Here is a 55,693-nt window from a genome sequence, read left to right on the forward strand (position 1 = left end):
GGGCCGGGCGGCGCGGGGAGGTGCGTTACATGTCGAGGGCGGTTTTGACCGCCGCCATCGCGTCGCCGCCATCTTGGGTCGTGACGCCGTCGAGCCAGGGCGTGATCGCGTCCGGGTTGGTCTTGAGCCAGGCGCTTGCCGCCTCTTCCGGGTCGGTTCCGTCATTGAGGATCGCGCCCATGATCTCGTTTTCCATGGCCAGCGTGAATTCGAGATTGCCCAGCAGCTTGCCGACGTTCGGGCATTCCTCGACATAGCCCGCGCGGGTGTTGGTATAGACCGTGGCACCGCCCAGATCGGGGCCGAACCAGTCGTCGCCGCCGGTCAGGTAGGTCATGTCGTGATTGGCGTTCATCGGGTGCGGCTCCCAGCCGAGGAAGACGATCGGCTCCTCGCGGCGGTCGGCGCGGCTGACCTGTGCCAGCATGCCCTGCTCGGAGCTTTCCTTGACCTCGAAATCCGCAAGGCCAAAGGCGTCTGCCTCGATCATGTCGAGGATCAGGCGGTTGCCGTCATTGCCCGGCTCGATGCCGTAGATGGTGCTGTCGAGCGCCTCGCCATGCTCGGCGATGGTGCCGAAGGAGGTGATGCCGAGGTCGGCCCCGGCGGCATTGGTGGCGAGCGTGTATTTGGCGCCTTCGAGGTTGGCGCGCACGGTATCGACGGTGCCGTCCTCGCGGTAGGGGGCGATATCGCCCTCCATCGTGGGCATCCAGTTGCCCAGGAACACGTCGATATCGCCAGCCGCGAGCGAGGTGTAGGTGACCGGCACCGAGAGCACCTTGGTTTCGGTCTCGTATCCCAGAGCCTCCAGCACCACGGTGGTCGCGGCGGTGGTGGCGGTGATGTCGGTCCAGCCCACGTCGGAGAAGGTGACGCTTTCGCAATTGGCAAGCGCGGGGCCTGCGGCACTGGCGAGGGCAAGGGCGGAAAGGGTGGTCTTGAGGGTCATCATGTCTCTCCCGTTATCGGTGGTGCGGGCGCGTGGCCCGCTTGGCCAAGGGCCCGGAGGATGATCCCCCGGGCCCCGGCATGTCTCTCAGGCGGTCAGGGTCAGGCCATCCACCAGCGCTCGACAAAGCGCATGCCGTCCACATCCCAGTTGGAACTCATCTCTTCGGTATGGGCGACCTTGGTCGAATTTCCGAACACCCAGTTGGCGAACATCGGGATGATGACCCCACCTTCGTTCGAGACCAGCGCCTGCATCTCGTAATACATCTCGCGCCGCTTTGCTTCGTCGAGCTCCGAGCGCGCCTTGACCATAAGCTCATCAAAGCGGTCGTTGCACCAGAAACTGTCATTCCACGACGCGCCGCATTTATACGCGGTCGAGAACATCTGATCCTCGACGACGCGGCCCGACCAGTAGACCGAAACGAAGTCCTTTTTCATCCACACGTCCGACCAATAGCCGTCATTCGGCTCTCGTGACGGGGTGAGGTTGATCCCCGCCTCCGCAGCGGAACTCTGGTAAAGCACAGCGGCATCCACCGCGCCCACAAAGGCCGCGTCGGCGGCGGACAGGGTGACATCGACGCTGTCGAGGCCAGCCTGCTTGAGATGCCATTTCGCCTTGTCGGGGTCGTAGGCTTTCTGCTCCAACTCGGAATTGTAGAAGCGTTGGCCCTGACCGATCGGATGGTCGTTGCCGATCGAGCCGTAGCCAAACAGGATCTTGTCCACCAGTTCCTGCCGGTTCACACCGTATTTCAGGGCCTGACGAACATTGTTGTCGTTATAGGGGGCCTCGCGGGTGTCCATCGCGAAGGTGTAATGCTGCGTGCCCGCGACCGCGTTGATCTGGATGTCAGGGCGGCGCGCCAGCAGGCCCACGGTCTTGAGGTCGAGCCGGTCGGCCACCTGCACGTCGCCCGAAACCAGTGCGGTTGTACGGGCGTTCTGATCGACGATGGCAATGATCTCGGCACTGTCGAACCACGCCACGTCATCGCGCCAGTGGTTCTCGTGCCGCTCCACGCGGTAGGAGACACCGGGGTTGAACTCGATCAGCTTGTAACTGCCGCAGCCATCGCCCGAGCGCCAGTCGATGCTGTCGCCATCGGCGGGGCAGATGCACAGGTGGTAATCCGCGAGGATGAAGGGAAAGTCGGCATTGCCGCCGTCGAGGGTGAACACCACCGTGTCGTCGCCCTCGGTGGTGATGTCGACGATCGGTGCGACGATCGGCCCGGCGGCGGAGGTGCTGTCCTCGCCCCGGTGGAAGTTGATCGAGTTGACCACATCCGCAAGTTCAAGCGATTTGCCGGAATGGAATGTGACACCCTTGCGGATTTTGACGCGCCAGACCTTAGCATCGGGCGAGGCTTCCCAGCTTTCGGCCAGTTCTGGCTTGAGCGAGCCGTCTTGTGCAACCTCGGTGAGGTGTCCGTGAATGGCGTAGGACAGCGACGTGGTGAAGCTGTTCTCATAAGTGCCGGGGTTCAGCGTGTCCGTGGTCTGGCCGTGGCCGATGGCGGCGCGCAGGTGGCCGCCGCGCTTGGGCTGGGCGCGCGCGCTCAGCGGCAGGCCCGCGACAAGTGCCGCACCGGCGGTCGTGGCCATGAATCCGCGACGATTCATGCGGCTGGAATTGAGGATGGTCATGTTGGTGGTCTCCCTTCGAGTTATTCATCCTGACCTTGCTCTCCGGGCGGTTGGCCGGGGTGGCCCCACGCGCCGTGGCGGTCAGTTGCGATAAGAGTAGGCTAATATGACGGCGCAGTGAAATACAACGTCGTTATCTGTCCCTGTCGGTTGATGCGTCCCCTTGTTTTCTTGATTGACGAGTCAATTAAACACGATTACGCCGGTCAGGCAAGCACGCAAGCGGAGGGGGTGAATGCCCAAGATCGGAATGGAGCCCATCAGGCGCAGCGCGCTGGTCGAGGCGACGATTCACGAGATCGGCGCGCGCGGCTCGCTCGATGTGACCGTGGCGCAGATCGCCAAGCGGGCGGGCATGTCCTCGGCGCTGGCGCATCACTATTTCGGCTCCAAGGAGCAGATTTTCGTGGCCGCGATGCGCCATATCCTGACGCTCTACGGGGCCGAGGTGCGTGGCGCGCTGATCATGGCCAAGACCCCGCGAGAGCGGGTCGAGGCGATCATCCGCGCCAGCTTTACCCCGGCGCAGTTCCGCCCCGAGATGGTCTCGGCCTGGCTCAATTTCTACGTGCAGGCGCAGCGCTCGCCCGACGCCCGGCGGCTCTTGCATATCTACCAGCGGCGGTTGCGCTCGAACCTCTATCACGCGTTTCGCCAGATCACGCAGACCGAGGCGCAGACCCTGACCCGTGGCCTCGCGGCGATGATCGACGGGCTCTATATCCGGCAGGCGCTCGGCGAGGGCGAAACCGCGCCGGGACCGGCCATCGACGTGCTGCTGCGCTATCTCGACACCTCTCTCCAGCAACCCAAGGAGCCGACATGACCCGCCCCAATATCCTCATCTTCATGGTCGATCAGCTCAACGGCACACTGTTTCCGGACGGTCCGGCCGACTGGCTGCACGCGCCGAACCTCAAGAAGCTGGCGGCGCGCTCCACGCGCTTTGCCAATGCCTATACGGCCAGCCCGCTCTGCGCGCCGGGGCGGGCGAGTTTCATGTCCGGCCTGCTGCCGTCGCGCAGCCGCGTCTATGACAATGCCGCCGAGTTCTCGGCGGATATTCCGACCTATGCGCACCACCTGCGCCGCGCGGGCTATCAGACCTGCCTGAGCGGAAAGATGCATTTCGTCGGCCCCGATCAGCTGCACGGCTTCGAGCAGCGGCTGACCACCGATATCTACCCCGCCGATTTCGGCTGGACGCCGGATTACCGCAAACCGGGCGAGCGGATCGACTGGTGGTATCACAATCTCGGCTCGGTGACGGGCAGCGGCGTGGCCGAGATTTCCAACCAGATGGAATATGATGACGAGGTGGCCTTTCACGGCGTGCAGAAGGTCTATGACCTGGCGCGCGGCCATGACGCGCGGCCCTGGTGCCTGACGGTCAGCTTTACCCACCCGCATGATCCCTACGTGGCGCGGCGCAAGTATTGGGATCTCTATGAGGGTTGCGAGCACCTGCTGCCCGAGGTTCCGGCGATGAATTACGAGGACCACGACGCGCATTCCAAGCGCATCTTTGACGCCAATGACTGGCGGGCTTTCGACATCTCGCAAGAGGATATCCGCCGCTCCCGCCGGGCCTATTTCGCCAATATCTCCTATCTCGACGACAAGATCGGCGAGGTTATGGCGGCGCTGGACGCCACGCGGCAGGAGGCGGTGATCCTCTTCGTGTCGGATCACGGCGACATGCTGGGCGAGCGCGGGTTGTGGTTCAAGATGTCGTTCTACGAGGGCTCGGCGCGGGTGCCGCTGATGATCAGCGCGCCGGACATGACACCGGGCCTTGTGGCCGACCCGGTGAGCAATATCGACGTCTGCCCGACGCTCTGCGATCTGGCGGGGGCCGACATGTCGGAGGTGATGCCCTGGACCGAAGGGCAAAGCCTCGTGCCGCTCGGGCAGGGCGAAACCCGCGAGGCCCCCGTGGCGATGGAATACGCCGCCGAGGCGTCCTACGCGCCGCTCGTCTCGCTGCGCTACGGGCGTTGGAAATACAATCGCTGCGCGCTCGACCCCGATCAGCTCTTCGATCTTGAGGCCGACCCGCATGAGCTGACCAACCTCGCCCAAGATCCCGCCCATGCCGGGACGCTGGCGCAATTGCAGGCCAAGGCCGAGGCGCGGTGGGATCTTGATGCCTTCGATGCCCAGGTCCGCGAGAGCCAGGCCCGCCGCTGGGTGGTCTACGAGGCGCTGCGTCAGGGCGGCTATTACCCGTGGGATTACCAGCCGCTGCAGCAGGCGTCCGAGCGCTACATGCGCAACCACATGGACCTCAATGTCGTGGAAGAGAACCAGCGCTTTCCAAGGGGCGAATGATGGCTTCATCTTGCCATAAATACTCAAATCCCCACCCGGGCCACGAAGGGCACCGCTGATGGAGGCCGATTACGTCATCGTCGGCGCGGGCAGCGCGGGCTGCGCCATGGCCTACCGTCTGGCCGAGGCGGGCAAATCCGTGCTGGTGATCGAGCATGGCGGCACCGATGCGGGCCCCTTCATCCAGATGCCCGGCGCGCTCAGCTACCCGATGAACATGAAGCGCTATGACTGGGGCTACCAGACCGAGCCCGAGCCGCATCTGAACGGGCGGCGGCTGGCCTGTCCGCGCGGCAAGGTGATCGGCGGGTCGTCTTCGATCAACGGCATGGTCTATGTGCGCGGCCATGCCCATGATTATGACCATTGGCGCGATCAGGGCTGCCACGGCTGGGGCTATGCCGATGTGCTGCCCTATTTCAAGCGGATGGAGAACTGGGACGACAGCGGCCATGGCGGCGATGCCGATTGGCGTGGCACTGACGGCCCGCTGCATGTCAGCCGGGGCAAGCGCGACAACCCGCTGGTGCGCGCCTTTGTCGAGGCGGGGGTGCAGGCGGGCTATGAGCGCACCGACGACTACAATGGCAAAAAGCAGGAGGGGTTCGGCCCCTTCGAAATGACAGTCTATAAAGGCCAGCGCTGGTCGGCGGCCAATGCCTATCTGCGCCCCGCGCTCAAGCGCGAGAACTGCGATTTGCTGCGCGGGCTGGTGCAGCGCGTGGTGATCGAAGAGGGCCGCGCGACCGGCGTCGAGGTGCGGCGCGGCGGGCGGACCGAGGTGGTGCGCGCGCGCGCCGAGGTGATCCTTGCGGCCTCGTCGATCAACTCGCCGAAGCTTCTGATGCTCTCGGGGGTCGGGCCTGCCGCGCATCTGGCGGAGCACGGCATCGAGGTGCTGGCCGACCGCCCCGGCGTGGGCGCGAATTTGCAGGATCATCTGGAGCTTTACATCCAGATGGCCGCAAGCCAGCCGGTCAGCCTCTACAAATATTGGAATCTCTTCGGCAAGGGCTGGGTCGGGCTGCAATGGCTGTTGGGCAAACGCGGGCCGGGGGCGTCGAACCAGTTTGAAAGCTGCGGGTTCATCCGCTCCGCTCCGGGCGTCGACTACCCCGATATCCAGTTCCATTTCCTGCCCATTGCGGTGCGGTATGACGGCAAGGCGGCAGCCGAGGGGCACGGGTTTCAGGCGCATGTTGGGCCGATGCGCAGCGTGTCGCGCGGCGCGGTGACCCTGCGCAGCAATGACCCCGCCGACGCGCCCGTTATCCGCTTCAACTATATGAGCGAGGACAGCGATTGGGTCGATTTCCGGCGCTGTATCCGGCTGACGCGCGAGATATTCGAGCAGGAGGCGTTCGCGCCCTATGCCAAGCATGAAATCCAGCCGGGCGCGGCGGTGCAGAGCGACGCGGACCTCGACGATTTCATCCGCGAGCATGCCGAGAGCGCCTATCATCCCTGCGGCACCTGCAAGATGGGGCGCGCGGATGATCCGGATGCGGTGGTCGATCCAAAAGGCCGGGTGATCGGGGTCGAAGGGCTGCGCGTGGCCGATTCGAGCATCTTCCCGCGCATCACCAACGGCAATCTCAACGCGCCCTCGATCATGGCGGGCGAAAAGATCGCCGATGCCGTGCTGGGCCGCCGCCTGCCGCCCGACAACGCGGAGCCCTGGCTGCATCCCGAGTGGCGAACCGCGCAGCGCTGAGCGTGCGTTAACCTTTTGTTCACCTTTCGTATTGAAAGGTGCCGGGACCTGCGCCCATAAGGGGGCATGTTAAGGATTTCTTTACTCATCGTTCTTAGTCTGTTCCCTGCGGCGTCCTTGGCGCAGGGGTTTGGCGGGCCCGTGCGCGTGGTGGATGGCGACACGCTTGATGTGGGCGCGACGCGGGTGCGGCTGCACGGCATCGACGCGCCGGAACTGGGGCAGATCTGCACCAATCCGGACGGCGCGACCTGGGATTGCGGCACCTGGGTGGCCGATCAACTGCGCGCGCGGATCGCCACGCGTGAGGCGCGCTGCGAAAGGGTGGAGACCGACCGCTATGGCCGCACCGTGGCCACCTGTATGGTGGCAGGGCAGGATGTCGGGCGGATGCTGGTGAGCGGCGGACTGGCGCTGGCCTATCGCAAGTATTCGATGGCCTATGACCTCGATGAAAAGGGGGCGGTCGTGGCCGGGCGCGGCTTGCACGGGCATCTGATGGCCCGCCCCGAGGATCATCGCCGCACGGTGCGCGAGGAGCGCGCGCAGCAGAATGCCGCGCCGAATGCCGATTGCCCGATCAAGGGCAACGTCAATTCCAAGGGGCGGCGCATCTACCACATGCCGGGGCAGGCGGATTATGCGCGCACCGTGATCCGGCCCGAGACCGGCGAGCGCTGGTTCTGCGACGAGGCCATGGCCCGCGCGGCGGGCTGGCGGCGCGCAAAACGCTAGTGCCGGCCGACGGGCCAGGGCGTGCCGTGCTGGCAATCCGAAAAGACTGACCACGCCGGGTGGTTTCTTGATCCGGATCAAGGCCCGCATCGCAAGCGGCTTCTAGGGTTTGGGTCGAGTGATCGAAAAGGAGCAAGCGCGATGTCCCATACCCCCCATGAACTGCACGAGGAATTTCCCGATCTGGCCGAGAAGATCAGCGAGATGAAGCAGTCCGATGCGCATTTCGCCCGGCTGGCAGAGGAATATCACGAGATCAACCGCCGCGTTCACCGGGCCGAGACCCTCGTCTCTCCGGTGGAAGAACTGACCGAGGTCGAAATGCGCAAACAGCGCGCGGTGCTCAAGGATGAAATCTATCGCATGCTGACAGCCTGAACGCTCGCCGCAGGCAAGGCCAAGGGGGCCGGGGGGACGTGTCCCGCCCGGCCCTTCGGTCATCCGGAGATTAAAAATTCTTGCAATGTGGCGCGGGGTTTTCCACCATGGCGGGGTTGATCGAACGCCTTTCATAAGCCCATTCATTCGCCACGAGTGCCACCATGTTACAGATTATCGCGCTGCACGTTTTGGACCTGATGGGCCATGTCGGTGCCGTGGCATGAGCGTCACACTGGCCCTGATCGCGCTCGCGCTCTTTCAGATCAAGCACTATCTGGCGGATTTCCAATGGCAAAACGGCTGGATGATTGCCGGCAAGGCGCGGTATGGCCATCCGGGCGGCATGGCGCATGCGGGGCTGCATGTGCTTTTGTCGCTGCCGATCCTGATATTCGTGACAGGCGGTTGGAGCGGGACAGTCGCGGGCTTGCTGATCGCGGAAGGGCTGGTTCATTACCATATCGACTGGGTCAAGCTGCGCTTTGGTGCGGCGCGCGACATCGGGCCTGACGACCGGGAATTCTGGCATCTTTTGGGGCTTGATCAGATGGCGCATCAGATGACCTATCTGGGTGTGCTCGCGGTTCTGGCGATCCGGGGCTGATCCGGCAGGGAAAAGCCCCCGACCGAACCTGCAACACGCTTGGACACGGTCTTCGGTTCGATCGAGGGCATCAGTTGGTCATAAAAATGACTGCTTACAATCAAGAGGACAGGTGACGGAAAAAACTGCACGCCACCCTCGGAAACCGGTGCAAGAGGGCCACTCACTACCCAGCCCCTCCGGATGCCCGCACCGCACGGGAGTCTCGACGATGCGGTCCGGGCGTTGATCAACATGCACTCACTGCGCTGATCCGGTGTCGATCGGGACCAACTCTTGATCGCCACCTGCCCGCCGAAGGGGTAAACCCCGATTTCCTGAACCCACTATGCGACGGGCGCGCTCACGCTGCTGTGATCCGCTTCACAGGTTGGGCGAGTTTTTTATGATTTCGGCGGGGTGGCACAGGCGAATGACGCCGGTCTCGATTGCAATGTCCCCTTGATCCTGCAGCAATTTCAATTGCTTGTTGACGGCTTCGCGGGTCACACCCAACATTTCGGCCAGCGCGGTTTGCGAAAATTTGCGCCCCAGACTCAGACCTTCGGGGCGCAGGTCGCCGTGCTGCAGGCCAAGTTCCGTCAGCTTTTGCAAGAGCCGGCGTTGCAGGTTGTCAAAGGCAAACCGGTGCAGGCTGTCATTCGATTGCCGCAGGCGCCGCGACAGAAAGGCGATGAGATGCCGCGCGAGCGCCGGTTCCTCTGCCAGAAGCGCGACCATGGTCACCGTCTTGATATGCAGAAGCGTGCTGTCCTCCAGAGCCGAGACCGTGGCGGAGCGGGGGTCGGGGGTCACGAGGGTCATTTCGCCCAGCGGTGCCCCGCGTTCTGGCAGTGCCAGCACGAGCGTGTTGCCGTCTGCATCGGCAATGCTGACCTGAACCAGCCCGCTGCACAGCACGTAGAGCCCGTCCGACGGATCGCCCTCGTGAAAGAGCGCCTCGCCCTTGGCGAGCGATACGCTGCGCGCCCGCGTGGCCATGCGGGTGATCACCTCGGGTTCCAGCCCATCGAACAGCGGGCAGGCCCGCAAGTACCGCTCTTTCTGAGACGCGGCGATCTTCATGGTGCAGTCATGTTGGTCATGGCGGAGACGATACAGACCGCGCGACCGGGTTCAAGGTGAAACGCCCGGTGCGCGATCATGCGTTGGCGAGAAATCCGGAACTTGGGGAATCCGGACCGCCCGGATTGCACTCCCGGGTGTCGCGTGAATCCTGTGCCGTCACTCCGCCTCGGTTGCCCAGTATTGCGCCTGTGCCAGCCAATCGGGGCTGACCTCCACACCCCAGCCGGGGGCGTCGGTCACCGTGGCGTGGCCGTCCTCGATCCGGTAGGGGTCGGAGGTGAAGAGACCCTGCTGCCAAGGATAGTAATCCAGACCCTCGATTGAAAATTCGAGATACTTCCCGGCATTCGGGATCGCCCGCAGCAGGTGCATGGTGAACAGCGTCACCATCGACAGGTTGGCCGCGTGCGGTGTCACCGGCAGCCCTGCGGTCTCGGCCATGCGGGCCACGCGCAGGGTGCGCGACAGGCCGCCCAGATAGCAGATATCGGGCTGGATCACATCGACGACGCGGTCGCCGATCATGGTCTGCCAGCGTTCCATCATGCAATCCTGCTCGCCGCCGGTGATGTCGATCCCGAGCGCGTCGGTCACTTCCTTGGTTTGCGCGAATTCCCAATAGGGGCAGGGCTCCTCATAGTGCGAAATGCCGTTATCCTGCAGCATCCGCCCGACCTCGATGGCGCGGGCGGGGGAGTAACAGGAATTGGCATCGACCAGCAGTGCAACGTCGTCGCCCATGGCGCGGCGCATGGTGGGCACGATCTCTTCGGTGCGACCCGGCCATTCGTCCCGGTCGCGCCCGACCTCTGCGCCGATGCGGAACTTGAAGGCGTCGAAGCCCTGTTCGTCGCGCAGCCGCAGCAGGCGCGCGGCCTCGTCCCTGGGTGTGATATCGCGTTTCATCGACGAGCCGTAGGCCCGGACCCGGCCCGGAGTGCCGCCGATCAGGGCGCAGACCGGCTTGCCCTCGCGCCGCCCGCGCATGTCCCAAAGCGCCGTGTCGACCCCACCCATGGCGCGGCGCAGGTAGGCGCCGGGGAACTTGTGCTCGCGGTCGCGCACGAGGTCGAGCATCGCGTCGATGGCATCGCATTCAAGCCCGAACACATGTGGCGCGACCTGACGGTGCAGCACCTGCGCGGTGATATCGGCGCAGTAGGGGGCGACTTGCCCCCAGCCCTGTGCCCCGTCTTCGGCGGTCGCCCGGACGAAACAGACGAATTCGTTGGAAAAAGTTTCAAGTTTGACGAGTTTCATGTGGCTTCACCGAATTTTGCCGACCGAGACGGGCAGGTCCTGAAAACGCTGGCGAAAAAACGGAATGCCAGATATATCCATTTCCACATTTTCCCCAGACCAATTGACGGGAGGCGACCGTGAAACATGCTGCTGGCGCCTTGTTATCTTCGATCCGGCTTGATCGGTCGCTGCGGCGCAGCGTCAGCGTCCAGCTCTATATGGCGTTGCGCGACATGATCCTGTCGGGGGCGCTGAGGGCGGGGGATCGGTTGCCCGCGACCCGGACCCTTGCCAAGGAGATCGGCGTGTCGCGCACCACGGTCATCGACGCCATAGACCGGCTGGTCGCCGAAGGCATGCTGGTGTCGCGCATCGGGGCCGGGACCTTTGTCAGCGAGACGCTGGACAGTCAGACGCTGACCGCCGCGCCCCGACAGGGGGCGGACGCCGGCGGGCAGAAACCGCGGGTGTCCCACGTCATCAGCCAGGCCCAGAACAGCTATGCGCAACGCGCGTGGCTGCCGCACAAACCGCGTGCGTTCGTGACCGCGCTGCCTGCGCTCGACGCCTTTCCGATGGCCCATTGGGCGCGGTTGTCGGCGCGGCATCTGCGGGGCGAGCGCAGCGATGTGATGGGCTACGGTCAGCCCAAGGGGCTCGAGGCCCTTCGACGGGCGATCGCCACGCATCTCGGTGCGCTCAAGGGTATCAAATGTCACCCGGAGCAGGTGTTCATCACCTCCGGCGCGCAACATGCCTTTTCGCTGATCGGGCGGCTGTTGCTCAATCCCGGTGATCAGGTCTGGATGGAGAACCCCGGTGCCTCGGGGGCGCGCAACGCGTTTCTGTCAGAAGGCGCCGAACTGGTCCCGGTGGATGTCGACGATCAGGGCATGGTCGTCTCAGACGGGTTGGCCAAGGCGCCGCATTTTCGATTGGCCTTTGTGACGCCATCGCATCAGCAACCGCTTGGGCATGTCATGTCATTGCCCCGCAGGCTGGAGCTGTTGCAGGCGGCGGAACAGGCGCAGGCGTTGATCATCGAGGACGATTACGACGGCGAATTCTATTACGGCAATACGCCGCGCCCCGCGCTGCGCAGCATCGATGCGACCGGGCGGGTGATCTATGTCGGCACCTTCTCCAAATCGCTGTTTCCGTCTCTGCGTCTGGGGTTCGCCCTGGTGCCCGAGCGCATGGTCGAGGCCTTCGAGCGGATGTTCGACACATGGGCCAGCGGGCCGTCGACCGCGACGCAGGCGATTGTTGCGGAGTTCATGGACGAGGGTCATTTCGCGACGCATATCCGCCTGATGCGCCAGCTTTACAAGGCGCGCTATGAGGCCCTGCAGGAGGCCGCGCGCAGCTTGCCCGACACCATTCGCCTGCAAGAGACGACCAGCGGCTTTCATACCCCTGCATTCTTTGACGGGCGCGTGACCGAAGCCGAGGTGGTGGCACAGGCGGCGGCGCAGGGGGTGACCCTTGCTCCGTTGGGCCGCTACTGCCTGTCACCGATCCCGCAAACCGGGCTGGTCTTTGGATTTGGCTGTACCACGCCTGAGGATATCGCGCGCGGCATCGGCGTTCTGCGCGACCTGCCGGTTCTGCGCTAGGCGGCAACGCCGAATTGGTCTGAAAAGTTTTGTCATATTGGATATGAAGCGCGGGCCAATCTTGGCCTAGCGTTCCACCCGGAGCCTACGGACCGGGGATGTCCCGCCGGGGCGAAAGGAGCGCCGAGTTCAAACGCATGCAACTGTCAGATATCAGGCAAAGCCCATATTGGCACGATCAGATTGGCCCTGCTCCGACGCTCGCGGCGGACATGCCGAAGACGGTCGATGTTCTGGTCGTCGGTGCGGGCTATACCGGGTTGAGTGCCGCGATCACGACGGCGCGCGGCGGGCGCTCGACGCTTGTGCTGGATGCCGAGGATCCGGGCTATGGATGCAGCAGCCGCAACGGCGGGCAGATCAGCACGAGCGTCAAGCCCTCTCTGGCAAGGCTGACCGCCAGGTTCGGTGCCGAGCGCGCGCGGGGTATCCGTGCGGAAGGCGCCAATGCGCTGAAATGGGTTGGCGATTTTATCACTGGCGAAGGGCTGGACTGTGATTTTCGCCGGGTCGGGCGGTTTCATGCCGCGCATACGCCGCAGCATTACGAAACCCTTGCACGCGACGCCGAAGTGCTGCGCCGCGAGGAAGGCATCGAAAGCTTTGCCGTGCCGCGCCACGAACAGCGTAGCCAACTGGGCACAGATGCTTATTTCGGTGGCGTCGTGTTTTCGGCGCATTGCTCGGTTCATCCGGGCAAGTTTCACCCTGAATTGCTGCGCCTTGCCCTTGGCGCGGGGGTGCAGGTGGTCGGCCAGTGCCGGGTGACACGGATCGCCCGAACGGCGTCGGGTTTTCGGGTGGAGACCGCCAAGGGCGCGGTCGAGGCCCGTGATGTGATCGTCGCCACCAACGGATATACCACCGGGCTGACGCCCTGGCTGCAACGCCGGGTGATCCCCATCGGCAGCTATATCATCGCCACCGAGGAATTGCCCGAGGCGACGATCGACACGCTCTTTCCCGGCGATCGCATCGCCAGTGACACCTGCAAGGTGGTCTATTACTACCGGGCCTCGCCCGACCGTAAACGGGTGCTGTTCGGCGGGCGGGTATCGGCCTCCGAGACGACGCCGCTGGCCGGTGCCGCGCGGCTGCGGCAGGACATGTGCCGCATCTTCCCCGAGCTTGAGGGCGTCGGGCTGTCGCATGCCTGGAGCGGGACGGTCGCCTATAGTTTCGATGAACTGGCCCATACCGGCGTGCATGACGGTGTGCATTACGCGATGGGGTATTGCGGCTCTGGCGTGTCGATGGCCCCCTATCTGGGCATGCGGGCCGGGCAGAAGGTGCTGGGCCTGCGCGAGGGCGTTACCGCCTTTGACGGTCTGCCCTTTCCGACGCGCCCGCTCTATCAGGGCAAGCCGTGGTTTCTGCCGGCGGCGGTGGCCTGGTATCGCTGGAAGGATCAACGACAGTTTCGAAAGGCAATACGCATGAGTTGACGGCCCGGGCAGGGCGCGAAGCGCCGCGTTTGCACCGGTATTAACGGATCGAAACCAAGGTTAAGAAATCGAAATTTCATTTGCTCTGGTCGTGCCAGCACTATCGCGGCGGATGGAAGACAAGGCGGCGCTTTGCCCGCCCCGTGCCACGCACGCAATCGGCAAGGCCAGAAAAACCATAGAGATAGAAAAAAGGGAGAAAACGAGATGAGAACGAAATCAATCCTGACACTCACAGCCGCGCTGATGGCGACCACGGCGATGGCAGCGGACAAGAGCGTGACCATCGCATCCTGGGGCGGTTCCTACCAGGAGGCGCAGAGCAAGGCGCTGTTCGAACCCGCCGCCGCCAATACCGGCATCGAGGTCAAGCAGGAAACCTATGGCGGCATGTCGGATGTGCGGCTTCAGGTGCAGACCGGGCAGGTGACGCTCGATATCGTGGCCAGCGGCTCTGGCTCGGCGGCGCGCGCGGCGGCCGAGGGGCTGCTGGAGAAACTGGATTACGGCGTGATCGACGTCTCGACCTTCTATCCCTCGCTTTACAGCGATTACTGTGTGGGCGGTGACGTGTTCTCGACCGTCTATGCCTGGAACACCAATACCTACGGCGAGGACGGGCCGCAAAGCTGGGCGGATTTCTGGGATGTCGAGAAGTTCCCGGGCAGCCGCGCCTATCGCGGCAGCGTGGCCGGGGCGCTGGAACCTGCGCTGATGGCCGATGGTGTGGCCCCCGAGGATGTCTATGACGTGCTCGACAGTGAAGAGGGCATCGAGCGTGCGATCGACAAGATCCGCGAACTCAAGCCGAATATCTCGGTCTTCTGGTCCTCGGGCGCGCAGCACGCACAGTTGATGAAGGACGGCGAGGTCGACATGGCCACCGGCTGGAATGGCCGGTTCGACAATGCCAGGGCGGATGGCGGCAAGGTGGCCTATTCCTTCAATCAGGCGCTGCTGGATTACGATTGCTTTGGCATCCCCAAAGGCGCACCCAACAAGGATACGGCGATGGAATTCCTCGCCGAGATTTCCAAGGCCGAGTATCAGGACGACCTGCCGAAATACATCACCTATGGCCCGACCAACAAGGCAGCCTATGACACCGGAGAGATCACTGCCGAGGTGGCGGCGGGCCTGCCCTCGTCGCCGGATAACGCGGCGATGCAGTTGCCGATCTCGCTGGACTGGTATGCCGAATGGGAAACCATCGCCGCCGAGATGTACCAGGAAATGCTGACCGAGTAAGACGGTCACGCCGAAGACTCCCAACGGCGGGCGCTCCGGCGCCCGCTGGTTTCCTGAACCAAGATTGCGAGGGTTTGCCTTGACGTCCCGAAACTCCGAAGCGTTGCCGATCTCGATCCGGAATGTCACCAAGACCTATGGTGCCGTCCACGCGTTGAACGATGTGTCGCTCGAGGTCGAAAGCGGTGAGTTCCTGACGTTGCTGGGGCCCTCTGGGTCAGGCAAGACGACGCTTTTGATGGTGCTTGCGGGCTTTACCCGGCCCGATTGCGGCAGCCTGAAATTCGGCGAGCGCGAGGTGATCCGCACCCCGCCGCATCTGCGCGACGTGGGCATGACCTTTCAAAGCTACGCGCTCTTTCCTCATATGACGGTCGCGGGCAATGTCGGCTACCCGCTGAAACTGCGCAAGGTCTCCAAACCCGACATCGCCGCCCGCGTCGAGGGCGCGCTGGACACTGTGCAATTGGGCGGCTTTGGCGACCGGCGCATCGATCAGCTTTCGGGGGGGCAGCGCCAGCGTGTCGCGGTGGCCCGTGCCATCGTGTTCGAGCCGCGCATCCTGCTGATGGACGAGCCGCTATCGGCGCTGGACAAGAAACTGCGCGACCAGATGCAGATCGAATTACGCCACCTGCACGAAAAACTGGGGATGACCACGGTCTATGTCACCCATGACCAGCGCGAGGCGCTGACCATGTCCGACCGGATCGCCGTGGTGAATCACGGACGGATCATGCAACTGGCGACGCCGCGCGACCTCTATGAACGTCCCGCCAACCGGTTCGTGGCCGATTTCATCGGTGAATCCACCTTCCTGCCGGTGTCTCGTCAGGGTCAGACGATCCTGTTCGACGGACAGCCCTTGCTGCACGATATTCCCGCACCCGACACCGACACCCTGTCGCTGATGGTGCGCCCCGAACGTGTCGTGCTGTCGCGCGAGGGGCCGCGCGAGGGGGCCAACAACTTTGCCGCCACCGCGACCGACGTGGTCTATCAGGGCGACAGCTACCTGCTGCATGCGGCGCTGGCCAGCGGTGGCCAGATGGTTTTGCGCGGCGCGATGCGCGGGGCCAATGTGACGTCCCTGCCATCGGTCGGAGACGCGCTGACCCTGTGTCTGGCCCCCGAGGATACCGTCCTCATCGACGGAAGCGAGCGCTAGGATGCAGGCGATCCGGACAAATGAGGCGGGCCTGAGACGCGATGAATGGCTGGAACGGCTCAAGCTGTTTGGCCTCGGCTCACCGGCAATCCTGCTGATCCTGATCATTCTGGTCATCCCGGTGGGCTGGCTGTTCTATGTCTCGTTCATCGGGGCCGATGGCACGTTTTCGCTGGAGAACTACGAGCGGATGCTCAAGCGCAAATCCTATGCGCGGATTTTCCAGACCACCTTCGAGGTCAGTTTCCTGACCACGGGCCTGTGCATCCTGATCGGCTATCCGCTGGCCTATTTCATCTCGGGCCTGCCCAACCGGATCGCCAACCTGTGCCTGATCACCGTGCTGTTGCCGTTCTGGACCTCGCTGCTGGTGCGCACCTATGCATGGCTGGTGCTGTTGCAGAAACGCGGGCTGGTGAATGAATGGGCGATGTCACTGGGGCTGTGGGACGAGCCGATCAAGATGGTCCACAACATGACCGGCACGCTGATCGGCATGGTGCATATCATGCTGCCCTTTCTGATCCTGCCGGTCTATGGCGCGATGCGGGCCATCGACCGTGACCTGATGAAGGCGGCCGCCAATCTGGGTGCAAGTCCGCGGCACGCCTTCTGGACGGTGTTCTTTCCGCTAACCTTGCCGGGCCTCTTTGCCGGGTCGCTGATGGTGTTCATCCTGTGCCTTGGCTTTTTCGTCACCCCGGCGGTGCTGGGCGGTGGCAAGGTCATCATGGTGTCGATGAAGCTCGTCTCGAATATCGAACTCTTCGTGAACTGGGGGGCGGCCAGCGCGCTGGGGGTGGTGCTGCTGGTGTCGACCGTGGCGATCCTCTGGATCGCATCGCGGTTCCTGAACCTTGAAAAGATGACCGGGGGAGGGCACTGATGCTGCGCTGGTTCCGCACGCCCGCGACCGAAACCCAGATCACCCACGGCCAGCGGCTGTGGCTCTACGTGCTTGCGGTCATTATCATGATCCTGCTGGTCACCCCGACCCTGATCGTGATCCCGATGTCCTTCTCCGACAGCCAGTATCTGGAGTTTCCGCCCGAAACCTGGTCGATGCGCTGGTACGATCACTATTTCGGATCACCCGAATGGATGCTGGCGACGCGGACCTCGTTCAAGGCGGCCATCCTGACCATGCTGCTCGCCACGCCCATCGGCGTGCTGGCGGCCTACGGGTTGCATTGCTCGAAGGTGCGCTTTGTCCGCGCGGCCTTTGTGCTGATGATCACGCCGATGATGGTGCCGCTGGTGCTGGTCGCGATCGGCGCCTTCTATGCCTACGTGCAGCTACAGATCCTTTACACGCTGACCGGGCTGGTGCTGGCGCATACGGTGCTGGCCCTGCCGCTGGTGGTGATCGTCACCGGATCGGCGCTGAAAGGCTATGACATGAGCCAGGAGGCAGCCGCGCGCAGCCTTGGTGCGCCACGCTGGAAGGCATTCCTGACCGTGACCCTGCCGCAGATCCGCTTTGCCGTTGTCACCAGCGCGCTGCTGGCCTTTCTGACCTCCTTCGACGAGGTGGTCGTGGCGAGGTTCATCTCGGGGGGTGACAATCCGACGCTGACGCGCAACATGTTCAACGCTCTGCGCGACCAGATCGACCCGACGATCGCGTCGATCTCGACCATCATGATCCTTGTGACCACGGGGATGATGGTGCTGGCGCAGCTCTTTGGCCAGCAAAAAGAGCCAACGCGACCGAAAGACTGAATGCGCCCTGACGCGGCCCCCCTGCACCCAGAAAGTCCGACCATGATTGACCTGCAGACCTTTGCCGATCTCGCCTCCGTTCCGCTGGGGGCCTTCGCCGACAAGCCGACCACCCTGACCAACGGCCAGACCGAGGCGTCAAGCGTGCTGTGGACCTCGGAGGACGGCCGGACCAGGATCGGTGTCTGGGAATGCACGCCGGGACGGTTCACCGCCGACAGGTCTGCTGCGGGGGAGTACTGCCATATCCTGTCCGGGCGGGCCACGGTCACCAACGCCGACGGTAGCGGCCGCCGCGACATCGGGCCGGGGGACCTTCTGGTGCTGCCGCAGGGCTGGACCGGCGAGTGGCTGATCCACGAGCATATGCGCAAACTCTTCGTCCTCAGCGCGGACTCCGCTGGCTAAATGTCCGGCGCAAGGGGGCCTGAGCCCGCAAAGACCGAATACGATTTCATCGTCGTGGGCGCAGGATCGGCGGGATGCGTTCTGGCCAACCGGCTAAGTGCGAGCGGCCGGTTCAGCGTGCTGCTGCTCGAGGCGGGTGGCAGCGATCTCAATTTCTGGATCTGGATGCCGATCGGCTATGGCAAGACCTTCTACAAACCTTCGGTCAACTGGATGTACCACACCGAGCCCGAGGCGGCGCTGAACGGGCGGGTGTCCTACTGGCCGCGCGGCAAGGTTCTGGGCGGATCAAGCTCGATCAACGCGATGGTCTATATCCGCGGACAGGCGCGCGATTTCGACGAGTGGAAGGCGATGGGCAATCCCGGCTGGGGGTGGGCGGACGTGCTGCCCCATTTCCGCAAGTCCGAGACCAATGATCGTGGCGGCGATGCCTTTCGCGGCGACAGCGGGCCGATGCATGTCGCCACCATGAACCGCGACCTGCACCCGCTCTGCCACGACTTCATTGCCGCCGGAAAAGAGCTTCAGTTCCCGCACAACTTTGATTTCAACGGCGCCGGGCAGGAGGGCGTGGGCACCTATCAGAATACGGCGAAGGGTGGGATGCGTATGTCGACCGCGCGCGCCTATCTGCGTCCGGCGCGGCATCGCACCAATCTGCGGATCGAGACGCATGCGCTGGCTGAGCGCGTGCTGTTCGACGGCAAGCAGGCGGTCGGGCTGCGATACCGGCAGAACGGTCAGGTCGTTGAGGCCCGTGCCCGGCACGAGGTGATCGTCTCGGCGGGGGCCATCAACTCGCCGCAACTGCTGCAACTGTCGGGCATCGGCCCCGCTGCGCTGCTGGCCGCGAAGGGGGTCGAGGTGGTCCACGCGCTTGAGGGGGTGGGGCGGAACTTGCAGGACCATCTCGGCCTCGACTATCTCTACCGCTCACGGGTGCCAACCCTGAACACCCAGCTTTACCCGTGGTATGGCAAGCTCTGGCACGGGCTGCGCTATGTTCTGACGCGGCGCGGGCCGCTCTCGCTCGGGGTCAATCAGGCGGGTGGCTTCGTGCGGTCGCGCCCGGGGCTCGCGCATCCGAACATGCAGCTTTTCTTTTCGCCGGTCAGCTATACCAAGGCCCCGCCGGGCAAGCGCCCGCTGATGAATCCCGATCCGTTTCCGGGGTTCCTGCTGGGCGTGCAGCCGACCCGACCGACCAGCCGGGGCCATCTGGAAATCCGCTCGGCCGACCCGTCAGAGGCCCCGGCGATCCATCCCAATTACCTTGCCACCGATATCGACATTCAGGAAATGCTCGAAGGTGCGCGGCTGATGCGGCGCTTTGCCGAAGCCCCGGCGCTGGCCCGGCTGATCGAGGCCGAACTCTTGCCCGGCCCGCATGTGCGCAGCGAAGACGACCTGATTGCCGATGTCAGGAACCGGGCCGGAACCGTGTTTCATCCGGTCAGCACCTGCCGGATGGGCCCCGATGCGCGGCACGACGTCGTCGATGCGCGCCTGCGGGTGCATGGGATCGGCGGGCTGCGCGTGGTCGATGCCTCGATCTTTCCGACGCTGACATCGGGCAACACCAATGCCCCGGCGATCATGGTCGGTGAAAAGGGCGCAGAGATGATCCTCGAGGATTGCGGGTCAGGCGGGTCGCGTTCAGGTTTTGGTTAACGAAATAGTAATTTGTCTGGCCGCTTATTCCGATTTGCTTATAACGGCGGTATGCACCTGAAGCTGCGCCACCTCGAGGTTTTCCATGCCGTCATGGAAGAGGGCTCCGTCTCCAAGGCGGCGGACAGGCTGTATCTGACGCAACCGGCCATCAGTATCGCGCTGTCGCGGCTGGAGGATATGCTTGGCTTTCCGCTGTTCCACCGCTCCAAGGGGCATTTCGCCCCACGCCCCGAAGCCTATCTGCTGCATATGGATGCGGAACTGTCGATCCTCGCGGTCGAGCAGTTTTCCAACCGGGCGCGACTGATCAAGCAGGGTGGCACCGGGTTGCTGCGCGTGGGGGCCATTGGCGCGGCGGCCTTCGGGCTGATGCCGGGGTTGGTGGCGCGCTACACGGCGGGCAACCCGCTGGTCGAGATCGACCTGAGCGTGCGCAGTTCGCACCAGATTTCCTATCTGGTCGGCAACGGGCAATGCGACATCGGTCTTGTCGAGGCTCCGGTCGCCGCGCCATCGCTGGTGGCCGAGCAGTTTTCTTTGCCTTGCGTCTGCATTTTCCCCGCAGGATCGGAACTCGAAGCCAAGGCGCAGATCACGCCTGCCGATCTCGCTCAGCACCGGCTGATCGGCATTCAGGACAGCAACCAGGTGGATCGCCAACTGCGGGCGGTCAGCGCCGAGGCCGGGGTGGATTTGCGCGCGCCGGTGCATGGCTTCTTCTTTGCCGTCGTCCGCAGGATGGTGGCCGAGGGTGCGGGGGTCGCCATCGTGGATGCGCTGAATGGCTGCCTGCCACCGCAGGACGGGGTCATCTGGCGGCCCTTCGCCCCCGAGATCCGTTATGACACAGCCCTGATCGTGAAGGCCGGGGCAGAGTTGTCGCTGCCCGCGCGAGCCTTCATTGAACTCATCCGCGACGAGATGCAGGCACGCGGCAAACTGCCGGACACGGCAGCGGTATAAGCCGGGTAAATCTCTCGTTTCCAATTCGGAATTTCAACTGCCCGCCGGTTGCGACCAATATCCGGTCTGATCCAACCAGAGAGGCTGCGGCGTGCAGGACCAGAACTTTCCGAGATCGGCTATGACGGCGTTGCTGGCACCGAAATCCATCGCCCTTGTCGGCGTCTCGGACCGCCCGGATTCTTACGGTCATGCGCTGGACCGGATGGTCACGCAAGGCGGATATGCCGGGCGGATCATGCGGGTCAATCCGCGATTGGCCGCGCAGTCGGATGGCCGGATCGCCGCCACGCTGGCCGACCTTCCCGAGATGCCCGAGCATGTCGTTCTGTCGCTGGCTACCGCGCGGGTCGAGGCCGCAGTCGATGAGGCGCTGGCCGCCGGGGCGCGCGCGCTGACGGTCTTTTCGGAATGCCCCGACGCGGCCATGCGCCAGCGTATCGGTGACAGTGTCCGGGCGGGTGGGGCGGCGCTGTGCGGGCCCAACAGCATGGGGGTGCACAACGTTGCCCTGGGCCTCAGGGTCACGCCCTTTCCGGTGCCGCTCGACCTGAAACCGGGTGGGATCGGGTTGATCGCGCAATCCGGCTCGGTCCTCGGGGCGCTGATGAACAACGACCGGCGGCTGCGGCTCTCGCAGGCGGTCAGCACTGGCTCGGAGACCGTCACCACCGCCGCCGATTACCTGCGCTGGATGGTCAACCGGCCCGAAACCCGCACCGTCGGCCTGTTTCTCGAAACCGTGCGCGACCCCGATGGTTTCATTGCGGCGATGGAGGCGGCGGCGGTGCGCGACATCCCGGTCGTGATCCTCAAGATCGGCCGCTCCGCGCTGAGCGCGCGCATGGCGATCTCGCATACCGGTGCGCTGGTCGGCAATGATGACGTGTTCCGCGCGCTGGTGCGGCGGCTGGGCGGGCACATGGCAGGCTCGCTTGACGAGATGGCGGCGATGCTGGCGCTCTTCGCGCAAGGACGGCGCGTGACCGCGCCGGGTATCGCCTCGATCCACGATTCGGGCGGCGAGCGCGAATTGATGGCCGACATGGCCGAGGATCACGGCCTTGCCTATGCCGCGCTGTCCCCTGACACCAAGGCCGCGATCCAGTCGGTTCTCGAGCCGGGCATCGCGGCGGAGAACCCGCTTGATGCCTGGGGCACGGGGCAGGGCGCGCAAAACACCTACACCCGCGCGGTCACGGCGATGATGGCGGATGACGGCGTGGGCACCGGGCTCTACGTGCTGAACTGGCGCGGCAACTACGACCTGCACGAGATGCACGCCCAAGCCCTGGCAGACGCGTTTCGTCAGACGGTCAAACCGCTCGCCGCCGTGTCGAATTTCTCGCGCAGCGATGACGCGGGCCTTGCCGATAGGTTTGCCGATCTGGGCATTCCGCTGATCAGCGGCATGCAGAACGCGCTGGCGGCGGTGCGCGCATTGCAGGATCATGGCCCGGTTGCCCGGTTTCGTGCACCCCAACCGCCGCACCCCCGCGCGGCCCACTCGCGCGCGGCACTTTGTGGCCGCGACTGGATCGGCGAGGCCGAGGGATACGCGCTTTTTTCGGACTATGGCATCGCCTGCCCGTCGCATGGCCTCGCCGGGTCACGAGCCGAGGCGCTGGACCTCGCCCGGAAGATTGGAGGCCCCGTCGTTCTCAAGACCGCGCAGCCGGGGCTATCGCACAAATCCGACGGTGGCGGGGTCAAGCCCGGCCTTGCAACGGCGCAGGCCGTCGCGGTCGCATATGATGACCTGACGACCCGGTTTCATGGCGAGGTTCTGGTCGCCGAAATGATCGCGCCGGGTGCCGAGTGGTCGTTGGGCGCGATCAATGATCCCGAGTTTGGCCCGGCGGTGCGCATCGCACCCGGTGGCCAGCTCGTCGACCTGCTGGACGAACATGTTCTGCTGATGGCCCCGTTCTCCGCCGCCGAGGCCGCAACGGCGATCACCGGTTTGCGCGCCGCCCGCGTGTTGTCGGGCTATCGCGGGGGCCCCCGCCTTGGCGCCGCGGCACTGGCCGCCGCCGCCGCCGCACTGTCGCGCATGGCTTGGGACCTGCGCGACACAGTGGCCGAAGTCGAGATCAACCCGGTCATCGTGGGCGCGCAAACCGCAACGGCCGTCGATGCGGTCATCCGCGCCCGCGTCTCCTGAAAAACAGGGGGATGCCGAACCGCCCGGAATGGGCCGGGGATGGGCAACGTCAGTAAGGCTGATGGACATGGTGCGGAATAAACTGGCAAATTGCTGCCCGACAGAGATCCATGCGCATGCGGCCCGGAGGGTATTCGCAAGTCACGCCGCACCCCGGATCGCCGACCAGCCGGACATCACGCGCCACCACGCCGATCCGGCAGATGCACGCCGGACCCGAGCGAGACTTGTCGAAATCCTGAGAAAGTGGCAGCCCGTAGGGGAATCGAACCCCTCTTTCCAGGTTGAAAACCTGGCGTCCTAACCGATAGACGAACGGGCCAGCGCTGCTGTGGGGCGTAACTAGGCAAATCCGGACCGGCGCGCAAGAGGGATTTTACAAAAACTTGGGGCTGTTTCGCAGAAATCGTCAGGGCCGGTTTTTCGCCGCCTCGGGGGGCGGATCACAGGGCCGCAGCGGCGTCCTCAAGGCGCAGCTGCACCGATCTGCGACCGCCCCATGTGTTGATGTCGAGCCGTCCGGCAAGGTGAAACCGTGCGCCGCCATGGCCCGTCAATGCGGCCCCCAACGGCCCGTCAAACGCGCCAAAGGCGATGGCCTCGAGGCTCGCCCCCAGCCCGTCACCAAAGCGCAGCTTGAGATGGTTGCCGCCCAGTTGCTTGGCATAGCTGATCTGGCAATCGGGAAAGACATAACGCGGCCCCGGCGCACCGGCCCCGAACGGCCCCGCGGCCTCGATCTGCTCGACCAGTTCGATCGCCGCCGCCCCCGGCATCAGCATCCCGTCGAGGCGCAGGTCGGCTGGCCCGGCCTGACCGGCCCCCTGACGGGCGAGCAGATCCGAAAGCCGCGCCATCGCCTCCTCCAGCCGGTCGCGCGCCACGGTGAGACCCGCCGCCATCTTGTGCCCGCCGCCCTTTAGGAGCAGCCCCTCGGAGGCCAGCCGCTGAATGGCGGCCCCCAGATCGACGCCGCTGACCGAACGGCCTGATCCCTTGCCCTCGTCCCCCTCCAGCCCGATCACGATGGCGGGGCGATTGGCGGCCTCTTTCAGGCGGCTGGCGACGATGCCGACAACGCCGGGATGCCAGCCTTCGCCTGCCGCCCACACCAGCGGCGCGTCAAAGCCGCGCGCTTCGGCCTGGTCCAGGGCGGCATCGCGCACCATGGCCTCGACCTCGCGCCGCTCGGTGTTGAGCTGATCCAGCCGCTCTGCCATGGCGCGCGCCTCGGTGGCACTCTGGCAGGCCAGCAGCCGCGCGCCAAGATCGGCCTTGCCGATGCGCCCGCCCGCATTGATGCGCGGCCCCAGCAAAAAACCCAGATGGTAGGCATTGGGCGTGGCATCCATCCGCGCCACATCCGCCAGCGCCACCAGCCCGGGGCGTTCGCGCCGCGCCATGATCCGCAGCCCCTGCCGCACGAAGGCGCGGTTCACGCCGATCAGCGGCGCCACATCCGCCACCGTCGCCAGCGCCACCAGATCGAGCATCGCCATCAGGTCGGGGCCTGGCCGGTCGGCCTCGCGCAGTTGACGCCCGGCCTCGACCAGCATCAGGAACACCACCGCCGCCGCACACAGATGCGCCAGATCGCCGCTTTCGTCTTGCCGGTTGGGGTTCACCACCGCCAGTGCGGGCGGCAGCGTCTCACCACCCAGATGGTGATCGAGCACGACCACGTCGGCCGCGTCTGCGGCGACGATGGCGTCATGGCTGAGCGTGCCGCAATCGACGCAGAGGATCAGATCATGCCGCGCCGCGAGATCACGCATCGCGGGCTCGTTCGGGCCGTACCCTTCGTCGATCCGGTCGGGGATATAAAGCGTAGGTTCGGGCGCGCGCATCTGGTTCAGCCAGTCGATCAGAAGGGCTGCAGAGGTGCCGCCATCGACATCGTAATCGGCAAAGATCGCGATCCGCTCGCCCGTCGTCACCGCCTGCAAAACCCGCGCGGCGGCGGCTTCCATGTCGCGCAGGCTGCGCGGGTCGGGCAGCAGATCGCGCAGGGCCGGGGCGAGATAGGTCTCGGCCCCGGCGCTCTCGACCCCGAGCCGCGCGAGGGTCTGGCAGAGCGGGCGCGGCAGTCCGGTGGCCTGCGCCATGGCCTCGGCCTGCCGGTCCACCTCCACGCCCGGTCCGATCCAGCGCCGCCCGGTCAGCGAGTTTTCCACACCCAGATACGCCGTCATGCCAGCGCCCCGGCTTCATCTTGCCGGAAATATTCCGGGGGAGTCGCCGCCTGCGGCGACGGGGGCAGCGCCCCCTTGTCTGGCCCGAACTCAATCACGCTTGCTGCGATAGATCATCCGCCGCACAGAGCCGGTGCGCGAGCGCATCAGCACGGTCTCGGTCTCGACAAAACCGGGGCGGCGCTGCACGCCCTTGACGATCGAGCCGTCGGTGACGCCGGTGGCGGCAAAGATCACATCCGAGGTGACCATCTCGTCGCGGGCATAGACCCGGTCGAAATCGGTGATCCCGGCCTTCTGCGCCCGCGCGCGTTCGTCGTCATTGCGGAACACCAGCCGCCCCCACATCTGCCCGCCCATGCATTTGAGCGCCGAGGCCGCGAGCACGCCCTCGGGGGCACCGCCGGTGCCCATATACATGTCGATGCCAGTGCGTTCGGATTCCGCACAATGGATCACGCCTGCCACGTCGCCATCGGTGATCAGGTAGACGGCGGCCCCGGTCTCGCGCAACTCCGCGATCATCTCCTGATGGCGGGGGCGTTCGAGCACGCAGACGGTGACTTCCGACGGGCGGCAGCCGCGCGCCTTGGCCAAGGCCTCGACCCGTTCACGCGGGCTCATGGCGAGCGAGACGACGCCCTCGGGATAGCCCGGACCGATCGCCAACTTGTCCATATAGGTGTCGGGCGCGTGCAGCAGCGTGCCGCGCGGGGCCATCGCGATGACCGTCAGCGCATTGGGCATCGCCTTGGCGGTGAGCGTGGTGCCTTCCAGCGGATCGAGCGCGATATCGACGCCGGGGCCCTCGCCGGTGCCGACCTCTTCGCCAATGAACAGCATCGGGGCTTCGTCACGCTCGCCTTCACCGATCACCACCACGCCCTTGATGCTGAGCATGTTGAGCTGGTCGCGCATCGCGTTGACGGCAGCCTGATCGGCGGCCTTCTCGTCGCCGCGCCCGATGAGATCGGCGCAGGCAAGCGCTGCCTGTTCGGCGACGCGCGCCAACCCGAGCGAAAGGGTGCGGTCGTTGAAGGCGGTGTCAGAGGTCATGAGATGGTCCTTGCAAATATGGGTCAAAGCAGCATTAGCGCCCGCGCCGCCCGCGCACAAGGGCGGGGCCGGGGCGCGGGTTTCAGACGGTTTCGATCCGCAGCGCCACCGGCTCACCCGCCAGCACGTCGAGCCGCCGGATGCCGGTCAATGCCGTATCGAGCGCGTCGCGATTGGTCTTGTGGGTGACGATCAGCACCGGGGCGGTGGCGTCGTCATGGCGGTACTGGCGCATCCGGTCGATGGAAATCCCCGCCTCGCCCAGCAGCGTCGCCACCTTGGCCAGCGCGCCGGGCTTGTCGTCAAGCGACATGCGCAGGTAATAGCGCGCGGGTGTGGCGCTGCTGGCCTGCGCGCAGGGTTTGAGCGTGGCGGCGGGCTGACCGAAGGTCGAGAGGCGGAAACCGCGCGCGATATCCATCACGTCGCCCATCACCGCACTTGCCGTCGGCCCCATGCCCGCGCCGGGGCCGCGCAGCACGATCTGTTCGACCTGATCGCCTTCGAGCACGACCATGTTGGTGCCGCCTTCAAGCTGTCCGAGCGGGCTTTTTGCCGGGACAAGGCAGGGCGACATGCGCTGTTCCAGCCCGCGCCCGGTCATCTGCGCCACGCCCAGAAGCTTGATCCGGTAGCCCATGTCGGCGGCGTGACGGATATCGTCGAGGGTGATGTCCTGAATGCCTTCGAGCGCCACGCCGTCGAAATCGACCTGGCAACCAAAGGCGATCGAGGACAAGAGCGCCAGCTTATGCCCTGCGTCGATGCCGCCCACGTCAAGATTGGGATCGGCCTCGAGATAGCCCAGCTTGTCGGCCTCCTCGAACAGCGCGTTATAGCCCTGACCGGTGGCCTGCATCCGCGTCAGGATATAGTTGCAGGTGCCGTTCATCACGCCCATCACGCGGGTGATGTCGTTGCCCGCCAGCCCCTCGGTCAGGGCCTTGATCACCGGGATGCCGCCCGCGACGGCGGCCTCGAAGCGGATGACGCGCCCGGCCTCTTCGGCGGCGAGTGCCAGGGCGTGGCCGTGATGTGCGAGCATCGCCTTGTTGGCGGTGACCACGTCCTTGCCTGCCGCGATGGCAGCCTCGGTCGCGGCCTTGGCGGGCCCGTCTGAGCCGCCCATCAGTTCCACGAACACGTCCACATCGTCGCGCTTGGCCAAGGCGACCGGATCATCCTCCCACGCGTAATCGCCGAGGTTGACGCCGCGATCCTTGTCGCGGGTGCGGGCCGAGACGGCGCTGATCGTGATCGGACGGCCTGCGCGCGCGGCGAGTGTCTCGGCCTTTTGCCGGACGATGCGGACGACGCCGGTGCCGACGGTGCCGAGACCGGCTATGCCAAGGCGCAGGGGGGTGTTCATGGGGCTCTCCGATCATCACTGTCCTGTGGTTGAGGCGCGATGTAACGGGTTCGGATGGTCCTTGCAACGCAGGGCGCACCTGTCGGGGGCGGGTTTTTATTCGGTGACGCCGGTTTGCATGCGCGCCTGCGTCTCGGCGTCGATCACCGGGGCGTCGAGACGGGCCGCGCGGGCGCGCAAGCGGTCGGCCCGGCTTTGCAGGTCGGGGGCGGTGCGGTCGTCGCTGCGCGGAGGTGGTACCCGCCCGGTGATCTCGCCGGCCGGGACCAGGTCGAGATAGGCCTGATCGGCGCGGTTGTCGCGCACCTCCTCGGGCAGCGGGGGCAATTCGGTACACCCGGCAAAGAGCGCAAGCGCGAGGGCGGCCAAGGCGGCAGAGAGACGAGGGCGCATGGGCGGGCGGTCCTTTGGCGGGCGGTTGATGTCTTTCTTGCCATTCTTTGGCGGGGCAGGGCAAGCGGGGCTTTGATCTGAACATATGTTCAGTTAAACCGGTTGGCATGGCACGCACCCAAGGTTCCCATTCCGACATCACCGGTCCGCGCATCCGCGCAGCGGCGCTCTCGCTTTTTGCCCGCCATGGCTATGCCGCCGTCTCGATGCGGCAGATCGCAAGCGAGGTGGGCGTGCAGGCCGGTGCGCTCTATAATTACACGCCGGACAAGCAGACGCTGCTGTTTGATCTGATGCGCACCCATATGGAGGACCTGCTGGCGGCCTGGGATGCCGAAGCCCCGCAGGCGGGCGGCGCGATGGCGCAGCTCGAGGCGTTTACCCGGTTTCACATCCGCTTCAACACCAGCCGTGCCGAGGCGGTCTTTGTGTCCTACATGGAGTTGCGCAATCTCAGCCCGGAGAATTTCGAGCTGATTGAGGGTCTGCGGCGCGATTACGAGACGCGCCTCGAGGCGATCCTGCGCGCCGGTGCCGAGGCGCGCGTGATGGTGGTTGCGGAGCCGCGCATCGCCAGCATGGCGCTGATTGCCATGCTGACGGGGGTGAACACCTGGTTCCGCGAAAAGGGCCGGTTGTCGCTGGCACAGGTCGAGGCGGTCTACTGGGACATGGTGCGCCGGTCCGTGACGGGCCAGGCCGGGGGTACTTGAACGGGGCAGGGCGGGGGTGATGTTGGCCCTTAGCCGCCGTTGACGTCTAGAACCAATGCGCGGAATCAAGGCGCGGAACGCGCCGCCGCGCAGCGCCCGACCGCCCCCCGGGCGGGCGCTTTTGAAACGTCACAAACCCGTGCAATCGTAGCAGTATTTGGCTGCCATAAAGTGCGCTCCACCAAGGTTGCAGCGCCCACCCGCGGTCGGGCACCGCGCGGCTTGCCCTGCAACTCAAATGTCCGCATCAGCCCAAAACCCGCCCTCAGACCGCCTTCCTGATCCCCATCATCCGCGCCCGCGCGCGCGGATCGCTGTCGAAGAGCGCGGCCAGTTGCTCGGTCATCGCGCCCGCCAGTTGATCGGCATCAGTGATCGTCACCGCGCGCTCATAATAGCGGGTCACGTCATGGCCGATGCCGATGGCCAGCAATTCCACCTGGCGGCGCCGCTCGACCATGGCGATCACGTCGCGCAGGTGCTTCTCGAGATAATTGGCGGGGTTCACGCTCAGCGTGCTGTCATCGACCGGGGCCCCGTCGGAAATCACCATCAGGATCTTGCGCGCCTCCTTGCGGGCCACAATGCGCTTATGCGCCCATTCCAGCGCCTCGCCGTCGATGTTTTCCTTGAGAAGGCCCTCTTTCATCATCAGCCCCAGATTGTCGCGCGTCCGGCGCATCGGCGCGTCGGCGGATTTGTAGATGATGTGGCGCAGATCATTCAGGCGGCCGGGCAGTTGCGGCCGTCCCTCGGCCAGCCATTTCTCGCGGCTTTGCCCGCCCTTCCAGGCGCGGGTGGTAAAGCCCAGCACCTCGACCTTGACCGAGCACCGCTCCAGCGTGCGCGCGAGAACATCTGCGCAGATCGCGGCGATGGAGATCGGCCGCCCGCGCATCGAGCCGGAATTATCCAGCAGCAATGTCACCACGGTATCGCGGAATTCGGTATCCTTTTCCACCTTGAAGCTGAGCGGCGTGGTGGGGTTGGCGACCACGCGGGCCAGACGCCCGGCATCGAGAATGCCCTCCTCGCGGTCGAATTCCCAACTGCGGCTCTGCTGCGCCTGAAGACGGCGTTGCAGCTTGTTGGCGAGACGCGACACAGCCCCTTTCAGCGGCTCAAGCTGCTGATCGAGATAGGCGCGCAGGCGTTCCAGCTCGACCGGGTCGGCCAGGTCCTCGGCGCGGATTTCCTCGTCATGCTCGGTGTTGTAGACGATGTAATTCGGGTCGGCGTCGGAAATGGGCTGCGGTGCGGGCGGCTCCAGCGGGGCCTCGCCCTCGGGCAGTTCAGTCTCCTCGTCCATCTCCTCGTCGGACATCTCGTCCATGCTGACCTGCGCCTGTTGCGCATCCTGCTGCTCGTCCTGACTGCGTTCGGGGTCGGCCTCGGCCTCTTCCTCGTCGCTGTCATCCTGACCGCTGCTATCGGGCTCTTCCTGCTCTTCGCCAGTCTCCTCGGCGTCGTCTTCCTGATCGTCTTCGGCGCTGTCGGGGTCCTCGCCCAACTGATCGCCATAGCCCAGGTCCTCAATGATCCGCCGGGCAAAGCGCGCGAATTCAGTCTGATCGGCAAGCGTGTCCTGCAGGTTTTCCAGCGTGCCGCCCGCCTGCTCCTCGATAAAGCCACGCCACAGCTCCATCACGTTCTGCGCGCCGGGTGGCATGTCGCGCCCGGTCGCGAGGTGGCGGATCAGGTAGCCTGCGGCGGCGGGCAGGGGGGCGTCGGCGGAATTGGTGATCTGCTCAAACCCCAGACGCGTGGCGTCCTGCGCGATCTTGGCGTCGATATTGGTCGCGGTGCCGGGCATCTCGCGGGCACCCACGGCCTCGCAACGGGCGGTTTCCATCGCCTCGTAGAGATCGCGGGCCATGTCGCCGGGCGGGGCATAGCGGCTGTGCAGGGCGGCATCGTGGAACTTGTGCCTTAGCGCCAGCGCATCGGCGGTGCCGCGCGCAATCAGCACTTCCTCGCGGCTCATCCGGCGGCTGACCTGCGGCAGGCGCATCGCATCGCCCGAAATCCCCGCCGGATCGACCGAGTAGCTGACCGTCAGATCCGCATCGTCGGCCATCACCTTGGTGGCATTGGCGAGCGCCTTCTTGAACGGATCGGCGGGGTTATCGGAGGGTTTGTTCATGATGTCCCGGACGCGGCTTTACTGCACGTTCACATTCGCCGCACTTTCCGGCAGTTCCTCGTCAAAGCAGCGCTGGTAGAATTCGGCCACCGTCTGGCGCTCCAACTCGTCGCATTTGTTGAGGAAGGTCAGCCGGAACGCATAGCCCACATTTCGGAAGATATTGGCGTTCTGCGCCCAGGCGATCACGGTGCGGGGGCTCATCACCGTCGACAACCCGCCGTTCATGAAGGCGGTGCGCGAGAGGTCCGCTACCGTCACCATGCGGCTCACGGTCTTGCGGCCCTCGGCGGTGTTGTAGAGCGGGTTCTTGGCCAGCTCGATCGCGGTCTCGGCGTCATGGCTCAGGTAGTTGAGCGTCGCGACCAGCGACCAGCGGTCCATCTGACCCTGGTTGATCTGCTGGGTGCCGTGATAGAGGCCGGTGGTGTCACCCAGACCCACCGTGTTGGCGGTGGCAAACAGGCGGAAGAACGGGTTGGGGGTGATCACCTCGTTCTGATCGAGCAGCGTCAGCTTGCCATCGGCCTCGAGCACGCGCTGGATCACGAACATCACATCGGCGCGGCCTGCGTCATATTCGTCGAACACGATCGCGGTCGGGTTGCGCAGCGCCCAGGGCAGGATGCCCTCGTGAAACTCGGTCACCTGCACGCCGTCGCGCAGCTTGATCGCGTCCTTGCCGATGAGGTCGATCCGGCTGATATGGCTGTCGAGATTGACCCGCACGCAGGGCCAGTTGAGCCGCGCCGCGACCTGCTCGATATGGGTCGATTTGCCGGTGCCGTGATAGCCCTGGATCATCACCCGGCGGTTGTGGGAAAATCCTGCGAGGATGGCCAGCGTCGTGTCAGGGTCGAATTTATAGGTCGAATCGAATTCCGGCACGCGCTCGCTGCGGTCCGGGAAGCCCTTGACGATCATGTCCGTGTCGATGCCAAAGGTGTCGCGGACGGAGATTTCCTCGGTCGGTTTCGCATTGATGTCAATCGTGCCGTCAGCCATGTCGCCGGTCCTTCAATCGGGTCGTTATTTGCGTCTCGTCGTGCAACATATCGCAGGTGAGGGCAAGGGGAAGGGGCAAGATTGGATTGGCCTCAAGGGCATGCAGGACTGGTCATATGGCGCAGGCGTGTTAAGTTGGGCTTCGAACAGGACTTCGGCGGTTGAATGACGACACGCGCGGACATTGAAAATCTGATAGCGCGCGTGGCTCAGGGGGACCGGGCCGCGTTCAAGGCGCTTTATGGTGCCACCTCGGCGAAACTCTTTGGCGTGACACTGCGTGTCTTGAACGATCGCGCGGAGGCGGAAGAGGTGTTGCAGGAGATCTATGTCAAGGTCTGGCACAATGCGGACAGGTATACTGTCAACGGGCTGAGCCCGATGACCTGGCTGATCACCATTGCCCGCAACAGCGCGGTGGACCGTCTACGCAAGCTGCGCCGGGCCGAGACACCGGCGGAACTGGAAGAGCGGATCGCCGATGACGCGGCAGGGCCCGAGGCCCTCGCCGTCGCCGCCTCCGAGCGGGGCCGGCTTGTGGCCTGTTTCGAGGAACTCGCCGCCAAACATGCAGAGGCGGTGCGCCGCGCCTATCTCGAGGGTGAGACCTATGCCGATCTGGCGGCGCGTTTCGACGTGCCGCTGAACACGATGCGAACCTGGCTGCGCCGCAGCCTGCTGAGCCTGAGGGAGTGTCTGACGCGATGAGCGATCAGGACCAGCCAGACCGGGACGATCGGGTCCTTGCGGGGGAATACACCCTCGGGCTGCTCTCGGCAGAGGAGGCGGCCGCGTTCGAGGCGCGCATGGTGCGCGAGCCCGAGTTGCGGGCGCTCTATGCGCAATGGGCCGAGGATTTCGCGGGCCTGACCGATGATATCACACCGCAAGCGCCGCCCGCCCGGGTCTGGCAGCAGATCGAGGCGGGGCTGTTTGACACCCGCGCACGGGGCTCGTGGCTGCGGCGGCTGACGCTGTGGGGCGGTGGCCTCGCGGCGGCGGCAGTGCTTGTGTTGGCCGTCGGCCTGCCCGATCTGGTCGAGCGCGGGCCGGTGCCGCCGGTCGATCCGCCCTATGTGGCGCAGATCGCGGCAGAGGATGGCAGTCTCGTGGTGCAGGCGGTCTATGATGATGCGACCGGCACGCTCTTTGTCGATCGCGAGGCCGGGGGGGCTGCCCCGGGGCGGGCGCTGGAACTGTGGCTGATCGCCGGAGAAGACGCACCGGTCTCGCTTGGCGTGATGCCGCAGGATGCGCAGGCGATCCTGCGGGTTGCAGACGATCTGCGCGGCCGCGTCGCCGGGGCCGTGCTGGCCATTTCCGACGAGCCCGAAGGTGGCTCGCCGACCGGTGCGCCGACCGGCGACGTGCTCGCCGTGGGACCGGTGCAGGAGAGCTAGGGTGCCGGTCTGAGGGCGGTGCGGGGGTGATTTTGGCCCGAAACTGCCGTTACCGCATCCCGCGCGAAACGCACCGAAGGTGCCGCGCGATCGCCGGGCCGTCCCGCGGCCTGGCGATTTGAGGGGTTGCACAACGAGTCGATGTTACAATGACTTGGCTGCCATAAAGTACCCGCCACACCCGTCGCATCGCCAGTCCCCGGCCCTGCGATCACGCGGCACCTTCTGGCGGGGTGCTATGTCCACTTCAGGCCAAAAACGATGCACTCAACACGGTTCCAACACGGTTGCGAATAAAATCTGAAACTCTTTCGCACCTCGTGTCGTGCCTCCTCGTGACCTTCGGCCCATCGGCCCGGAGGCCATTTGATCCAACCGAGGAGACACGACATGACACCCAAGAAGATTTTCGCAGCCACCGGCGCGCTTGCCCTGACCGCCACCATGGCGCTTGCCGCGATGGACAACCCGATGGTCGGCGGGGCCGAGATGTATCCCGAAAAGAACATCATCGAGAATGCCGTCAATTCTGCCGATCACGAAACGCTGGTCGCCGCCGTCAAGGCTGCAGGCCTCGTCGAGACGCTGCAGGGCGAGGGGCCGTTTACCGTGTTCGCGCCCACCGATGCCGCCTTCGGCATGCTCAAGGACGGCGCGGTCGAGGCGCTTCTGCAGCCCGAAGCCAAGAAACAACTGACCCAGATCCTGACCTGCCACGTCGTCGGCGCCGATGCGATGGCCATGGCGATCAAGGGCATGATCGACGATGATGGCGGCATGCATGTCGTGCCGACGCTCGGCGGCTGCGAACTCAAGGCGACCTATTCGGGCGACAAGATCATGCTCGAGGACGAGCGCGGGCGGGTGATCAACGTCACCATCGCGGATGTGAAACAGTCGAATGGCGTGATCCACGTGGTCGACCGGGTGATCCTGCCGCCGCGTCCCTGACCCCACTCGAAATCCACAAGGCCCGTTACTCGAACGGGGTGGCGCGCAGCGCCGCCCCGTTTTCACATATCAAGGCTGGCCAACTCGCTCAGGGTTTCGGCGTCGAGAATGCGCACCACGCCGCGATCCAGCGCCACGATCCCGCGCCGCGCCAGCGCATCGAGACGGCGCGAGACCACCTCGCGCGCGCTGCCGATCATCACCGCGATCTCGGCATGGGTCGCCTTCAGCGTGTTTTCCTCGGCGCGCTCCAGCAGGCATTGCGCCAGCCGCGTCTCGATCCGTTGAAAGGCGACACGATCCAGCAGGTGCATCATGGATTGCAGGCGCTGCGCGAAGGCGGCGAAGACGAATTTGCGGAACACGTCCGAGAGATCCATCAGATGCAGGAACGTGTCGCGCGGCACCAGTACCAGTTCGCTGTCGCTGCGCGCGACCGCCTCGCCGGAATAGTCCTCGCCGCCCATCAGCCCGAGCGTGGATTGCACGCAGCTTTGCCCCGGCTCCACCGCGTAAAGCAGCATCTCGCGCCCCGAAGCCCCGGTCAGGAACACTTCGACCCGGCCCTTGAGCACGATCACGAATCCCTTGACCGTCTCACCGGGGTGAAACAGCACTTGGCCCGTGGGCACGCGCATCGGGCTCAGCCGGTCGAGCAGGGCCACCGCGTCGGGCTCCAGCACGGGCAGGCCGGGCGCGCCCGCCACCCATCCCATCAGCCGCGTCCGCGCGTCTCGAATCGCGGCAGCATGGCCGAGAAATCACGCCCCTTGCCGTCTTCCTTCTCGACGAAGTCCGCATAGAGATCACAGGCCGCGCGGCCCATCGGCGTGTCGGCATTGACCGTCTCGGCGGCCTGCTGCGACAGGCGTAGATCCTTGAGCATCAGATCGGCGGCAAAGCCCGGCTGATAGCCATTATCGGCGGGTGATTTGGGCCCGATGCCCGGCGCGGGGCAATAGGCGTTCATCGACCAGCTATAGCCCGAGGAGGTCGAGACCACGTCGAACATCGCCTGCCGCTCCAGCCCCAGCTTGTCGGCCAATGCAAAGGCCTCGCAGGTGGCGATCATCGTCGCGCCAAGGATCATGTTGTTGCAGATCTTGGCCGCCTGCCCGTTGCCGGATGGGCCGCAATGCACCGCCTTTTGCCCCATGATGTCAAAGAGTTCCTTGGCGATATTAAAGCCCGCCTCGTCACCGCCCACCATGAAGGTCAGCGTGCCGCCCGCAGCCCCGCCGACGCCGCCCGACACCGGTGCATCGAGCGCCGAAAGCCCTGCGGCCTGCGCCTGCGCGGCGACGTCGCGCGCGCTGCCGACATCGACGGTCGAGCAGTCGAGCAGCACCGCGCCCGTCCCCATCGCCGGGATCACCTCATCCGCCACGCGGCGCAGGATATCGCCATTGGGCAGCATGGTGATCACTACCTGCGCGCCCTCGGCGGCGGCAGCGGCGCTACCCGCCATTTTGATGCCCTCGATCTTGACGTCGGCCATGTCAAAGCCCGTCACCTCATGCCCGGCCTTGGCCAGATTGGCCGCCATTGGCCCGCCCATATTGCCCAGCCCGATGAACCCGATCTTCATGTCGTTGCCTCCCTTTCGAATGTCAGTGCGTCCGCCCCGAGGGGCATCAGCATGGATGCGACCGCCGTGCCCGGCAGGCTGTCCAGCGCGTGTTGCCAGTGCGGATCACGGTCCTTGTCGATGATCGCAGCGCGGATGCCTTCCAGGAAATCGCCCTCTTCCATCGCACGATAGGTGAAACGATATTCAAGGCCAAGCGCGCGGCGGATATCCGCATCGGACCCGCGCAGACGGTGGATCATCTCGACCGCGCAGGCCATCGACAGCGGCGAGCCGCGCGACAGCGCCTTGAGCGCCTGCGCGGTGAACTCGCTGTCCTCGGCGCGCAGGGAATTGACGATATCGCCCAGCCGCTCGCCGCCGAAATGTGCGGCGACCTGCGACTCGATACCGCGCAAATTGCCCGTCGGAGGCGTCTCGGTGGCGGCATCGATCACCGCCGGATCGCCCGTTTCAACCAGCGCTGCGATCAGGTCGCCCCACTTCAACTGCGGCACGTAAACATCTGCAAAACCGCTATATATCGCGTCATCCGGCCCCATGCGCGTGCCGGTCGTCCCCAGATATTCCCCCATTCGTCCCGGTGCCCGCGCCAGCAAGAGCGAGCCGCCCACATCCGGCACCAGACCGATGCCGCATTCGGGCATCGCCACTTGCGTGCTCTCGCAGGCGACGCGATGAGACCCGTGACAGGAAATGCCCACGCCGCCGCCCATGACAAAGCCCTGCATCAGTGCGACATAGGGTTTGGGATATTCGGCGATCTTGGCATTCAGGCGATATTCATCGGCCCAGAACCGTCGGCCAAAGGCGAAATCCCCGGCGCGGCCGGTGTCGTAAAGCTGCTGAATGTCGCCGCCCGCGCAAAACGCCTTGTCGCCCTCGGCGTTGATCAGCACCAGCGCCACCTCCGCGTCGTCGCGCCAGTCATCCAGCGCCGCCTCGATGGCCATCGCCATGTCGTAACTCAACGCATTCAAGGCCTTGGGCCGGGTCAGGGTGATCCGCCCGGCACGGCCGTCCTTGCGGATATGGATATCACCGCTCATTGGTCCGCCAGCATCTGCCGCGCCACGATCAGGCGCATGATCTCGTTGGTGCCTTCGAGGATTTCATGCACCCGCAGGTCGCGCACCAGTTTCTCGATCCCGTAATCGGCCAGGTAACCATAACCGCCATGCAGTTGCAGGCACTGGTTGACGATGCGACTGCCCGCCTCGGTCACGAATTTCTTGGCCATGGCGCAGAATTTCGTTGCGTCGGGTGTGTCGTTGTCCAGCTTCCACGCCGCCTGCCGCAGAAAAGTGCGTGCGGCCTGCAACTCGATCTCCATGTCAGCGAGGCGGAATTGCAGCGCCTGAAACTGGTCAATGGGTTTGCCAAAAGCCTTTCTCTCGGCCATGTAGCTCAGCGTCATGCTCAGCGCCTGCTGTGCTGCGCCCAGCGAGCAAGCCGCGATGTTCAGACGCCCGCCATCCAGCCCGTTCATCGCATATGTGAAACCTTTACCTTCTTCTCCGACCAGATTAGCGGAAGAAATGTTGCAACTGTCAAACTGCACCTGCCGCGTCGGTTGGCTGCGCCAGCCCATTTTATCCTCCAAGCCGCCATAGCTGAGGCCCTCTGCGCCGTCCTCGACATAAACGGTTGAGATACCCTTGGGGCCGTCGTCGCCGCTGCGCACCATCACCACGTAAGCGTCAGAATATCCGCCGCCCGAGATGAACGCCTTGGTGCCATTGAGGGTGTAGCCCTCGTTGGTGCGCTCGGCGCGGGTCTTGAGGGCGGCGGCATCCGAGCCAGAGCCGGGTTCGGTCAGGCAATAGGACAGCACCGTCTCCATCGTCATGGCCTTCGGCAGCACCCGCGCCTTCATCTCGTCGCTGCCGAACTTGTCGATCATCTTGGCGCACATGTTGTGGATCGACAGGAACGCCGCAACCGAGGGGCAGGCCATCGACAGTGCCTCGAAGACCAGCGTCGCATCCAGCCGCGAGAGGCCAGAGCCGCCCGCCTCCTCGCTCACGTAGAGCCCGCCGAACCCGAGCGCGGCGATCTCCGGCCACAGCTCCTTGGGAATGGTGCCCTCGCGCTCCCAATCGCGGGCATGCGGCGCGATGCGATCCTGTCCGAATGCATGGGCCATGTCGAAAATGGCGGTCTGTTCCTCGCTGAGGGCAAAGTCCATCACGGGCTCCTGTTCGCTGAAATGAACGCTTGTTTAATTAGCAACTATTGCAGAACTGTTGCAAGGCGCAACGCCCTCCGACCGGGATGCGACAAAAGAAAACGCCCCGAGGGGTAACCCGGGGCGCTGATGCTTTGCAAGGGTGGTGTGGTCAGAGCAAAAGCACCTGCGTGCCGACCTGTGCCATGCCGAACAGCTCTTCGATATGCCGATTATAGAGCCCGATGCAGCCCGAGGACGATTGCCGTCCGATCTTGCGGGTGTCATGCGTGCCATGCACCAGGTAGGCGGGCCAGCCGAGATAAAGCGCATGGGTGCCCAGCGGATTTTCCGGGCCGGGCGGCATGTATTCGGGCAGCGAAGGGTCACGCTCGCGCATGGATTGGGTCGGCGTCCAGTCGGGACCGACACGCTTGCGCACGATCTCGGTATAGCCGCGCCGGGTCAGCTGTTCGGTCATCGGCACCGAGGATGGAAAGAGCGCATAGGTCTCACCATCCGGGCCCCAATAATGTACCGCGCGGCTGTCGATATCGGCCAGCAGGCAGCCCTTGCCCAGACTGTCGAAGTGATCGCGCCAGTCGCGTTTGACAAAGGCCGAGGCGTTGCGGCGGTTCACGGTCTCGGCGCGCAGCAGGCCGGGTGTGGCCAGCGCGGCAATACCGGTGGCGATGGCGGTGCGGCGGGTGAAGTTCGGGGTCATCGTGCTCGGTCCTCTTGGTCGGGATTATCTCCCGTACATAGGAAGGACGGCCCCGGATGCGTAGGGGGCGTCGCGCATTTGGTCCGCGTGCTCACAGAATTGTCATCGGCGCAGGCCTAGAGGTCGGCGTGGTATTCCTCGATCAGGTGCCGCACCACCGATTGCAGCGCCTCCGCCTCGGTCTGCCCGGTGGCGCGGGCGGCGGTAAATACTGCGCGCTGCCGCTCCGAACTGGTGCCGCGCGCCAGCATGTCGCGGGCATGTTCGACTTCGGCCACCGCCTCGAAGAATTGCGCATCCTCTTGGATCAATTCGATTATTTCCTCGACCAGCGTGGCCATGTCGACAATCTCGTTCCGCCCGAAGTCGATCAGCCCCTCGGTGGTGCCATAGCGTTGCGCCCGCCAGCGGTTCTCCGAGACGAGGAAGCTGTCATAGATCCGCCAGCGCTGATTGTGGATCGCCAGCCGCCACAGCATCCGCGCCAGCGATTGCGTCAATGCGGCCAGTGTCAGCGCATCCTCCAGCCGGGGCTGCACGTCGCAGATCCGCGATTCCAGCGTCGGAAAGCGTGACGAGGGGCGCAGATCCCACCAGATCTTGCTCGCGTCCTCGATCACGCCCAGATCGACCAGCGCCTGCACCGAGCGGTCGAACTCGCCATAACTCTCCATCCGGGGCGGCGGACCGGTGCGGGGCAGGTTATCGAACACCGTCAGCCGATAGCAACTCAGCCCGGTATCCTGCCCCTGCCAGAACGGCGAGGAGCAACTCAGCGCCAGCATGTGCGGCAGGAAATAGCTCAGTTGATTCATCAGGTCGATGCGCCGGTCAGGCGGCTCGATCCCGACATGCACATGCATGCCGCAGATCAGCATCCGCCGCACCACACCCGCGAGATCGTGCTGCAACTCGTTATAGCGTTTCTTGTCCGTATGGGTCTGGCTGCGCCAGTCGGAAAACGGGTGGCACGAGGCGGCAATGGGCGCGAGGTTATGTTCCTTCGCGTGCCGCGCCACGGTGCTGCGCAGGCGTTTGAGATCCTCGCGCGCCTCACCGACGTTGCGGCAGACGCGGGTGCCGATCTCGATCTGGCAATTGAGGAATTCAGGGCTGACCTGATCCTGCAGGTCCTGCTCGCACGCCGTCATCAGCGCCTCGGGCGCATTGGCCAGGGCAAGGCTGTCGAGATCGACGAGAAGGTATTCCTCTTCCACGCCGATGGTGAAATCGGGGCTGATATAGGCCAAGAAATACGCTCCTCCGAATGACTGCAGCCAGTTCAGCACATTCCGGGGGAAATCGGCAAGCGCATCCTCGCGCTATCGGGCCTTGTGACCCGGATGCGCGCTGCCGGTCTCGGGGCCGCGCCTTGATTCTCGAAGAACTGCTAGGCACGCGACACCCGAAACTATACTCAAAAGTGTATGCTCATTGAGTTGATTTCCAAGGGTTGCGTGGGTTTCCAGGAGCGAAACAGTGTTCCCTTATTTCATGGACAAATCAACCCGATGACGCGCCGTCATACCTTGTGACGAGATCACGAATGCGTTATTTTCCTACGCTTATGATGTGCTTTGTAAGAAAGCGCGCTCAGCGCGGTCAGTTGGTTCCTAGCGCTTTATCGGGGGAAGTATGAACTATTTTTTCAAGTCCATAGTATTGATGGCCGTCCTTGGCGGATCGGCGGCGTCTGCCGCCACGACCACGACGTTTCATCTGGGTGGGAATGACGGGTTGAGCTATGGCTCGCTACCGTCGTTTTTTGATCTCACACAGGAGGGACTGACTGCGCGGTTCGATGCACGCTCGATCGAGGGCTTCACCGAGAGCGCCGACGGCATCATCACAGGTACCACGCTACACACCGATGCTCATATCGGCCGCTATCAGGGTGGGGCCGGGGTTGTTAACTCGTCTGGTGATAACAGCCATACGGTTGATGGCAGCGGATGGAAGGATTTCATCCAGATCAGCTTTTCCCAGGCCGTCACGATCGAGGCGATCTCGTTTGGATACTACGATTACTATGATGATTTCCGGTTGATCTTCGATGAGGATGATAGCGGCGACATTGGGCTTGATGATCTCACGCTCGGCCCGATCCCGATCGCTTTCAACAATCCGTACCACGGCTTTGACCCTGATTTTCAAACCGACGTGTTCGGTGTGGGGGCGTTTGGCGACAAGACGTGCAAATGGGGATATTACTACAAGAAATGCAGCCATGATGACTCGTGGAAGCTCAAATCCGTGACCGTGTCTTTCGAGCCGTCTGTCGTGCCGCTTCCGGCGGCCGGGCTTTTGTTGCTCACCGCGTTGGGTGGCCTCGGGCTGGCGCGGCGGCGTCGCTCCTAGGCGATTGGTGCCGCGAAATTGAAAAGGGCGGCCGTGCTGGCCGCCCTTTCTTGTTCTCCCGGTTCAGTCCATCGCCTTGAAGTTGAACTCGCCGCCGTCCTTGATGCCCGACGGCCAGCGCGACGTGATGGTCTTGGTGCGGGTGTAGAACTTGAACGCGTCCGGCCCGTGCTGGTTGAGGTCGCCAAAGACCGATTTCGTCCAGCCGCCGAAGGTGTGATAGGCCAGCGGCACCGGGATCGGCACATTGATGCCTACCATGCCGATATTGATCCGGTTGGCAAAATCGCGCGCCGCATCGCCATCGCGGGTAAAGATCGCGGTGCCGTTGCCCATCTCGTGATCCATCGCCAGCTTGAGCGCCTCTTCATAGCTGCCCGCGCGCACGGTCGACAGCACCGGACCGAAGATTTCCTGCTGGTAGATGTCCATATCCGGCGTTACCCGGTCAAAGAGGTGCGGGCCGACAAAGAACCCGTCCTCATAGCCCTGCAAGTTGAAATCGCGGCCATCGACCACGAGTTCCGCGCCCTGATCCAGCCCCGATTGCACCAGCCCGAGAATCTTTTCCTTGGCCGCCGCCGTCACCACGGGGCCGTAATCGACGTCGTCGCCCGCCGTGTAGGGCCCGACCTTCAGCTTTTCGATGCGCGGCACCAGCTTTTCGATCAGCCGGTCTGCGGTCTCGTCACCCACCGGCACGGCCACGGAAATCGCCATGCAGCGTTCGCCCGCAGCCCCGTAACCTGCACCGATCAGCGCGTCGGCGGCCTGATCCATATCGGCGTCGGGCATCACGATCATGTGGTTCTTGGCCCCGCCGAAACATTGCACCCGCTTGCCCTGCGAACAGCCGGTGCCGTAGATATATTCGGCAATGGGCGTGGAACCGACAAAGCCGATCGACTGGATCACGTCATTATAGAGGATCGCGTCGACCGCCACCTTGTCGCCGTTCACCACCTGCAACAGACCCTTGGGCAGACCGGCCTCTTCCATCAGTTCCGCCAGCATCAAGGGCACCGAGGGGTCGCGCTCGGAGGGTTTCAGGATGAAGGCGTTGCCGCAGGCCAATGCGGGCGCGAACATCCACATCGGGATCATCGCCGGAAAGTTGAACGGGGTGATCCCTGCGGTCACACCCAATGGCTGGCGCATCGAATACATGTCGATGCCGGGGCCCGCGCTGTCGGTGAACTCACCCTTGAGCATCTGCGGCGCGCCGATGCAGTATTCGACCACTTCCAGACCACGCTGAATGTCGCCCTTGGCATCGGGAAAGGTCTTGCCGTGCTCGCGGCTCAGCGTCTCGGCCAGCTTGTCCATGTCGCGGTTGAGCAGATCGACGAATTTCATCATCACCCGGGCGCGGCGCTGCGGGTTGGTGGCGCCCCATTTGGGCTGTGCCGCCTGTGCTGCGGCGACCGCCTGTTCCATCTCCTCGACGCTGGCCAGCGGGCATTTCGCCTGCACTTCGCCGGTCGCGGGGTTGAACACGTCGGAAAACCGGCCGGACGTGCCTTTGACATGTTCACCATTGATGTAATGGGTCAGTTCTTGCATCGGAAACTCCTCCTTCAGGGTTGTCCGCAGGGTAGTCTTGCAAAACTCAGGCGAAAAGGGGCAATATTCCAAAAGCGATTTGCATTTTTGCAAAGGGGGCCGCCATGCAGCCGCATTGGGACGATATCCGGATTTTCCTCGCCGTGGCCCGCGCCGAGAGCCTGTCGGGCGCAGGCCGCGCGCTGCGCATCGACCCGGCCACCGTGGGCCGCCGGGTGGCCCGGCTCGAAGAAGAGATGGGTGCGCCGCTTTTCGCCAAATCCCCCACCGGTTATGCGCTCAGCGAGGCGGGCGGGCGGCTGATGGCCCATGCGATACGCGCCGAACAGGCGATGCAGGAGGCGGCCGAGGACATGGCGGGCCAGGCGGGCAGCATGTCCGGGCAGATTCGCATCGGCGCGCCCGACGGCTGCGCCAATTTCCTGTTGCCGCAGGTCTGTGCAGCGATCGGGGCCGACAATCCCGATCTGGAAATCCAGATCGTCGCCCTGCCGCGCGTCTTCAACCTGACCCGCCGCGAGGCCGATATGGTGATCGCCGTCAGCCCGCCCACGGCGGGGCGGCTCACGGTGCAGAAACTCACCGACTACCGGCTCCATCTCGCAGCATCGGTCCGATATCTGAAAAACGCAGGCCCCATCGAGACCCTCGCCGACCTGCGTGGCCACCGGATGGTCGGCTATATTCAGGACATGATCTTCGACAAGGAACTCGACTATCTCAGCGAGGCGGGGGTGGAGCGTGTCAGCCTCGCGTCGAACTCGGTCTCGGTGCAGCTTCACTGGGTGCGGCAGGCCGGCGGCATCGGCGTGCTGCACGATTTCTCGCTGCCCTGGGCGCGGGGTGTGCGCCGCATCCTGACCGATCAGTTCACCCTCACGCGCAGCTTTTACCTCGTGCGCCATGCCGACGATCGCAGGCTGGAACGGCAGAACCGTTTTGCCGCCGCTCTCGCCGAGGGCTTGCGGCAAGAGGTTGCCCGGCTCGAGGCGCGCAGTTGACAAAAATTTTGTTCTGTATCACGCTGATTTGAGGATATTTTATTTCGGAGGGTACGCCATGCTGGTCCAGCAAATCCTGAAATCCAAGGGCGACGGCGCGGTGATCACGATCACCCCCGAAACCAAGGTCTCGGAAGCGGCGCAGACGCTGGCGGAACGTCGGATCGGCGGCCTCATAGTGTCACGCGACGGCGAGACCGTCGACGGCATCCTCTCGGAGCGCGACATCGTGCGCAGCCTTGCGGTGCGCGGCACCTCCTGCATGACCGAAACCGTCTCCGAGATGATGACCCGCAACCCGGTCTGCTGCTCCAAGCAGGACAGTTCCGACGCGGTGCTGACCCGGATGACCGATGGCCGCTTTCGCCACATGCCCGTGGTCGAGGATGGCAAGCTGGTGGGCATCGTCACCATCGGTGACGTGGTCAAGGCCCGGCTGGAGGAGTTGTCGATGGAGAAGAACGCGCTTGAAGGGATGATCATGGGCTACTAGCCCTTGCATTCACCGGCGCAATATTGTTGCGTGCGCTTCGACTGCAATAAAGGAGCGGCCCGATGCGCATAGCCCTCTATCCCGGCACGTTTGATCCGATCACGCTCGGGCATGTCGATATCATCCGCCGCGCGGCGATTCTGGTGGACCGGTTGGTGATCGGGGTGGCAATCAACCGCGACAAGGGCCCGCTTTTCTCATTGGAAGAGCGCGTCGCGATGATCGAGGCCGAGGCCAAGGCGCTGAGCGTCGAGACCGGCACCGAAATCGTCGCGCATCCCTTCGAGAACCTGCTGATCAACGCGGCCCATGACGTCGGCGCGCAGATCATCGTGCGCGGCCTGCGGGCGGTCACCGACTTCGAGTATGAATTCCAGATGGTCGGGATGAACCGTGCGCTGGACAACTCGGTCGAGACGGTGTTCCTGATGGCCGATGCCAACCATCAGGCCATCGCGTCGAAACTGGTCAAGGAAATCGCCCGGCTTGGCGGGGACGTGACGAAATTCGTCCCCCCCGCCGTCAAGGCGGCGCTGCTGGCCAAACTCGACTGATCAACCGAGGTGCTTGCCGATCTCGCCCGCCACATCCAGCATGCGGTTGGAAAAGCCCCATTCGTTGTCATACCAGGCCAGCACCCGGCACATGCGGGCGTCCATCACCCGGGTCTGATCGTCCGCAAAGATGCTGCTATGCGGGTTGTGGTTGAAATCAGATGACACCAGTTCGCGGCGGGTGACGTCCAGTACCCGGTTGAGCGCGCCCTCCGCCGCGGCCTGCATCGCGGCGTTGATCTCCTCCACATCCGTGTCGCGCGCGGCCTCGAATGTCAGGTCCACGACGCTGACATTCGGGGTGGGCACGCGAATGGCCGTGCCGTCAAGCCGCCCGTCAAGCGCCGGTAGAACCAGCCCGACGGCCCGCGCCGCCCCGGTGGTGGTGGGGATGATGTTCAGCCCCGCCGCCCGCGCGCGGTAGAGATCCTTGTGCATCGTGTCGAGCGTCGGCTGATCGCCGGTGTAGCTGTGCACCGTGGTCATGAACCCGCGCGTGATGCCGATGCTCTCGTGCAGCACCTTGGCCACGGGGGCGAGGCAATTTGTGGTGCAGGAGGCGTTCGAGACGATCACGTCCTCTGCCGTCAGATCATTGTGGTTCACCCCGTAAACCACCGTGCGATCCGCGCCCTTCGCGGGGGCCGAGACCAGCACGCGCTTGGCCCCGTTTGCCAGATGCGCGGCGGCCTTCTCGCGGTCGGTAAAGATGCCCGTGCATTCCAGCACCACGTCGATATCGCCCCAGGGCAATTCGGCGGGGTCGCGCATCGCCGTCACGCGGATCGGGCCGCGCCCGACGTTGATGCTGTCCTCGGTCGTCGTGACGGTGCCGGGAAAGCGGCCATGCACGCTGTCGAATTCCAGCAGATGCGCATTGGTCTCGACCGGGCCCAGATCGTTGATCGCCACGATCTCGATGTCATGGCGTCCGGTTTCCACCAGCGCACGCAGCACGTTGCGCCCGATGCGGCCGAAGCCGTTGATCGCCAGCCTGAGTGCCATGATGTGTCCTCCTGATCTATCGCGGCGCATACCCGTAAAGTTAGCGCTAACAATTGATCGCGAACATAAACGAATTTCGCATGTAGTCAATTCATGGTTTCTTGATCGGGAAAGGTGCCGAAACGATCAGCGCCAGAAGGCGAGATATTCGATGAACACCACCAGCTTTCGCCCCAGAAAGACCGTGCCCGCGCTGTCGTGATAGACCTTGTCGTAGAGCAGCCCGGCCACAATCATCAGCCCGAGAATGATCGCGATCCGGTTGGTCATGAGGGGTATTCCAAATGAAAAGGTCCCGCCGGGTATGCCCGACGAGACCACGTTGCGCAATAGTGCGCCGATTTACTGCAACCGACCCATGGCCACGGCCACATCGGCCATGCGGCACGAAAAGCCCCATTCGTTGTCATACCAGGCCAGCACCCGCACCAGCCGCTTGCCGGTCACCTTGGTCTGATCGGGCGCGAAGATCGAGCTTTCCTCGGTATGGTTGAAATCGACACTGACCTTGGGCTCGGGATCATAGGCCAGAATGCCTTTCATCGGCCCGGCGGCTGCGGCCGCGACGACCTCGTTCACCTCGGTCTTGGTCACGTCACGCTGAGCCACGAAGGTCAGGTCCACCGCCGACACATTGGGCGTCGGCACCCGGATGGCCGATCCGTCAAGACGCCCCGCCAATTCGGGCAGCACCTCGCCAAGCGCCTTGGCGGCCCCTGTCGAGGTCGGGATCATCGACATCGCGGCGGCGCGTGCGCGGTAGAGGTCACTGTGCCGCCGGTCGAGCGTCGGCTGATCGCCGGTATAGGCGTGGATCGTGGTCATGATGCCGCTCTCGATGCCGATCCCGTCATTCAGCACCTTGGCCAGCGGCGCTAGGCAATTGGTGGTGCAGGAGCCGTTCGAGATCATCCGCTCGTCCGCCTGCAGCGTGTCGTGGTTGACGCCGTAGACCACCGTGCGATCGACGTTCTTGCCGGGGGCCGAGAGCAGCACCTTGCGCGCGCCGCGCTCCAGATGGGTCTTGGCGGTCAGCCCGTCATTGAACTTGCCGGTGCATTCCATCACCACATCCACGCCCTCCCAGTCGAGCGCGGTCATGTCATAGGTCGAGTACATCTCGATCGGGCCACGGCCCAGATCCATCGTGTTGCCCTCGACGGTGATCGGATGGGCAAAGCGGCCATGCACGCTGTCATAGCGCATCAGATGCGCCGCGGTCTCGATCGGGCCGGTGGCGTTTACCTTGACGACCTTGATATCGTTGCGCAGGCTTTCGGAAATATGCGCCAGCGTGGCGCGACCGATGCGGCCGAAACCGTTGATACCGACGGTGATGGTCATGGGCGACTCCTGATCCGGGATTTGGCGGCGGTATAGACCCAAGCGGGCCGGGCTGAAAGATGGAAGTGACGCGTTTTCGTTGGTTATTCAGCATGTTAGCGATAACCGTTATCGCAAACCCATGCCCCTAGAGGGTGATTGCGCTAACACCCGCCTCCGCCAGCAGCGCCGCTGACGGCATGTCCGCAGTTGCACATATCGCTCAATCCGCTATCCACATGCGGCGGCGGGGCGTAACGGCGTCCGCAGGGGAGACACGAAAGAGAATGAGGGCCATGGCGATCACGAGACAAGCGCGCAGGGCAGGGGCCGCATGTCCCTGATCCTGCTGGTCGAACAGGCGCTCAACGGGCTGCAACTGGGGGTCATGCTGTTTCTGATGGCCGCCGGATTGACGCTGATCTTCGGCGTCATGGGTCTGATCAACCTCGCGCATGGCTCGCTCTACATGGTGGGCGCGTTCGCGGCGGCGGCAGTCGCGGGGCTGACCGGCTCCTTCCTGCTGGCGCTGGTGGCCAGCCTCGCGGCGGCGGCCCTGGCCGGGGTGATCGTCGAGATGACGGTGATCCGGCGGCTCTATGACCGCGACCATCTCGATCAGGTGCTGGCCACCTTTGCTCTGATTCTCATATTCTCCGAGGGCACGCGCTGGTTCTATGGCTCGGTGCCGCTCTATCTCGACCGGCCCGAGTGGCTCTCGGGCACGGTAACGCTGCCCTTGGGCATCGAATATTCCGCCTATCGTCTGGCGCTGATCGGTGCGGGGCTGGCGGTGGCGGCGGGGCTCTTCTGGATGATCGCACGCACACGGCTGGGAATTCAGATCCGCGCGGGCGAGAATGACCGCGAGATGATCGGCGCGCTCGGCGTAAATATCTCGGCGCTCTATACGCTGGTCTTTGCGCTGGGCGCGGCGCTGGCAGGGCTGGCGGGCGCGCTCATCGGTGCGATCCAATCGGTGCAGGTCGGCATGGGCGAGCCGGTGCTGATCCTCGCCTTCGTCGTCATCGTGATCGGCGGCATCGGCTCGATCAAGGGCGCGCTGGTGGGGGCGATCCTCGTCGGCATGACCGACACGCTTGGCCGGGTGCTGCTGCCGCAGGCGTTTGCCCTCTTCATGGACGCCTCATCGGCCACCACAGCAGGCTCGGCCCTCGCCTCGATGGCGATCTACCTGCTGATGGCGGGCGTGCTTCTCTTTCGGCCCAAGGGCCTGTTCGGCGGGGCCACGGCATGAGGCGCGAGGCGATGCTTAACGCGGCCCTATTGCTGGGTCTGCTGGCGATCCCGCTCTGGGCGTGGATCGTCGATGAGCCCTTTACCATCACCCTCGTCACCCGCGCCGTGATCCTCGCCATCGCCGGTGTTGGCCTCAACGTGGCGCTTGGCCTTGGCGGTCTGGTCAGCCTCGGGCACGCGGCGTTCTTCGGCCTTGGTGGCTATGCCATGGGTATCCTCGCCTACCACGCGCAGACCTACACCCCGCTGATCGAGGTGCCATTCCTGATTGAGGGAACAAAATCCATGCCGGTGATCTGGCTGGTGGCAATCGCCGTCAGCGCGCTCGCGGCGCTGGCCATCGGCGCGCTCAGCTTGCGCACCACGGGGGTCTATTTCATCATGATCACCCTCGCCTTTGGCCAGATGTTCTATTACTTCGCCATCTCCTGGCCCGCCTATGGCGGCGAGGACGGGCTGTCGATCTATGTGCGCAACGGCGTGGCGGGGCTCAACATGATGGACCCGCTGACCTTCTTCGCGATCTGCTACGCGCTCCTGTTGCTGGTGCTCTTCATCGTCTCGCGCCTTGCCGCCTCGCCCTTCGGTCTGATGCTGGGGGCCGCCCGGCAAAACCCCGCTCGGGTCGAGGCGGTGGGGCAGGGGCCATACCGCCTCTACCTCACGGCCTTCGTCATCTCGGGCGCGATTACCGGGCTTGCGGGCGCGCTTTTCGCCGATCTCAACCGCTTCGTCAGCCCCGTGATGCTGTCCTGGCAAACCTCGGGCGAGATCATGGTCTTCGTGATCCTCGGCGGGGTCGGGCGCGTCTTCGGCCCGGTCGCGGGGGCCGCGCTCTTCATCGCATTGGAGCATTGGCTGGGCGGGCTCAGCGACTACTGGCACATCTATCTCGGCGCGATCCTGCTCGGCGTGGTGCTCTTCGCGCGCGGCGGCATCTACGGCCTGATCGCGGGGCGCGGGGTGGCGCATGACTGAGCCGGTGATCGACGTGCGGGGCATCACCAAGGCGTTCGGCGGGCTGGTGGCGAGCGACGACATCACGCTCGACCTGAAACCCGGTGAAATCCACGCCCTCATCGGCCCCAACGGCGCGGGCAAGTCCACGCTGATTGCACAGATCGCGGGCGCGTTGCGCCCCGACCGGGGGCAAGTCTGGCTGACCGGGCAGGACGTGACCGCGCTCGACACCCCCGCCCGCGCGCGGCGCGGTCTCGGGCGGACGTTCCAGATATCGTCGCTGGCGATGGACTACACCGTGTTGCAGAATGCGATGATCGGCGCGCTCGGGCGGCGCGGCGACGTGATGCGCTTTCTGCGCCCGGTGATGCGCGACACCGCCCTGCGCGAGGCGGCAGAAACCGCGCTCGATCAGGTCGGCCTGTCGGAATTTCGCGCCCTGCGCACGGCGGAACTGTCGCACGGCCAGCGGCGGCAGCTGGAATTGGCCGTGGCCCTCACGCTCAACCCCCGCGCCTTCGTCATGGACGAGCCGATGGCGGGCTTGGGGGCCGAGGGCTCCAAGCGGCTGATCACCTTCCTCTCGGAGTTGCGCGCCCGCACGCCCATTCTGCTGGTCGAGCATGACATGGATGCGGTCTTTGCCCTCGCCGACCGGATCAGCGTGCTGGTGGGTGGGCGCATCATCGCCACCGGCCCGGTGAGTGAAATTCGCGCCAACGAGGAGGTGCGCAGCGCCTATCTCGGGCAAGAGGACGTCCAGCCATGAGCCTGCTCACCCTCTCGCATATCTCGGCCTTCTATGGCCCCTCGCAGGCGCTCTTCGATGTCGATTTGGCCCTGGACGAGGGCGAGGTGCTCGCCCTTCTGGGGCGCAACGGCATGGGCAAATCCACCACCATCAAGGTGATCTGCCGCCTGCTGCGCCATCGCGGCGGCACAGTGGTATTCGACGGGCAGGACATGGCCCGCCTGCCCAGCTACCGCGCGGCGCGCGCCGGAATCGGCCTTGTCCCCGAGGGGCGGCGTTGCTTCACCAATCTCACGGTCGAGGAAAACCTGATTGCCGCCGCGCGCCCCGGTGAGTGGGATCTTGCGCGCGTCGCGGGGCTCTTTCCCCGGCTGCACGAACGCCGCGCACAATCGGCGGGTTCGCTCTCGGGCGGCGAGCAGCAGATGCTCGCCATCGGGCGCGCGCTGATGACCAATCCGCGCCTGCTGATCCTCGACGAGGCGACCGAAGGGCTGGCCCCCGTGGTGCGACAGGAAATCTGGGCCGCCATCGCCCGGCTCAAATCCGAGACCGGCATGGCGCTGATCGTGGTCGATAAATCCTTGGCCGAACTCGGTCGCATCGCCGACCGCGCCGTGGTGCTGGAAAAGGGCGTCTCGGTCTGGTCCGGTGCCTTTGCCGCGCTCTCGCCCGCGCTGACCGACCGCTACCTGGGCGTCTGAGCGGCCTCGGCCTGCAATGCCCGCGCCACCAGCGCAGGCACCCCCAGCGCACAGCCGATCGGATCGAGCCGCACACCCTCAAATCCCACCCCGTCCAGCGCCTCGGGGATATCGTCGATCACATGGCCGAGGATTGCGGCAAAAAACGGCAGGCAAATCGCCTGCGCCCCCAACCCCGCCGCCTGATCGGCGAGGTAGGGCGGCTGCTCGACAAACCCCACGCGCATCTCGGCAAAGCGCATCCGCGCCGCCACGGCCTCGGCAAAGGCCCGCGTGTCGCGCGCCGAATTGGGGCTGCGGCCCGATCCGTGCCCGGCGATGAACAGCTGCGTCTCACCCGCCTGCCAGCCGCGTTCGCCCAGCACCTCGCGTAACACCTCAGCCGCCAGATCGGGCAGCTCAGACGACACGCCAAGCGGCCGCAAAACATGCGCCTCCGGTGCCCCGCTCAGCCGCTTGCGCAGGTTGTCACCGGTGAACCATCCTTCGGTCATGAAGAGCGGATAGACCAGCGGCGCAGGGCCTGCGGCGGCCAGCGCGGCATCGAGCGCACCGGGTGCCGCCAAGGTCGCCGCCCCGACATGCCAGCCGGGCAGGGCCTCCGCCACCCGCGCGGTGAACCGCTCCAGATCGGCCTGCGCCGGATCGGGGTCAGAGGGCTGTCCGTGGCTCACGATGATGGCGGCGGGCATGGGCGTCTCCTTGGCAAGTCTCGGCATCTCAGCCACTGGCGCAGGAAATGCAGCGCGGCGCGGCGGGGTCAAGCCGCAACCGCCCCTCCGCGATCTCCTCGCCGCAATCCTCGCAATAGCCGAACTCCCCCTCGTCGATCCGGGCGAGCGCGGCCATCAGCCGCCGCCGCTCGGCCTGACGACGCGCATGCCCCGCCTTGGCCATCGCCTGATTTTGCAACGCATCCATGCGGCTCAGCCGCCCGACAGCTTGCTGATCCAGCTCCACCGTCGCCTGGCCCTCGCGCCCGCGCGCCTCGTCCTGCTCCAATTCCGCCAGAAGGCTCTCGATCAACGCCCGAAACTCCGCCACCAGCGTGTCATTCATTTTGGTGATCCCCCTTGTCACGCCTTTGCATTTTACGACGCATGCCTATCTGCTATAGTCAACCCGATCCAGAGGAGCATGAGCCGTGGCACATACCAAGACCAAACTGGCCGAATTCGATCCCGTATGGGCGCGCATCGCCCGCGAGTCCGAGGCCGCGATCAGTGACGAGCCGCTTCTGGGCGGGCTCATCCATTCCAGCATTTTGCATCATGGCGATTTCGAATCGGCGCTGGCCTATCGCATTTCGCTCAAGCTCGGATCGGGCGAGATGCCCGAGCAGATCCTGCGCGAAATCTGCGACAAGGCACTGGCCTCGGACGACATGATCGGGCTGGCGGCCCGCGCCGATATCGTGGCGGTGAACGACCGCGACCCGGCCTGCGACCGCTTCCTGCTGCCGCTCCTGTTCTTCAAGGGGTTCCAGGCAATCCAGGCCTACCGCATCGCGCATTGGCTGTGGCAAACCGGGCGCTACGATCTGGCGCGGTTCTTCCAGATGCGCTGCTCCGAGGTGTTCGGCGTCGATATTCACCCCGCCGCTCGCATCGGCAAGGGAATCATGATCGACCACGCCCATTCCATCGTCATCGGTGAGACGGCGGTCGTGGGCGACAATGTCTCGATGCTGCATTCGGTGACGCTTGGCGGCACCGGCAAGGAAGAAGAGGACCGCCACCCCAAGATCGGCAACGGCGTGCTGATCGGCGCAGGCGCCAAGGTGCTCGGCAATATCAAGGTCGGCAATTGCAGCCGCATCGCCGCAGGCTCGGTCGTGCTGCAAGAGGTGCCGCCCTGCAAGACCGTGGCAGGCGTGCCCGCCAAGATCGTGGGCGAAGCGGGCTGCGATCAGCCGTCGGTGAGCATGGATCAGCTTCTGGGCGTGCGTGGCACCGATGAGGACGCGACCGGCTAGGGCGGCGCGGCCTGCATGCAAACCACCTTTACCATCACCACGCGCGGTCAGGGCCTTTATGAGTTCACTGACCGAGTTGCCGATTGGGTGGCGGGAGACGGGCTCTTGACGCTCTTCATCCGCCACACCTCGGCCAGCCTGCTCATTCAGGAAAACGCCGACCCCGAGGTGCAGACCGACCTGCACGCGTTTTTCACCCGCCTCGTGCCGCCGACCAGCGATCCGTCGATGGCCTATCTGCGCCACACCTATGAAGGCCCCGACGACATGCCCGGCCATATCAAGGCCGCGCTCTTGCCCGTCAGCCTCAGCATCCCGGTCGAGGATGGGCAATTGCGGCTCGGCACATGGCAGGGGATATACCTCTTCGAGCACCGCGATGCGCCGCATATCCGCGAGGTCGCGGCGCATCTCGGCTAGGCCGTGGAAGCACCCGACCTATTGCGTTGGCATCAGAAAAATTTCCTGCACCGACGCACGCTCGGGCGCGTTCAGCGCGTGCATCACGGCCCCCGCGACGTCCTCGGGCTGCAACTTGTCGGGCTTGGGGCTGTCGAAGAACGGGGTGTCGACCATGCCCGGCGCGATCACCGTGCAGCGCCCGCCCCATTCGCGCATCTCCTCGGCCATGTTGCCGCCAAAGCCATGCACGAACCATTTCGAGGCCCCGTAGATCGAGCCCTTGATATGCCGCTTTCCCGCCGCCGAGCCGGTGAGGACCAGATGTCCCTTGCTCTCTTGCAGCGCGGCGTAGCTGGCCTTGACGGTGAACAGCAGGCCCATGACGTTGATGTCCATCATGCTGCGCCATTCCTCGGGGTCGCCTTCGGCCACGCCGGGGGTGTCGAGCCCGCGCCCGGCATTGGCAAAGACCGCATTGATCTGCCCGAACCGCCCTTGCGTCTCGCGCACCGCGTGCTCCAGATCGGCCATCTGCGTCACGTCACCGGGCAGGGCGAGGGCGCGCGCCTCTCCCAATTCCGCGACCAGCGCCTCCAGCTTGTCGCGGCTGCGCGCGAACAGCGCGACGTTCCAGCCCGCCTCTGCGGCGGCGCGGGCGGTTTCGGCCCCGATCCCGCTCGAAGCCCCGGTGATGAACAGCGTCTTGGTCGTCATGTGATGTCCTTTCCATTGGTGTTCCCGCTCATCTAGGGCCCCGACCGGCCTGTTTCAAAGCCAGCCCCGCCGCCTATCTAGCGGTGCGATTTCCCCCCTACCCAAAACCTTGCGGCTGTCCTATAGTGACTGTGGATAACTGGGCTTCAGACCCATGACCCAAGAGGCAGAGACAAAGAAGGGGGACGGCCCATGCGCTGCCCGTTTTGCGGAAATATCGACACGCAGGTGAAGGATTCACGCCCCGCCGAGGATCACGTCTCGATCCGGCGCAGGCGCTTCTGCCCGGCCTGCGGCGGGCGGTTCACCACCTATGAGCGGGTGCAGCTGCGTGATCTCGTGGTGGTCAAGACCAATGGACGGCGCGAGGATTTCGACCGCGACAAGCTGGAACGCTCGATCCGCATCGCGCTCCAGAAACGCCCGATCGAGCCCGAGCGCGTGGAGCAGATGATCTCCGGTATCGTGCGCCGGTTGGAAAGCATGGGCGAGACCGATATCCCCTCCAAGACGGTGGGTGAGATCGTGATGGAAAGCCTCGCCCGCATCGACACCGTGGCCTATGTGCGCTTTGCCAGCGTCTACAAAAACTTTCAGGAAGCCGATGATTTCGACCGCTTCGTAAGCGAGTTGCGCCCCGACGAGGCGGCGGCAACCCCAGACCCCGACGCGTGACGGGACGGGACGGCCGTTTCATGCGCCTTGCCCTGTCGCTCGGGCGGCGGGGCATGGGGCAATGCGCGCCCAACCCGGCGGTCGGCTGCGTCATCGTCAAGGACGGCCGCATCATCGGGCGCGGCTGGACCGCACCGGGCGGGCGGCCACATGCCGAAACCCAAGCGCTTGCACAGGCAGGCGCGGGGGCCCAAGGCGCCACTGCCTATGTCACGCTGGAACCCTGCGCGCATCACGGCCACACCCCGCCCTGCGCCGAGGCGCTGATCGCGGCGCGGGTGGCGCGCGTGGTGGCCTCGTTCGACGACAATGACGCGCGCGTCGCGGGGCGCGGTTTCGCCATGCTGCGCGCCGCCGGAATAGAGGTCACGACCGGCGTCATGGCCGAAGAGGCCGCGCGCGATCTCGCCGGATCGCTGATGCGCAACGAGACCGGGCGGCCTTTCGTCACGCTGAAACTCGCCTCCAGCCTCGACGGGCGCATCGCCACCGCCACCGGTCACAGCCAGTGGATCACCGGGCCACAGGCGCGGCGCATGGTGCACGCGATGCGCGCGCGCCATGACGCGGTGATGGTGGGGGCAGGCACAGCCCGCGCCGATGATCCCACTCTGACCGTCCGCGACATGGGCGCGCGCAGGCAACCGGTGCGCGTGGTGGTCTCGCGCAGGCTCGACCTGCCGCTGATGTCCAATCTCGCGCGCACGGCGGGTGACGTGCCGCTCTGGCTCTGCCACGGCACCGAGGTCGACCATGCCATTGCCGAGGCGTGGCGCGGCGTCGGCGCACGGCTCTTGCCCTGCGACGTGGTGGCGGGGCAAGTTGACCCCGGCGCGATCCTTCAGGCACTCGGGCAGGCGGGGCTGACGCGGGTGCTCTGCGAAGGCGGCGGCGCGCTCGCCGCCTCGCTTCTGGGCGCGGGGCTGGTCGATGAATTCGTCGGTTTCACCGCCGGGCTCGCCATCGGAGCCGAGGGGCTGCCGGGCATCGGCGCGCTGGGCCTTGCCCGGCTCGAAGAGGCGGGCCGCTTCACGCTCGTCGAGACGCGCCAGGTGGGCGGCGACGTGATGCATCGCTGGCGTCGTGCTTGAGTATTTTTGCCAAAAAGAAACCGATGTCTTCTTTATGGTCCAAATACTCTCGCCGAAGGCGTTACGACGG

General features: G+C 64.8%; 55 protein-coding genes and 1 tRNA gene. 32 read left to right on the forward strand and 24 right to left on the reverse strand.

The window, feature by feature from the left end:
- Window positions 1-25 precede the first annotated feature (25 nt).
- Together RID11_RS04160 and RID11_RS04165 are read right to left on the reverse strand one after the other, a co-directional pair.
- Complete coding sequence (locus tag RID11_RS04160) at window positions 26-952, reverse strand: choline ABC transporter substrate-binding protein (RefSeq protein WP_350136175.1); 927 nt, start codon at window positions 950-952, stop codon at window positions 26-28.
- Between the two features lie 101 nt (window positions 953-1,053).
- Window positions 1,054-2,607 carry an ABC transporter substrate-binding protein gene (locus tag RID11_RS04165; protein WP_350136176.1) on the reverse strand — a complete coding sequence of 518 codons (1,554 nt, stop codon included), beginning with the start codon at window positions 2,605-2,607 and terminating at the stop codon, window positions 1,054-1,056.
- Window positions 2,608-2,842: 235 nt separating this feature from the next.
- On the opposite strand from RID11_RS04165, the gene betI reads away from it, so the two are divergent.
- From betI to RID11_RS04195, 6 genes are all read left to right on the forward strand, one after another.
- On the forward strand, window positions 2,843-3,433 hold the full coding sequence (gene betI / locus RID11_RS04170) for a transcriptional regulator BetI (protein ID WP_350136177.1): 591 nt from the start codon (window positions 2,843-2,845) through the stop codon (window positions 3,431-3,433).
- On the forward strand, window positions 3,430-4,938 hold the full coding sequence (betC, locus tag RID11_RS04175) for a choline-sulfatase (RefSeq protein ID WP_350136178.1): 1,509 nt from the start codon (window positions 3,430-3,432) through the stop codon (window positions 4,936-4,938). Before betI ends, betC begins: the two co-directional genes overlap by 4 nt.
- 58 nt (window positions 4,939-4,996) lie before the next feature.
- A complete protein-coding gene (gene betA, locus RID11_RS04180) occupies window positions 4,997-6,652 on the forward strand; it encodes a choline dehydrogenase (protein WP_350136179.1) in 1,656 nt (551 codons plus the stop codon).
- 66 nt (window positions 6,653-6,718) lie between these two features.
- Window positions 6,719-7,387, forward strand: a complete 669-nt coding sequence (locus tag RID11_RS04185; RefSeq protein WP_350136180.1) for a thermonuclease family protein — start codon at window positions 6,719-6,721, stop codon at window positions 7,385-7,387.
- A gap of 141 nt (window positions 7,388-7,528) precedes the next feature.
- Window positions 7,529-7,765 (forward strand): HP1242/YdcH family protein, encoded by a 237-nt coding sequence (locus RID11_RS04190; RefSeq protein WP_350136181.1) that lies wholly within the window; start codon window positions 7,529-7,531, stop codon window positions 7,763-7,765.
- Between the two features lie 223 nt (window positions 7,766-7,988).
- On the forward strand, window positions 7,989-8,372 hold the full coding sequence (locus RID11_RS04195) for a DUF3307 domain-containing protein (protein WP_350136182.1): 384 nt from the start codon (window positions 7,989-7,991) through the stop codon (window positions 8,370-8,372).
- Between the two features lie 363 nt (window positions 8,373-8,735).
- Here RID11_RS04195 and RID11_RS04200 read toward each other — a convergent pair whose 3' ends face one another.
- Window positions 8,736-9,437, reverse strand: a complete 702-nt coding sequence (locus RID11_RS04200) for a Crp/Fnr family transcriptional regulator (RefSeq protein WP_350136183.1) — start codon at window positions 9,435-9,437, stop codon at window positions 8,736-8,738.
- A 159-nt stretch (window positions 9,438-9,596) separates the two neighbouring features.
- The gene (locus RID11_RS04205; RefSeq protein WP_350136184.1) at window positions 9,597-10,700 is read right to left on the reverse strand and encodes a mandelate racemase/muconate lactonizing enzyme family protein; all 1,104 of its coding nucleotides are present in this window, start codon (window positions 10,698-10,700) and stop codon (window positions 9,597-9,599) included.
- A gap of 119 nt (window positions 10,701-10,819) precedes the next feature.
- Here RID11_RS04205 and pdxR point away from each other — a divergent pair, with 119 nt between their 5' ends.
- From pdxR to RID11_RS04255, 10 genes are all read left to right on the forward strand, one after another.
- The gene (pdxR, locus tag RID11_RS04210) at window positions 10,820-12,298 is read left to right on the forward strand and encodes a MocR-like pyridoxine biosynthesis transcription factor PdxR (RefSeq protein ID WP_350136185.1); all 1,479 of its coding nucleotides are present in this window, start codon (window positions 10,820-10,822) and stop codon (window positions 12,296-12,298) included.
- 212 nt (window positions 12,299-12,510) lie between these two features.
- Complete coding sequence (locus RID11_RS04215) at window positions 12,511-13,743, forward strand: NAD(P)/FAD-dependent oxidoreductase (RefSeq protein WP_350136186.1); 1,233 nt, start codon at window positions 12,511-12,513, stop codon at window positions 13,741-13,743.
- A gap of 207 nt (window positions 13,744-13,950) precedes the next feature.
- Window positions 13,951-14,991: an ABC transporter substrate-binding protein gene (locus RID11_RS04220; protein WP_350136187.1), complete on the forward strand. Its 1,041-nt coding sequence runs from the start codon at window positions 13,951-13,953 to the stop codon at window positions 14,989-14,991.
- Window positions 14,992-15,070: 79 nt separating this feature from the next.
- Entirely contained in the window at window positions 15,071-16,159 is a 1,089-nt protein-coding gene (locus RID11_RS04225) for an ABC transporter ATP-binding protein (protein WP_350136188.1), read from the forward strand.
- 1 nt (window position 16,160) lies between these two features.
- On the forward strand, window positions 16,161-17,045 hold the full coding sequence (locus RID11_RS04230; RefSeq protein WP_350136189.1) for an ABC transporter permease: 885 nt from the start codon (window positions 16,161-16,163) through the stop codon (window positions 17,043-17,045).
- On the forward strand, window positions 17,045-17,881 hold the full coding sequence (locus tag RID11_RS04235; protein ID WP_350136190.1) for an ABC transporter permease: 837 nt from the start codon (window positions 17,045-17,047) through the stop codon (window positions 17,879-17,881). The genes RID11_RS04230 and RID11_RS04235 overlap by 1 nt, the downstream gene beginning before the upstream one ends.
- A 42-nt stretch (window positions 17,882-17,923) precedes the next feature.
- A complete protein-coding gene (locus RID11_RS04240; RefSeq protein WP_350136191.1) occupies window positions 17,924-18,289 on the forward strand; it encodes a cupin domain-containing protein in 366 nt (121 codons plus the stop codon).
- A complete protein-coding gene (locus tag RID11_RS04245; protein ID WP_350136192.1) occupies window positions 18,290-19,963 on the forward strand; it encodes a GMC family oxidoreductase in 1,674 nt (557 codons plus the stop codon).
- A gap of 51 nt (window positions 19,964-20,014) precedes the next feature.
- On the forward strand, window positions 20,015-20,929 hold the full coding sequence (locus tag RID11_RS04250) for a LysR family transcriptional regulator (RefSeq protein WP_350136193.1): 915 nt from the start codon (window positions 20,015-20,017) through the stop codon (window positions 20,927-20,929).
- A gap of 91 nt (window positions 20,930-21,020) precedes the next feature.
- A complete protein-coding gene (locus RID11_RS04255) occupies window positions 21,021-23,093 on the forward strand; it encodes an acetate--CoA ligase family protein (protein ID WP_350136194.1) in 2,073 nt (690 codons plus the stop codon).
- A 247-nt stretch (window positions 23,094-23,340) separates the two neighbouring features.
- Here the strand turns inward: RID11_RS04255 and RID11_RS04260 are convergent.
- From RID11_RS04260 to RID11_RS04280, 5 genes are all read right to left on the reverse strand, one after another.
- Window positions 23,341-23,415: transfer RNA gene (locus RID11_RS04260), tRNA-Glu, on the reverse strand.
- 121 nt (window positions 23,416-23,536) lie between these two features.
- Window positions 23,537-25,285: a single-stranded-DNA-specific exonuclease RecJ gene (recJ, locus tag RID11_RS04265; protein WP_350136195.1), complete on the reverse strand. Its 1,749-nt coding sequence runs from the start codon at window positions 25,283-25,285 to the stop codon at window positions 23,537-23,539.
- A gap of 90 nt (window positions 25,286-25,375) precedes the next feature.
- Entirely contained in the window at window positions 25,376-26,341 is a 966-nt protein-coding gene (gene glpX / locus RID11_RS04270; RefSeq protein ID WP_350136196.1) for a class II fructose-bisphosphatase, read from the reverse strand.
- An 82-nt stretch (window positions 26,342-26,423) separates the two neighbouring features.
- Window positions 26,424-27,710 carry a homoserine dehydrogenase gene (locus RID11_RS04275; protein WP_350136197.1) on the reverse strand — a complete coding sequence of 429 codons (1,287 nt, stop codon included), beginning with the start codon at window positions 27,708-27,710 and terminating at the stop codon, window positions 26,424-26,426.
- Between the two features lie 96 nt (window positions 27,711-27,806).
- On the reverse strand, window positions 27,807-28,103 hold the full coding sequence (locus tag RID11_RS04280; protein WP_350136198.1) for a hypothetical protein: 297 nt from the start codon (window positions 28,101-28,103) through the stop codon (window positions 27,807-27,809).
- 107 nt (window positions 28,104-28,210) lie between these two features.
- Here RID11_RS04280 and RID11_RS04285 point away from each other — a divergent pair, with 107 nt between their 5' ends.
- The gene (locus RID11_RS04285; protein WP_350136199.1) at window positions 28,211-28,816 is read left to right on the forward strand and encodes a TetR/AcrR family transcriptional regulator; all 606 of its coding nucleotides are present in this window, start codon (window positions 28,211-28,213) and stop codon (window positions 28,814-28,816) included.
- A 265-nt stretch (window positions 28,817-29,081) separates the two neighbouring features.
- On the opposite strand, the gene cobT is transcribed toward RID11_RS04285, so the two are convergent.
- Together cobT and cobS are read right to left on the reverse strand one after the other, a co-directional pair.
- Entirely contained in the window at window positions 29,082-30,959 is a 1,878-nt protein-coding gene (cobT, locus tag RID11_RS04290) for a cobaltochelatase subunit CobT (RefSeq protein WP_350136200.1), read from the reverse strand.
- 18 nt (window positions 30,960-30,977) lie between these two features.
- Window positions 30,978-31,964: a cobaltochelatase subunit CobS gene (gene cobS / locus RID11_RS04295; RefSeq protein WP_350136201.1), complete on the reverse strand. Its 987-nt coding sequence runs from the start codon at window positions 31,962-31,964 to the stop codon at window positions 30,978-30,980.
- Between the two features lie 165 nt (window positions 31,965-32,129).
- Between cobS and RID11_RS04300 the strand changes: the two genes are divergently transcribed.
- From RID11_RS04300 to RID11_RS04310, 3 genes are all read left to right on the forward strand, one after another.
- A complete protein-coding gene (locus RID11_RS04300; protein WP_350136202.1) occupies window positions 32,130-32,672 on the forward strand; it encodes a sigma-70 family RNA polymerase sigma factor in 543 nt (180 codons plus the stop codon).
- Complete coding sequence (locus RID11_RS04305) at window positions 32,669-33,364, forward strand: anti-sigma factor (protein ID WP_350136203.1); 696 nt, start codon at window positions 32,669-32,671, stop codon at window positions 33,362-33,364. Before RID11_RS04300 ends, RID11_RS04305 begins: the two co-directional genes overlap by 4 nt.
- 390 nt (window positions 33,365-33,754) lie before the next feature.
- On the forward strand, window positions 33,755-34,315 hold the full coding sequence (locus tag RID11_RS04310; RefSeq protein WP_350136204.1) for a fasciclin domain-containing protein: 561 nt from the start codon (window positions 33,755-33,757) through the stop codon (window positions 34,313-34,315).
- Between the two features lie 62 nt (window positions 34,316-34,377).
- Here RID11_RS04310 and RID11_RS04315 read toward each other — a convergent pair whose 3' ends face one another.
- From RID11_RS04315 to RID11_RS04340, 6 genes are all read right to left on the reverse strand, one after another.
- Complete coding sequence (locus RID11_RS04315; protein WP_350136205.1) at window positions 34,378-35,031, reverse strand: Crp/Fnr family transcriptional regulator; 654 nt, start codon at window positions 35,029-35,031, stop codon at window positions 34,378-34,380.
- Window positions 35,031-35,903: a 3-hydroxyisobutyrate dehydrogenase gene (gene mmsB, locus RID11_RS04320; RefSeq protein WP_350136206.1), complete on the reverse strand. Its 873-nt coding sequence runs from the start codon at window positions 35,901-35,903 to the stop codon at window positions 35,031-35,033. Before mmsB ends, RID11_RS04315 begins: the two co-directional genes overlap by 1 nt.
- Complete coding sequence (locus tag RID11_RS04325; RefSeq protein ID WP_350136207.1) at window positions 35,900-36,952, reverse strand: enoyl-CoA hydratase/isomerase family protein; 1,053 nt, start codon at window positions 36,950-36,952, stop codon at window positions 35,900-35,902. Before RID11_RS04325 ends, mmsB begins: the two co-directional genes overlap by 4 nt.
- Window positions 36,949-38,091, reverse strand: coding sequence for an acyl-CoA dehydrogenase family protein (locus RID11_RS04330; protein ID WP_350136208.1), 1,143 nt, complete (start codon window positions 38,089-38,091; stop codon window positions 36,949-36,951). Before RID11_RS04330 ends, RID11_RS04325 begins: the two co-directional genes overlap by 4 nt.
- A gap of 151 nt (window positions 38,092-38,242) precedes the next feature.
- The gene (locus RID11_RS04335) at window positions 38,243-38,794 is read right to left on the reverse strand and encodes a L,D-transpeptidase (protein ID WP_350136209.1); all 552 of its coding nucleotides are present in this window, start codon (window positions 38,792-38,794) and stop codon (window positions 38,243-38,245) included.
- A 116-nt stretch (window positions 38,795-38,910) separates the two neighbouring features.
- Window positions 38,911-40,044: a carboxylate-amine ligase gene (locus RID11_RS04340; RefSeq protein ID WP_350136210.1), complete on the reverse strand. Its 1,134-nt coding sequence runs from the start codon at window positions 40,042-40,044 to the stop codon at window positions 38,911-38,913.
- Window positions 40,045-40,459: 415 nt separating this feature from the next.
- Between RID11_RS04340 and RID11_RS04345 the strand changes: the two genes are divergently transcribed.
- Window positions 40,460-41,152: a VPLPA-CTERM sorting domain-containing protein gene (locus RID11_RS04345; RefSeq protein ID WP_350136211.1), complete on the forward strand. Its 693-nt coding sequence runs from the start codon at window positions 40,460-40,462 to the stop codon at window positions 41,150-41,152.
- A 63-nt stretch (window positions 41,153-41,215) separates the two neighbouring features.
- Here RID11_RS04345 and RID11_RS04350 read toward each other — a convergent pair whose 3' ends face one another.
- On the reverse strand, window positions 41,216-42,715 hold the full coding sequence (locus RID11_RS04350) for a CoA-acylating methylmalonate-semialdehyde dehydrogenase (RefSeq protein WP_350136212.1): 1,500 nt from the start codon (window positions 42,713-42,715) through the stop codon (window positions 41,216-41,218).
- Window positions 42,716-42,819: 104 nt separating this feature from the next.
- Here RID11_RS04350 and RID11_RS04355 point away from each other — a divergent pair, with 104 nt between their 5' ends.
- The 3 genes from RID11_RS04355 (at window position 42,820) to coaD (ending at window position 44,763) form a co-directional block, all read left to right on the forward strand.
- Window positions 42,820-43,716: a LysR family transcriptional regulator gene (locus RID11_RS04355; RefSeq protein ID WP_350136213.1), complete on the forward strand. Its 897-nt coding sequence runs from the start codon at window positions 42,820-42,822 to the stop codon at window positions 43,714-43,716.
- A gap of 58 nt (window positions 43,717-43,774) precedes the next feature.
- The gene (locus tag RID11_RS04360; protein ID WP_350136214.1) at window positions 43,775-44,209 is read left to right on the forward strand and encodes a CBS domain-containing protein; all 435 of its coding nucleotides are present in this window, start codon (window positions 43,775-43,777) and stop codon (window positions 44,207-44,209) included.
- Window positions 44,210-44,271: 62 nt separating this feature from the next.
- A complete protein-coding gene (gene coaD, locus RID11_RS04365; protein WP_350136215.1) occupies window positions 44,272-44,763 on the forward strand; it encodes a pantetheine-phosphate adenylyltransferase in 492 nt (163 codons plus the stop codon).
- On the opposite strand, the gene gap (RID11_RS04370) is transcribed toward coaD, so the two are convergent.
- The 3 genes from gap (RID11_RS04370) to gap (RID11_RS04380) form a co-directional block, all read right to left on the reverse strand.
- The gene (gap, locus tag RID11_RS04370) at window positions 44,764-45,768 is read right to left on the reverse strand and encodes a type I glyceraldehyde-3-phosphate dehydrogenase (RefSeq protein WP_350136216.1); all 1,005 of its coding nucleotides are present in this window, start codon (window positions 45,766-45,768) and stop codon (window positions 44,764-44,766) included.
- Between the two features lie 126 nt (window positions 45,769-45,894).
- Window positions 45,895-46,038, reverse strand: coding sequence for a glyceraldehyde-3-phosphate dehydrogenase (locus RID11_RS04375; RefSeq protein WP_350136217.1), 144 nt, complete (start codon window positions 46,036-46,038; stop codon window positions 45,895-45,897).
- A gap of 72 nt (window positions 46,039-46,110) precedes the next feature.
- Window positions 46,111-47,112 (reverse strand): type I glyceraldehyde-3-phosphate dehydrogenase, encoded by a 1,002-nt coding sequence (gene gap / locus RID11_RS04380; RefSeq protein WP_350136218.1) that lies wholly within the window; start codon window positions 47,110-47,112, stop codon window positions 46,111-46,113.
- Window positions 47,113-47,425: 313 nt separating this feature from the next.
- On the opposite strand from gap (RID11_RS04380), the gene RID11_RS04385 reads away from it, so the two are divergent.
- From RID11_RS04385 to RID11_RS04400, 4 genes are read left to right on the forward strand one after another with little or no spacing between them, the layout of a single operon-like run.
- Entirely contained in the window at window positions 47,426-48,349 is a 924-nt protein-coding gene (locus tag RID11_RS04385; RefSeq protein ID WP_350136219.1) for a branched-chain amino acid ABC transporter permease, read from the forward strand.
- The gene (locus RID11_RS04390; RefSeq protein WP_350136220.1) at window positions 48,346-49,329 is read left to right on the forward strand and encodes a branched-chain amino acid ABC transporter permease; all 984 of its coding nucleotides are present in this window, start codon (window positions 48,346-48,348) and stop codon (window positions 49,327-49,329) included. Before RID11_RS04385 ends, RID11_RS04390 begins: the two co-directional genes overlap by 4 nt.
- Complete coding sequence (locus RID11_RS04395) at window positions 49,322-50,080, forward strand: ABC transporter ATP-binding protein (RefSeq protein WP_350136221.1); 759 nt, start codon at window positions 49,322-49,324, stop codon at window positions 50,078-50,080. The genes RID11_RS04390 and RID11_RS04395 overlap by 8 nt, the downstream gene beginning before the upstream one ends.
- Window positions 50,077-50,766 (forward strand): ABC transporter ATP-binding protein, encoded by a 690-nt coding sequence (locus RID11_RS04400; RefSeq protein ID WP_350136222.1) that lies wholly within the window; start codon window positions 50,077-50,079, stop codon window positions 50,764-50,766. Before RID11_RS04395 ends, RID11_RS04400 begins: the two co-directional genes overlap by 4 nt.
- Here RID11_RS04400 and RID11_RS04405 read toward each other — a convergent pair.
- Both RID11_RS04405 and RID11_RS04410 read right to left on the reverse strand, forming a co-directional pair.
- The gene (locus RID11_RS04405; protein WP_350136223.1) at window positions 50,751-51,458 is read right to left on the reverse strand and encodes a CbiX/SirB N-terminal domain-containing protein; all 708 of its coding nucleotides are present in this window, start codon (window positions 51,456-51,458) and stop codon (window positions 50,751-50,753) included. The two genes, RID11_RS04400 and RID11_RS04405, sit on opposite strands and share 16 nt — an antisense overlap.
- A 28-nt stretch (window positions 51,459-51,486) precedes the next feature.
- A complete protein-coding gene (locus RID11_RS04410) occupies window positions 51,487-51,825 on the reverse strand; it encodes a TraR/DksA family transcriptional regulator (protein WP_350136224.1) in 339 nt (112 codons plus the stop codon).
- An 85-nt stretch (window positions 51,826-51,910) separates the two neighbouring features.
- On the opposite strand from RID11_RS04410, the gene cysE reads away from it, so the two are divergent.
- Both cysE and RID11_RS04420 read left to right on the forward strand, forming a co-directional pair.
- A complete protein-coding gene (gene cysE, locus RID11_RS04415) occupies window positions 51,911-52,741 on the forward strand; it encodes a serine O-acetyltransferase (RefSeq protein ID WP_350136225.1) in 831 nt (276 codons plus the stop codon).
- Window positions 52,742-52,756: 15 nt separating this feature from the next.
- On the forward strand, window positions 52,757-53,161 hold the full coding sequence (locus RID11_RS04420) for a secondary thiamine-phosphate synthase enzyme YjbQ (protein WP_350136226.1): 405 nt from the start codon (window positions 52,757-52,759) through the stop codon (window positions 53,159-53,161).
- A gap of 18 nt (window positions 53,162-53,179) precedes the next feature.
- Here the strand turns inward: RID11_RS04420 and RID11_RS04425 are convergent, their stop codons facing one another.
- Window positions 53,180-53,857: an SDR family oxidoreductase gene (locus RID11_RS04425; protein WP_350136227.1), complete on the reverse strand. Its 678-nt coding sequence runs from the start codon at window positions 53,855-53,857 to the stop codon at window positions 53,180-53,182.
- A gap of 192 nt (window positions 53,858-54,049) precedes the next feature.
- Here RID11_RS04425 and nrdR point away from each other — a divergent pair, with 192 nt between their 5' ends.
- On the forward strand, window positions 54,050-54,532 hold the full coding sequence (nrdR, locus tag RID11_RS04430; protein ID WP_350136228.1) for a transcriptional regulator NrdR: 483 nt from the start codon (window positions 54,050-54,052) through the stop codon (window positions 54,530-54,532).
- 20 nt (window positions 54,533-54,552) lie between these two features.
- Window positions 54,553-55,623: a bifunctional diaminohydroxyphosphoribosylaminopyrimidine deaminase/5-amino-6-(5-phosphoribosylamino)uracil reductase RibD gene (ribD, locus tag RID11_RS04435; protein ID WP_350136229.1), complete on the forward strand. Its 1,071-nt coding sequence runs from the start codon at window positions 54,553-54,555 to the stop codon at window positions 55,621-55,623.
- Window positions 55,624-55,693: the final 70 nt, after the last annotated feature.

This window comes from Roseovarius sp., from assembly GCF_040219995.1.
GTDB lineage: Bacteria > Pseudomonadota > Alphaproteobacteria > Rhodobacterales > Rhodobacteraceae > Roseovarius.

Excerpts from the sequence above, each read along its gene's own strand:
- gap (WP_350136218.1), bottom strand. The coding sequence starts at position 47,112 with ATGACCATCACCGTCGGTATCAACGGTTTCGGCCGCATCGGTCGCGCC.
- RID11_RS04205 (WP_350136184.1), bottom strand. The coding sequence starts at position 10,700 with ATGAAACTCGTCAAACTTGAAACTTTTTCCAACGAATTCGTCTGTTTC.
- RID11_RS04395 (WP_350136221.1), top strand. The coding sequence starts at position 49,322 with ATGACTGAGCCGGTGATCGACGTGCGGGGCATCACCAAGGCGTTCGGC.
- RID11_RS04245 (WP_350136192.1), top strand. The coding sequence starts at position 18,290 with ATGTCCGGCGCAAGGGGGCCTGAGCCCGCAAAGACCGAATACGATTTC.
- RID11_RS04375 (WP_350136217.1), bottom strand. The coding sequence starts at position 46,038 with ATGACCAACCGGATCGCGATCATTCTCGGGCTGATGATTGTGGCCGGG.
- RID11_RS04355 (WP_350136213.1), top strand. The coding sequence starts at position 42,820 with ATGCAGCCGCATTGGGACGATATCCGGATTTTCCTCGCCGTGGCCCGC.
- RID11_RS04280 (WP_350136198.1), bottom strand. The coding sequence starts at position 28,103 with ATGCGCCCTCGTCTCTCTGCCGCCTTGGCCGCCCTCGCGCTTGCGCTC.
- coaD (WP_350136215.1), top strand. The coding sequence starts at position 44,272 with ATGCGCATAGCCCTCTATCCCGGCACGTTTGATCCGATCACGCTCGGG.
- cobT (WP_350136200.1), bottom strand. The coding sequence starts at position 30,959 with ATGAACAAACCCTCCGATAACCCCGCCGATCCGTTCAAGAAGGCGCTC.
- mmsB (WP_350136206.1), bottom strand. The coding sequence starts at position 35,903 with ATGAAGATCGGGTTCATCGGGCTGGGCAATATGGGCGGGCCAATGGCG.
- RID11_RS04330 (WP_350136208.1), bottom strand. The coding sequence starts at position 38,091 with ATGGACTTTGCCCTCAGCGAGGAACAGACCGCCATTTTCGACATGGCC.
- RID11_RS04425 (WP_350136227.1), bottom strand. The coding sequence starts at position 53,857 with ATGACGACCAAGACGCTGTTCATCACCGGGGCTTCGAGCGGGATCGGG.
- RID11_RS04240 (WP_350136191.1), top strand. The coding sequence starts at position 17,924 with ATGATTGACCTGCAGACCTTTGCCGATCTCGCCTCCGTTCCGCTGGGG.
- RID11_RS04305 (WP_350136203.1), top strand. The coding sequence starts at position 32,669 with ATGAGCGATCAGGACCAGCCAGACCGGGACGATCGGGTCCTTGCGGGG.
- RID11_RS04235 (WP_350136190.1), top strand. The coding sequence starts at position 17,045 with ATGCTGCGCTGGTTCCGCACGCCCGCGACCGAAACCCAGATCACCCAC.
- betI (WP_350136177.1), top strand. The coding sequence starts at position 2,843 with ATGCCCAAGATCGGAATGGAGCCCATCAGGCGCAGCGCGCTGGTCGAG.
- RID11_RS04275 (WP_350136197.1), bottom strand. The coding sequence starts at position 27,710 with ATGAACACCCCCCTGCGCCTTGGCATAGCCGGTCTCGGCACCGTCGGC.
- RID11_RS04350 (WP_350136212.1), bottom strand. The coding sequence starts at position 42,715 with ATGCAAGAACTGACCCATTACATCAATGGTGAACATGTCAAAGGCACG.
- RID11_RS04300 (WP_350136202.1), top strand. The coding sequence starts at position 32,130 with ATGACGACACGCGCGGACATTGAAAATCTGATAGCGCGCGTGGCTCAG.
- RID11_RS04345 (WP_350136211.1), top strand. The coding sequence starts at position 40,460 with ATGGCCGTCCTTGGCGGATCGGCGGCGTCTGCCGCCACGACCACGACG.
- cobS (WP_350136201.1), bottom strand. The coding sequence starts at position 31,964 with ATGGCTGACGGCACGATTGACATCAATGCGAAACCGACCGAGGAAATC.
- RID11_RS04250 (WP_350136193.1), top strand. The coding sequence starts at position 20,015 with ATGCACCTGAAGCTGCGCCACCTCGAGGTTTTCCATGCCGTCATGGAA.
- glpX (WP_350136196.1), bottom strand. The coding sequence starts at position 26,341 with ATGACCTCTGACACCGCCTTCAACGACCGCACCCTTTCGCTCGGGTTG.
- RID11_RS04335 (WP_350136209.1), bottom strand. The coding sequence starts at position 38,794 with ATGACCCCGAACTTCACCCGCCGCACCGCCATCGCCACCGGTATTGCC.
- gap (WP_350136216.1), bottom strand. The coding sequence starts at position 45,768 with ATGGCACTCAGGCTGGCGATCAACGGCTTCGGCCGCATCGGGCGCAAC.
- ribD (WP_350136229.1), top strand. The coding sequence starts at position 54,553 with ATGCGCCTTGCCCTGTCGCTCGGGCGGCGGGGCATGGGGCAATGCGCG.
- RID11_RS04160 (WP_350136175.1), bottom strand. The coding sequence starts at position 952 with ATGACCCTCAAGACCACCCTTTCCGCCCTTGCCCTCGCCAGTGCCGCA.
- betA (WP_350136179.1), top strand. The coding sequence starts at position 4,997 with ATGGAGGCCGATTACGTCATCGTCGGCGCGGGCAGCGCGGGCTGCGCC.
- RID11_RS04185 (WP_350136180.1), top strand. The coding sequence starts at position 6,719 with ATGTTAAGGATTTCTTTACTCATCGTTCTTAGTCTGTTCCCTGCGGCG.
- RID11_RS04285 (WP_350136199.1), top strand. The coding sequence starts at position 28,211 with ATGGCACGCACCCAAGGTTCCCATTCCGACATCACCGGTCCGCGCATC.
- RID11_RS04310 (WP_350136204.1), top strand. The coding sequence starts at position 33,755 with ATGACACCCAAGAAGATTTTCGCAGCCACCGGCGCGCTTGCCCTGACC.
- RID11_RS04360 (WP_350136214.1), top strand. The coding sequence starts at position 43,775 with ATGCTGGTCCAGCAAATCCTGAAATCCAAGGGCGACGGCGCGGTGATC.
- RID11_RS04410 (WP_350136224.1), bottom strand. The coding sequence starts at position 51,825 with ATGAATGACACGCTGGTGGCGGAGTTTCGGGCGTTGATCGAGAGCCTT.
- RID11_RS04200 (WP_350136183.1), bottom strand. The coding sequence starts at position 9,437 with ATGAAGATCGCCGCGTCTCAGAAAGAGCGGTACTTGCGGGCCTGCCCG.
- RID11_RS04190 (WP_350136181.1), top strand. The coding sequence starts at position 7,529 with ATGTCCCATACCCCCCATGAACTGCACGAGGAATTTCCCGATCTGGCC.
- RID11_RS04405 (WP_350136223.1), bottom strand. The coding sequence starts at position 51,458 with ATGCCCGCCGCCATCATCGTGAGCCACGGACAGCCCTCTGACCCCGAT.
- RID11_RS04220 (WP_350136187.1), top strand. The coding sequence starts at position 13,951 with ATGAGAACGAAATCAATCCTGACACTCACAGCCGCGCTGATGGCGACC.
- recJ (WP_350136195.1), bottom strand. The coding sequence starts at position 25,285 with ATGACGGCGTATCTGGGTGTGGAAAACTCGCTGACCGGGCGGCGCTGG.
- betC (WP_350136178.1), top strand. The coding sequence starts at position 3,430 with ATGACCCGCCCCAATATCCTCATCTTCATGGTCGATCAGCTCAACGGC.
- RID11_RS04390 (WP_350136220.1), top strand. The coding sequence starts at position 48,346 with ATGAGGCGCGAGGCGATGCTTAACGCGGCCCTATTGCTGGGTCTGCTG.
- RID11_RS04385 (WP_350136219.1), top strand. The coding sequence starts at position 47,426 with ATGTCCCTGATCCTGCTGGTCGAACAGGCGCTCAACGGGCTGCAACTG.
- nrdR (WP_350136228.1), top strand. The coding sequence starts at position 54,050 with ATGCGCTGCCCGTTTTGCGGAAATATCGACACGCAGGTGAAGGATTCA.
- RID11_RS04165 (WP_350136176.1), bottom strand. The coding sequence starts at position 2,607 with ATGACCATCCTCAATTCCAGCCGCATGAATCGTCGCGGATTCATGGCC.
- RID11_RS04195 (WP_350136182.1), top strand. The coding sequence starts at position 7,989 with ATGAGCGTCACACTGGCCCTGATCGCGCTCGCGCTCTTTCAGATCAAG.
- RID11_RS04315 (WP_350136205.1), bottom strand. The coding sequence starts at position 35,031 with ATGGGATGGGTGGCGGGCGCGCCCGGCCTGCCCGTGCTGGAGCCCGAC.
- RID11_RS04230 (WP_350136189.1), top strand. The coding sequence starts at position 16,161 with ATGCAGGCGATCCGGACAAATGAGGCGGGCCTGAGACGCGATGAATGG.
- RID11_RS04420 (WP_350136226.1), top strand. The coding sequence starts at position 52,757 with ATGCAAACCACCTTTACCATCACCACGCGCGGTCAGGGCCTTTATGAG.
- RID11_RS04325 (WP_350136207.1), bottom strand. The coding sequence starts at position 36,952 with ATGAGCGGTGATATCCATATCCGCAAGGACGGCCGTGCCGGGCGGATC.
- RID11_RS04215 (WP_350136186.1), top strand. The coding sequence starts at position 12,511 with ATGCCGAAGACGGTCGATGTTCTGGTCGTCGGTGCGGGCTATACCGGG.
- RID11_RS04400 (WP_350136222.1), top strand. The coding sequence starts at position 50,077 with ATGAGCCTGCTCACCCTCTCGCATATCTCGGCCTTCTATGGCCCCTCG.